The sequence below is a fragment of the Thermoanaerobaculum aquaticum genome, assembly GCF_000687145.1.
In the GTDB taxonomy this organism is placed as follows: Bacteria; Acidobacteriota; Thermoanaerobaculia; order Thermoanaerobaculales; family Thermoanaerobaculaceae; genus Thermoanaerobaculum; species Thermoanaerobaculum aquaticum.
On the sequence record NZ_JMFG01000020.1, the window covers coordinates 1 to 57,671 of the forward strand.

General features: G+C 61.9%; 47 protein-coding genes (1 of these 47 running past the window's edge). 31 read left to right on the forward strand and 16 right to left on the reverse strand.

The annotated features are described in order from the left end of the window. The 3 genes from EG19_RS07360 to EG19_RS07370 form a co-directional block, all read left to right on the forward strand. Positions 1 to 990 (forward strand): beta-galactosidase (locus EG19_RS07360; RefSeq protein WP_053335055.1); only part of this gene is annotated, 990 nt, incomplete at its 5' end. A 572-nt stretch (positions 991 to 1,562) separates the two neighbouring features. Beyond that, positions 1,563 to 2,045, forward strand: a complete 483-nt coding sequence (locus EG19_RS13680; RefSeq protein WP_161685476.1) for a Spy/CpxP family protein refolding chaperone — start codon at positions 1,563 to 1,565, stop codon at positions 2,043 to 2,045. Positions 2,046 to 2,066: 21 nt separating this feature from the next. After that, positions 2,067 to 2,513, forward strand: coding sequence for a Spy/CpxP family protein refolding chaperone (locus EG19_RS07370; RefSeq protein WP_081800023.1), 447 nt, complete (start codon positions 2,067 to 2,069; stop codon positions 2,511 to 2,513). A gap of 52 nt (positions 2,514 to 2,565) precedes the next feature. Here EG19_RS07370 and EG19_RS07375 read toward each other — a convergent pair whose 3' ends face one another. The 4 genes from EG19_RS07375 to EG19_RS07390 form a co-directional block, all read right to left on the reverse strand. After that, the gene (locus EG19_RS07375) at positions 2,566 to 3,666 is read right to left on the reverse strand and encodes a porin (protein ID WP_038049237.1); all 1,101 of its coding nucleotides are present in this window, start codon (positions 3,664 to 3,666) and stop codon (positions 2,566 to 2,568) included. Between the two features lie 87 nt (positions 3,667 to 3,753). Further along, on the reverse strand, positions 3,754 to 4,872 hold the full coding sequence (locus tag EG19_RS07380; protein WP_038049239.1) for a CHRD domain-containing protein: 1,119 nt from the start codon (positions 4,870 to 4,872) through the stop codon (positions 3,754 to 3,756). A gap of 14 nt (positions 4,873 to 4,886) precedes the next feature. Continuing rightward, positions 4,887 to 6,734: a hypothetical protein gene (locus tag EG19_RS12640; protein WP_053335056.1), complete on the reverse strand. Its 1,848-nt coding sequence runs from the start codon at positions 6,732 to 6,734 to the stop codon at positions 4,887 to 4,889. A gap of 21 nt (positions 6,735 to 6,755) precedes the next feature. After that, on the reverse strand, positions 6,756 to 9,512 hold the full coding sequence (locus EG19_RS07390) for a TonB-dependent receptor (RefSeq protein ID WP_038049241.1): 2,757 nt from the start codon (positions 9,510 to 9,512) through the stop codon (positions 6,756 to 6,758). 115 nt (positions 9,513 to 9,627) lie between these two features. Between EG19_RS07390 and EG19_RS07395 the strand changes: the two genes are divergently transcribed. Next, positions 9,628 to 10,338, forward strand: a complete 711-nt coding sequence (locus tag EG19_RS07395) for a rhomboid family intramembrane serine protease (protein WP_038049243.1) — start codon at positions 9,628 to 9,630, stop codon at positions 10,336 to 10,338. Between the two features lie 3 nt (positions 10,339 to 10,341). Then, positions 10,342 to 11,466, forward strand: coding sequence for a DegT/DnrJ/EryC1/StrS family aminotransferase (locus EG19_RS07400; RefSeq protein ID WP_053335057.1), 1,125 nt, complete (start codon positions 10,342 to 10,344; stop codon positions 11,464 to 11,466). Positions 11,467 to 11,727: 261 nt separating this feature from the next. Here EG19_RS07400 and EG19_RS07405 read toward each other — a convergent pair whose 3' ends face one another. Next, a complete protein-coding gene (locus EG19_RS07405) occupies positions 11,728 to 13,428 on the reverse strand; it encodes a M2 family metallopeptidase (protein WP_200867129.1) in 1,701 nt (566 codons plus the stop codon). A gap of 88 nt (positions 13,429 to 13,516) precedes the next feature. On the opposite strand from EG19_RS07405, the gene EG19_RS07410 reads away from it, so the two are divergent. The 4 genes from EG19_RS07410 (at position 13,517) to EG19_RS12645 (ending at position 20,189) form a co-directional block, all read left to right on the forward strand. Further along, complete coding sequence (locus EG19_RS07410; RefSeq protein ID WP_053335058.1) at positions 13,517 to 15,262, forward strand: M16 family metallopeptidase; 1,746 nt, start codon at positions 13,517 to 13,519, stop codon at positions 15,260 to 15,262. A gap of 1 nt (position 15,263) precedes the next feature. Then, positions 15,264 to 16,733, forward strand: a complete 1,470-nt coding sequence (locus EG19_RS07415; protein ID WP_038049245.1) for a M16 family metallopeptidase — start codon at positions 15,264 to 15,266, stop codon at positions 16,731 to 16,733. 216 nt (positions 16,734 to 16,949) lie between these two features. Continuing rightward, a complete protein-coding gene (locus EG19_RS07420; protein ID WP_038049247.1) occupies positions 16,950 to 19,703 on the forward strand; it encodes a S8 family serine peptidase in 2,754 nt (917 codons plus the stop codon). A gap of 72 nt (positions 19,704 to 19,775) precedes the next feature. Next, positions 19,776 to 20,189, forward strand: coding sequence for a DNA polymerase III subunit chi (locus tag EG19_RS12645; RefSeq protein ID WP_161685478.1), 414 nt, complete (start codon positions 19,776 to 19,778; stop codon positions 20,187 to 20,189). 20 nt (positions 20,190 to 20,209) lie between these two features. Here EG19_RS12645 and EG19_RS07430 read toward each other — a convergent pair whose 3' ends face one another. Next, positions 20,210 to 21,169, reverse strand: coding sequence for a radical SAM protein (locus tag EG19_RS07430; protein WP_053335060.1), 960 nt, complete (start codon positions 21,167 to 21,169; stop codon positions 20,210 to 20,212). Beyond that, complete coding sequence (locus tag EG19_RS07435; RefSeq protein ID WP_038049249.1) at positions 21,166 to 22,161, reverse strand: zinc-dependent alcohol dehydrogenase family protein; 996 nt, start codon at positions 22,159 to 22,161, stop codon at positions 21,166 to 21,168. The genes EG19_RS07430 and EG19_RS07435 overlap by 4 nt, the downstream gene beginning before the upstream one ends. 86 nt (positions 22,162 to 22,247) lie before the next feature. Between EG19_RS07435 and EG19_RS07440 the strand changes: the two genes are divergently transcribed. The 10 genes from EG19_RS07440 to EG19_RS07490 all read left to right on the forward strand — a co-directional run bounded on the left by EG19_RS07440 (position 22,248) and on the right by EG19_RS07490 (position 32,525). Then, entirely contained in the window at positions 22,248 to 22,796 is a 549-nt protein-coding gene (locus tag EG19_RS07440; RefSeq protein WP_038049252.1) for an OmpH family outer membrane protein, read from the forward strand. A 7-nt stretch (positions 22,797 to 22,803) separates the two neighbouring features. Then, the gene (gene bcp / locus EG19_RS07445) at positions 22,804 to 23,274 is read left to right on the forward strand and encodes a thioredoxin-dependent thiol peroxidase (RefSeq protein WP_038049588.1); all 471 of its coding nucleotides are present in this window, start codon (positions 22,804 to 22,806) and stop codon (positions 23,272 to 23,274) included. A gap of 12 nt (positions 23,275 to 23,286) precedes the next feature. Continuing rightward, positions 23,287 to 23,997, forward strand: a complete 711-nt coding sequence (locus tag EG19_RS07450) for a tetratricopeptide repeat protein (protein WP_038049254.1) — start codon at positions 23,287 to 23,289, stop codon at positions 23,995 to 23,997. A 1-nt stretch (position 23,998) separates the two neighbouring features. After that, positions 23,999 to 25,288 (forward strand): thymidine phosphorylase, encoded by a 1,290-nt coding sequence (locus EG19_RS07455; protein ID WP_038049257.1) that lies wholly within the window; start codon positions 23,999 to 24,001, stop codon positions 25,286 to 25,288. A gap of 3 nt (positions 25,289 to 25,291) precedes the next feature. Then, complete coding sequence (locus EG19_RS07460; RefSeq protein ID WP_038049259.1) at positions 25,292 to 27,196, forward strand: ABC-F family ATP-binding cassette domain-containing protein; 1,905 nt, start codon at positions 25,292 to 25,294, stop codon at positions 27,194 to 27,196. Between the two features lie 278 nt (positions 27,197 to 27,474). Beyond that, entirely contained in the window at positions 27,475 to 28,080 is a 606-nt protein-coding gene (locus tag EG19_RS12650) for a hypothetical protein (RefSeq protein WP_053335061.1), read from the forward strand. Between the two features lie 57 nt (positions 28,081 to 28,137). After that, entirely contained in the window at positions 28,138 to 28,572 is a 435-nt protein-coding gene (locus EG19_RS07475) for a hypothetical protein (protein ID WP_053335062.1), read from the forward strand. Between the two features lie 35 nt (positions 28,573 to 28,607). Then, the gene (locus EG19_RS07480; RefSeq protein WP_161685481.1) at positions 28,608 to 29,426 is read left to right on the forward strand and encodes a fimbrial biogenesis chaperone; all 819 of its coding nucleotides are present in this window, start codon (positions 28,608 to 28,610) and stop codon (positions 29,424 to 29,426) included. A 70-nt stretch (positions 29,427 to 29,496) separates the two neighbouring features. After that, on the forward strand, positions 29,497 to 31,968 hold the full coding sequence (locus tag EG19_RS07485; RefSeq protein WP_038049270.1) for a carboxypeptidase-like regulatory domain-containing protein: 2,472 nt from the start codon (positions 29,497 to 29,499) through the stop codon (positions 31,966 to 31,968). A 242-nt stretch (positions 31,969 to 32,210) separates the two neighbouring features. After that, positions 32,211 to 32,525 carry a hypothetical protein gene (locus EG19_RS07490; RefSeq protein ID WP_038049272.1) on the forward strand — a complete coding sequence of 105 codons (315 nt, stop codon included), beginning with the start codon at positions 32,211 to 32,213 and terminating at the stop codon, positions 32,523 to 32,525. A gap of 36 nt (positions 32,526 to 32,561) precedes the next feature. Here EG19_RS07490 and EG19_RS07495 read toward each other — a convergent pair whose 3' ends face one another. The 3 genes from EG19_RS07495 to EG19_RS07505 all read right to left on the reverse strand — a co-directional run bounded on the left by EG19_RS07495 (position 32,562) and on the right by EG19_RS07505 (position 38,438). After that, positions 32,562 to 34,208: a DUF11 domain-containing protein gene (locus EG19_RS07495; protein ID WP_038049274.1), complete on the reverse strand. Its 1,647-nt coding sequence runs from the start codon at positions 34,206 to 34,208 to the stop codon at positions 32,562 to 32,564. An 8-nt stretch (positions 34,209 to 34,216) separates the two neighbouring features. Continuing rightward, positions 34,217 to 36,493: a proprotein convertase P-domain-containing protein gene (locus EG19_RS07500; protein ID WP_038049277.1), complete on the reverse strand. Its 2,277-nt coding sequence runs from the start codon at positions 36,491 to 36,493 to the stop codon at positions 34,217 to 34,219. 103 nt (positions 36,494 to 36,596) lie between these two features. Beyond that, the gene (locus EG19_RS07505; RefSeq protein ID WP_161685484.1) at positions 36,597 to 38,438 is read right to left on the reverse strand and encodes an acyl-CoA dehydrogenase; all 1,842 of its coding nucleotides are present in this window, start codon (positions 38,436 to 38,438) and stop codon (positions 36,597 to 36,599) included. Positions 38,439 to 38,633: 195 nt separating this feature from the next. On the opposite strand from EG19_RS07505, the gene EG19_RS07510 reads away from it, so the two are divergent. Next, positions 38,634 to 39,581, forward strand: coding sequence for a UDP-glucuronic acid decarboxylase family protein (locus EG19_RS07510; RefSeq protein ID WP_038049279.1), 948 nt, complete (start codon positions 38,634 to 38,636; stop codon positions 39,579 to 39,581). A gap of 54 nt (positions 39,582 to 39,635) precedes the next feature. Here EG19_RS07510 and EG19_RS12655 read toward each other — a convergent pair whose 3' ends face one another. From EG19_RS12655 to EG19_RS07535, 5 genes are read right to left on the reverse strand one after another with little or no spacing between them, the layout of a single operon-like run. Then, positions 39,636 to 40,124 (reverse strand): DUF2062 domain-containing protein, encoded by a 489-nt coding sequence (locus EG19_RS12655; protein ID WP_053335063.1) that lies wholly within the window; start codon positions 40,122 to 40,124, stop codon positions 39,636 to 39,638. After that, a complete protein-coding gene (gene lon, locus EG19_RS07520; protein ID WP_038049281.1) occupies positions 40,121 to 42,544 on the reverse strand; it encodes an endopeptidase La in 2,424 nt (807 codons plus the stop codon). Before lon ends, EG19_RS12655 begins: the two co-directional genes overlap by 4 nt. Continuing rightward, on the reverse strand, positions 42,541 to 42,969 hold the full coding sequence (locus EG19_RS12660) for an Hsp20/alpha crystallin family protein (protein WP_053335064.1): 429 nt from the start codon (positions 42,967 to 42,969) through the stop codon (positions 42,541 to 42,543). The genes lon and EG19_RS12660 overlap by 4 nt, the downstream gene beginning before the upstream one ends. Beyond that, positions 42,966 to 43,427: a transcriptional regulator NrdR gene (nrdR, locus tag EG19_RS07530; protein ID WP_038049284.1), complete on the reverse strand. Its 462-nt coding sequence runs from the start codon at positions 43,425 to 43,427 to the stop codon at positions 42,966 to 42,968. The genes EG19_RS12660 and nrdR overlap by 4 nt, the downstream gene beginning before the upstream one ends. Before the next feature lie 8 nt (positions 43,428 to 43,435). Beyond that, positions 43,436 to 44,422, reverse strand: coding sequence for a lysylphosphatidylglycerol synthase transmembrane domain-containing protein (locus tag EG19_RS07535; RefSeq protein ID WP_038049287.1), 987 nt, complete (start codon positions 44,420 to 44,422; stop codon positions 43,436 to 43,438). A gap of 131 nt (positions 44,423 to 44,553) precedes the next feature. On the opposite strand from EG19_RS07535, the gene EG19_RS07540 reads away from it, so the two are divergent. The 11 genes from EG19_RS07540 to EG19_RS07595 all read left to right on the forward strand — a co-directional run bounded on the left by EG19_RS07540 (position 44,554) and on the right by EG19_RS07595 (position 57,626). Further along, on the forward strand, positions 44,554 to 45,429 hold the full coding sequence (locus tag EG19_RS07540; protein ID WP_053335065.1) for a histone deacetylase family protein: 876 nt from the start codon (positions 44,554 to 44,556) through the stop codon (positions 45,427 to 45,429). Positions 45,430 to 45,481: 52 nt separating this feature from the next. Then, positions 45,482 to 46,309, forward strand: a complete 828-nt coding sequence (locus EG19_RS07545; RefSeq protein WP_038049290.1) for an RHS repeat-associated core domain-containing protein — start codon at positions 45,482 to 45,484, stop codon at positions 46,307 to 46,309. A gap of 1,447 nt (positions 46,310 to 47,756) precedes the next feature. Continuing rightward, positions 47,757 to 48,389 carry a hypothetical protein gene (locus EG19_RS07555; RefSeq protein ID WP_038049293.1) on the forward strand — a complete coding sequence of 211 codons (633 nt, stop codon included), beginning with the start codon at positions 47,757 to 47,759 and terminating at the stop codon, positions 48,387 to 48,389. Between the two features lie 51 nt (positions 48,390 to 48,440). Then, positions 48,441 to 49,151 carry a hypothetical protein gene (locus tag EG19_RS13685; protein ID WP_161685490.1) on the forward strand — a complete coding sequence of 237 codons (711 nt, stop codon included), beginning with the start codon at positions 48,441 to 48,443 and terminating at the stop codon, positions 49,149 to 49,151. A gap of 43 nt (positions 49,152 to 49,194) precedes the next feature. Beyond that, entirely contained in the window at positions 49,195 to 49,632 is a 438-nt protein-coding gene (locus tag EG19_RS14285) for an arginase family protein (RefSeq protein WP_268746952.1), read from the forward strand. Positions 49,633 to 49,819: 187 nt separating this feature from the next. Continuing rightward, a complete protein-coding gene (locus EG19_RS07570; protein WP_038049299.1) occupies positions 49,820 to 51,595 on the forward strand; it encodes a hypothetical protein in 1,776 nt (591 codons plus the stop codon). Between the two features lie 87 nt (positions 51,596 to 51,682). Further along, positions 51,683 to 52,723 (forward strand): zinc-binding dehydrogenase, encoded by a 1,041-nt coding sequence (locus EG19_RS07575; protein WP_038049301.1) that lies wholly within the window; start codon positions 51,683 to 51,685, stop codon positions 52,721 to 52,723. After that, entirely contained in the window at positions 52,720 to 54,009 is a 1,290-nt protein-coding gene (gene pcnB / locus EG19_RS07580; RefSeq protein WP_053335066.1) for a polynucleotide adenylyltransferase PcnB, read from the forward strand. The genes EG19_RS07575 and pcnB overlap by 4 nt, the downstream gene beginning before the upstream one ends. Continuing rightward, positions 54,006 to 56,012 carry an NAD-dependent DNA ligase LigA gene (ligA, locus tag EG19_RS07585; protein ID WP_038049303.1) on the forward strand — a complete coding sequence of 669 codons (2,007 nt, stop codon included), beginning with the start codon at positions 54,006 to 54,008 and terminating at the stop codon, positions 56,010 to 56,012. The genes pcnB and ligA overlap by 4 nt, the downstream gene beginning before the upstream one ends. Continuing rightward, the gene (locus EG19_RS07590) at positions 56,009 to 57,391 is read left to right on the forward strand and encodes a sigma-54-dependent transcriptional regulator (protein WP_152543979.1); all 1,383 of its coding nucleotides are present in this window, start codon (positions 56,009 to 56,011) and stop codon (positions 57,389 to 57,391) included. Before ligA ends, EG19_RS07590 begins: the two co-directional genes overlap by 4 nt. A gap of 19 nt (positions 57,392 to 57,410) precedes the next feature. Further along, on the forward strand, positions 57,411 to 57,626 hold the full coding sequence (locus EG19_RS07595) for a hypothetical protein (RefSeq protein WP_038049309.1): 216 nt from the start codon (positions 57,411 to 57,413) through the stop codon (positions 57,624 to 57,626). Here the strand turns inward: EG19_RS07595 and EG19_RS07600 are convergent. After that, on the reverse strand, positions 57,613 to 57,671 hold the 3' portion of the coding sequence (locus tag EG19_RS07600; protein ID WP_053335067.1) for an NUDIX domain-containing protein. It continues 361 nt past the right edge of the window; 59 of the gene's 420 nt are visible here — the last part of the coding sequence; its start codon lies beyond the right edge, outside the window; it ends in the stop codon at positions 57,613 to 57,615. The two genes, EG19_RS07595 and EG19_RS07600, sit on opposite strands and share 14 nt — an antisense overlap.

Consider the following 57,671-nt stretch of genomic DNA (forward strand, 5'->3'; position numbering starts at 1 on the left):
CCCCGCCGCCGGCTCACCCCTCCCCCACGAGCTGAAACCGTTGACAAGCCAATTGGCACGTTTTCCAGTTCGGGTGCGCTGAGCTCCGAAATTTACGCTCATCTGCACCTGCGCGGTGTCCTGATTCGCACGAATTGGGCGAGCGTCGAGCCGATACCCGGCGTGTTTGACTTTTCATCGCTGGAGTTTCAAATCGCCAGTGTGAAGTCCCACGGGCTGTCATGGTCTCTCGCAGTTGCGGGCGGCGGCGTTGGCAGTCCGACGTGGCTTGTTGATCCGCCAAGTTCCGGCGGATTGGGTGTGCCCTACGTCAGCTACAGCTTTCGTGGCCAACCCGGTTACCGATTGCCGCTGTTTTGGAACCCAATCGTCCAGGATCGGTTGAGGATCCTGCCAAATGCTTTGGCGGCGCAGTACAACCAAGACCCGAGCCTCAAGCTGGTTTACGTCACGCAAATGACGGCCAATGGCATCGAAGGGCATCTTCAAGGAGTAGATATGGCGGATCTGGTGGATGCTGGCTACTCGGACGCGGTTTGGGTTGAAGCCTGTGAAGACGCTGCCAGGAGTTTTGCGTACGCCTTTAGCGACAAAGCCATCGCCTTCGAGGTGCATGAGGTGAACAGCTCTGCCGCGGTGCCAGCCAAGGTCATCTACGATCTTTGGAACGATCCGAGGTTGGGACACCGCGTTGGTGCCGCCGTGTGGTGGCTTTCCGGCAAGGTGTCGTATCAGCCCGGTCTTATTGCCCAGCTCATGGCTTACCCTGGTGACATCTACGGTCAGGTCATCGGCCGGTCGGACCAAACGACCCGGTTTGAGAAGGGCGACTACACCACCGTATTCACCCAGGCGATGGCACTGGGGATGCGCTCCATTGAGGCGTGGGAGTACGAATTTAAGTACGGTCCGGACGGCGCCAATGGCATTTGGGATAGCATTTTTGCCAGCTACAACGCCCGGGCTGACGCGACGTTCGGCTCCCGTTGACCTTTGTCCTCGCGGCCAATACCCACTTCAGATGGTAACCTACCAATTCCCATATGCCACGCGTGAAAATCACAGGCGTGTCTTGCACAGCGGTGCTGGACACCGGCAAGTGGTAGCTTAATCCTGCAAAACCGGTTATTGCCTTTGCTAATGCAAGCAGGACCGCCCCCCCCTGCGTCCTTGACGGCTAGACCCTGGGGTTGTGCCGGAGATCCCCTGAATTGCCGGGAGGGCGGCGGAAAAACGGTGCTGGTTTGGGATTTACCGCTACCCTTCAGCCTCGAACAGCGGCGTGCGTGGCGTTTAGCATGGGGGCATTCTTAGCCGGCGCAGGCCTAAGCTTGCCCGTTTCGCATACCGCCCTTTCTTCCCCGCAACCGCAAAAGGAAATGGGACCTCCCTGTTGCCCAGGGTGGTGTCAACCTTGGGAGCGGTTCCACCGTCTTTGCAGGTGTGGTGGCACCGGACGCGCAGCCTGCGGGGGTGCCCCAGAGGAGGAAGGAAAAAACACCAGCTTTTCGGAAGGAGAGCTGGAAATTACCGGAGCGTACCTCCGGAGAAAGGAGCAGGGAATGAAAAGACACGGGTTGGCGGTGTTTGGACTTACGTTGGCGGCAGGATTGGGGGCTCAGGGGCTTGGGGGACCGCCCTTCGATGTACCCCCTGGGCGTTGGTGGGAGCGCCCGGTGGTGGCTGAGGAGTTGGGCCTTTCTCCAGAGCAAAAGGCCAAGCTGGAACAACTGACCGCCGAGCGGGTGAAGGCCATGATTGACGCCCGGGCAGCGGTGCAAAAAGCGGAAGTGGAACTCCGGCTTTTGGCAGAAAAGGAGCCCCTGGACGCCCGTAAGGTGCGGGAAGCCTTTGCCGCGTTGCAGCAAGCCCGGCAGCGGTTGGAGGTGGAGCGCTTTGAGCTGCTTTTGGCCGTGCGGCAAACCCTCACCGGCGAGCAGTGGAGGAAACTCCACACGGTGGTGCGAGAACGCCTTCAAGAACGCCGGGAACGGCGGCAAGGGCGGGGGGTGGAACCTGGCCCGCACCGTCCGGAGCGTTTTTAACCGAGGAAAGGAGGAACTACCATGAGACGGACGCTTGGTGCAACTTTGGCTTTGCTTTTCCTGGCATTCCCCGTTGCTGCCCAGGAAAGCGAGGAGCTCCCCTTCCCCCAAGCGCGGGAGGCGGTGGCGCGTTTTCTCCAGCTCACGCCTGAGCAAGTGACGCAGTGGGAAGCCCTGCTCACCACCCTGCGGGAGACAGTGGCGCCGCTGGAAGAGCAGTTGCGGGGCTTGGAAGGGCAATTGGCTGAGCTCCTAAAGCAAGAAAACCCCGATGCCGCGGCGGTGGGGGCGTTGGTCATTCAAATCAAAGGGGTGCGAGAAGCCATCGCTCAAGCCCATCGGCAGTACGTGAACGGCTTTGAGGCCATGCTTACCAGCGAACAAACCGCCAAACTGCGCTTCATTCGCCAAGCGGAAAGGGTGATGCCCCTGATTCCCGCTTTTCGCGCCGTACAGCTGGTGCGGTAAAGCCTCGCCAAAAAGTTCAGGCCGGCGCCCAGCGCCGGCCTTTTTTTAACGCTCAAAAGATCAGCTGGTACTGGGCGCGCAGTTCCCAAGTTTTTTTCCCGCTCCGTTGGTCCTCCACACGACGCACATCGGCTTGCAGCTTGTGGGCGTGGTGGTTGAAGAAGTAGTTGACCGCTAGGCCTTTTTCGTAACGGTGGTCTTTTGAGGCAAGGTTGGAGGGCTCCAGCACGGCATAGCGGAGGGCCATTTCCAACTTGGAGGGGAGCAAAAAATAACCCCCTTGCACGGCAACACCCCGTGACTTTTCGGGCGCGGAGCGCACTGCCACCTGTTCACGCTGAAAGTACTCAGCAAAACCAAAAAAACCTCGCCACACAACGGTGACATCGCCGCCCCAGGTTTCTTGCCAAACGTTTAAGGTGGGCACCCCACCTCGGCGGTCGTTGCGCTCGTACTGGCCGGCCAGGGCCAAAAGCGGCTTTGGGCTGGAAGCAAAATCGCTTTCGCTGTACTTGACTTCGCCCCAGGGTTGCCAGGTGACCCTGGCGTCGTACTGCAGCTTGGAGTTGTCGTTGGTGGTGGCGTTGCGGCCGGAACCGTTGAAGGCGCCCACGCGCCAATCGAGCTTGCCCCCCAGGGCCAACCCCGAAAGCTGCACGCCAATGTCCCGCCCTCTGGCAAACTCGGTGGAAACCAGGGAGCGGTCCACAAACTGCTGGCTTCCGGAAGAGGTGAGCTCCTGCCGCCCAAAGGGAACCTTGAACTGGCCGCCCTTGAGCACAAAAAGCTTTTTTCCGTGGGAAAAATCGTAGGCCACGTTGGCGTCCTCTAGGGGCTTGTCATCGGCCCAGTTGAGTTGCAGCTCAAAGGTCAGGTCCTTGCTATAGGCCCAACCTTCAAGCTTGGTCTTGAAGCGGCGAATGCGGAAGCTGCCCACGGTGGGCTTGGAGCTCTCATCCGAAAGCGCAAACCTGATCTGCAGGCGGTTGGAAAGCTCCAGGTGGGCCTTTTCCAGGTCAAAGGATGTCTTTCCGTCCTTCCAGGACACCGAGAATTTAGGCTGCGCCTTGTCGGCTGGAGTGGGGTTTTGCTGCCCAAACCCCAGCTCGGCAAACACCAGCAAGAGGCAAGCAAACACCCAACGTTTACGCATCCTTCCTCCCCGCCCTTTCGGGCAAACGCGGCCAATTATAAAAAAACCCGGCCTTGCGGCCGGGTGCGAGGCGGGGAGGACTGACTTTTAAGACTGCGGCCAGATCGTCACGGCGTCACCGGTGATGTTGTCCACCACCGAGCCGAACACCACGGCCGAACCGCCGCTTACGGTAAAGCGCACGAAAAACTCCGATTGGGTGTTCAAGGCAGCCCCAAACAGCTCGCTTACGCCTTTAATATCGTTAGCCTTGGGAGGCAAGACCACGCTTTTGGCGGCAAGCAACTGGTTATCGCTGGAGTAGGCGGCCAAATGCAGGGTGACGGCGCTGTCGTTGGGGTTGAAGTAGCCCAGATTGGAGCGGAAACCTTGCCCTGTGGCTGCCGGTTGGTTGGAAAGCCCTAAAAGCACGCCGCTGGTGGACAGGTCCTCCAAGGAAGTGAGCGTGAAGAACTGGCTGAAGGTTCCCGGCAGGGGAAAAGAAGTGCTGCCGCGCTGGTCGTTAAACACCCGCACTTGCCCCACCAGCGCGCCGGGGGCTTGAAGGATTGCTGCCCCCCTTCCGGAGGCGGCAAAGAGCGTGCCCAGGGCATCCTGCACCACCCTTTGGCCCCGGGCAGGAACGGTAATTTGCGCACTTTGGCTTGCCGTGCCGCTGGACGGGAAGTACTGAACGGTCACCGAAAGCTCATTGTTGGTGAGGTTCGCCACCGTCAAATCGGAAAGGAAGTTGGTCCCCACTTGCCCGGCCACCTTGGCCAACACCGGGGCAATGAGCATGCGGCTGCCGGAAAGCGCTTCCCCTTGCAGTTGCCCGCGGATGGCGCCGGTGGGTTTGCTGGCGGTTGCCACCTGCAGGTAGTACCCGCCGGGGTTGGCAAGGATGGCGGCTACTTTAGCCTCGGGCACGTTGCTCACGGAGCCGGTGGCGAGGTTGGAGGTAAAGCTTGCGGCCAAATCTACCTGCACCGTTCCGGTTTGTCCGGGGTAGCCAAGGTAAAGGGTAGCACCGGTGGGCTGGCTTAAGCCGTTGGTGAGGATGGTGTAGTTCAAGGTTGTGCCTTGAAACTCCAGGGTGGCAAAGCCCGAGGCATTGGGCTCCCCACCACCTACCACCCTGTCACCGGAGAGGCTCACGGTGAGGGTTTGTGCCCCCAGGGTGGCGGCGGCCAAAAACGCGAGGGCAAAGAACACTTGCTTTTTCATGGTTTTTCCCTCCTTTAGTTGTCGGAAAAGACGGCCCAACCGGAAAGCACCCAGTTGTCGCCGGGGCAAACCCCACCGATGCAGGAGACGTTGGTGTCAAAAAAGCCGTCGTCAGGCGGGGTTTGCACGAAGTTGGCATCCAGGGCCGGTGAGTTGGCCAGCGGCTCCAGGTTGGGGTAAAGCAGCTTGCTGGCGCTCCACGCCCCGAGCTTCAGCTGCGGGTCCACGTTGCGGTTGAACTTCATGTCCTCAAACAGGAACTTGCGGGTCAAGGCCGGGTTGGCCCCCGATTTGAAGGCAGCGTCGGCAAAGTTGCCGTAAAGGATGGAGTTGTCGAAGATGAGCTCGGTTCCCGCCAGGTTTTGGCTTTGCGTGCTTTCCACCGTAACCGGAGCGAACTGGCTGCCGGTGATGATGATGTTGTGATAGGAACCCGCAGCCCCCCGGCGGATGCGGGCGCCGTACAAACCCTTGCCGCCAGCACTTACCGGAGGTGCCACGGCGGTGACGTTGTAAATCTGATAGCGGGTCCTGGGGGTGAGGTCGAAGTTTTGGGGGTGGTTGTCGGACTCAAAGCCCACGTTGGAGTCGGGCTCGTCGTTGATGGGCGAATCGAGGATCACCACCCACTGGATCTTCCCCTGGTAGCCAAGGTCGGTGTCCACGCCATCGTCCGCCGCGGCCACCAGCAAGAGGTGCTTGGCGTTGACGGTGCCGCCGAAAAACTCGACGCCGTCGTCCTTGTTGTAGAGCACCTGCACGTAGTCAATGACCGTGCCGTCACCAACCCCGGCGAGGGTGAGTCCGTTGATTTCCTGGTTAGCCTCGATTTCAAAGCCACCGAACTCCAGGCGCACGTAGCGCAAAACGCCCGAGCTGTCGTGGGGATCGTTGCCGCCAAAGGCGTAATCGGGCTGGGAGGGAAGGCCTTCCAGGTAAGCCTGGCCGCCCGGTTCGTTGATGGGGGCGTTGCCCAGAACCACCAGGCTGCCCCAGTCCCGCTGTGCCCGCCGACCCACCCGGTTGGGGGAGGTGAAGATGATGGGGCGCATGGCGGTGCCGTCGGCGATGATCCTGGCGCCGCGGGTGATGAACAGCGTGGCACGGGCGTCCCCGCCGTAAATCACGGTTCCCGGCTCGATGGTGAGGGTGGCGTTGCGTACCGCCACAAAGTCCCGTAAGCGGTAAGCCTTGCTGGCCTGCCAGGTGGTGTTGGTGGTAATGGCCCCCGAAACCTCCACGGTTTGGGTGACGAAGCTGTACATGGCGTTGGATTTGGCCAAAACCCTGCGGCCTTCAGCGTCACGGACTTCCATGACGAACTGAAACAAGCCCGGGCTGGAAGGTGCGGTGAAGGAGGGTCCCAAGGCACCGTCCAAGCCGAAGCCGTTATCGCTTCCGTCGCTGGCCGAGCCAAAGAGCACGAAGTCCTCAAGGGCGGGGAGATAAACCGCCATCGGCTCGCTTTCGCTGCCAAAGAGGTCGCGGGGTTGGCTCTGGAAGCTGCCGGTGCGCAGCGAGTAGTACTCCTTGGCGCCGGTGGTGCGGTCCTGGCGGTAGAGGTAAAGGGTCACCGGCCACACCCAGCCGTTGGGGTAGAGGCTTACCCGCAGCTGGAGCCTTTGCCCCGGCTCAAAGGTGTAGTAGTTGGTTTCCAGAAGCACGATGGGGTACGCCTGAACATCCTCCGGTGGGGTAAGACTCGTGGCACCGGCTGAAATTTCCGCCGCTTGCACCCAGCTCACCCCGGGCAGCGTCACACCCCTTTCCAACCCCTCGGGCTGCTGCTGGGGCGGCAGGGCCCAGCCGGTGAGCGCCGAAAGTCCAAACGTTGCCAGAAAAAAGCCCAAATACCTACGCATGACTGCCCTCCTTTCTGAGGTTCATTGCAGGGCGTATCCGAAGCTCACGCTTACGGTCCGCCCGGTTTTGGCTTGCCTTTGCAGGCGGGGGCCTTGCATGTACTTTTCGCGGTTATCGGTGAGGTTGGAAGCGGACAGGCTCACCTCCAGTCCCGGCGCAAGGAAGCGCAGTTGCTGGCGCAGGAAAAGGTCCCAGGTTCCGTTTTCCTCTTCGTAAATGTCAGGAAGACCGTAAGCCCCTACTTCCGAGACGCGACGGCCGGTGAAGTTGTAAAGCACCCGGACGAGGCTTTCCCAGCGCGGGTAGTAGTACTCCAGGATGCCGTTGAGCACGTGCCGGGCTTGGCCCTGCAGGGGGCGGCTGGTGCTGGTGACCACCGAAAGGGCCCGCCGCGGCACGGTTACCTGGGAGTCCACGAAGGCGTAGTTGAGGTTGAGGGTGAGGTTTTGCAGGGAGGGATGGAAAGCGGCTAAGGAGCGGCGGTACTCCAGCTCCAGGCCTTTGAGGTCGGCGCTTTTGGCGTTGGTCCAGGAGCTCCTCAGCTCGGTGGTGGGCTGCACGATGCGCTCGATGGGGTCGGTGATGCGCTTGAAAAACACCGAGGCCGCCATGACCTCCCCGGGATTGGGGAAGGTTTCCCAGCGCAGCTCCAGGGCGTCCAACACGCTGCGGCGGAGGTGGGGGTTGCCCACCACTGAACGGCCACCGGTGATTTCCACGAAGGCAAAGGGGGAGAGCTCGCGAAACTCCGGGCGGTTCACCGTGCGGCTGGCCGCCAGCCGCAGGATGGTGCGGGTGGAGAGGGTGTAGGTGAGGTTGAGGGCGGGGAGCCAGTCGCGGTTGGAGAGGCGAGCAACCTCGGGGTTGCGGGTGTCAAAGGGGTTCACCGTCACCACCTCGAGCTGGGAGTCCTCCAGCCGCAAGCCCAAAAGGGCCCGCACCGGACCCCAGGTGATGTCACCCTGGGCGAAAAAAGCCGTGAGGTCATGGGTGCCGCTGTAGCCGTCGTTGACCCCGGTCACCTCCCGCAGCTCAAACCCGTCGGGGCGGATGTTGTCCCGTTGAAACAGCTGGTCCGGGGGTAAGGAGAGGTCGAACTGGATGGGGTTGGTGGCCACAAACTTGAAGCGCCGGGCTAAGAACTCCCGGTCCCTCTGGGTGATTCCGGCGCCCACCTTCAGCGACCCGTACACGCTTGGACCCATTTCAAAAAAGCTGGTAGCGGAAAGCGATCCGTCCCAAAGCTGGTCTTGCAGGCGGTGGAACTCGATCTTGCCCACCTCCGGGAAGCCCACCAGCAGGCGAAACACCCCGTCGGCACCCAGGCCGTAAATGTTTTCCCGCAAATCCCCGAGGTTACGGGCCTTGCCGTAGGAGGCCCGCCACTCCAGGGAGAAGCCGCGGCCCAAGCCGGAAAAGAAGTGCTCACCGGTGAGCTGGTGGGTGGTGAGGTCCTCCTTGGTGTAGCGGGCTCGCAGGTCGCGGATGTAGTTGCCGGAGTTGCTGCTGTAGCCTTCCTGCACCCGATCGGAAGCCCGGGCGTTGCGGGAAAGCATGGAGGTGGCCCGCACGCTGTGCTGGGGCGAGATCTTCCAGGCCAGGGACCCGAACAACCCCCACCGCACGTTTTCTCCGTAGGTCACCAGGTTGTAGTCGTTGATGGGGACCATTTGGCCGCTGTCCAAGCCGTAAAAGGTTTGCGTTTCCTCGGTGCGGGTGAAGCCGTGGGATTGTGTGGCGGAGAGCACCACACCCAGGGAGCCGAAGGAACGGCCGTAGGAAAGGGCAAAGGAGCGGTTGGCAGGAGATGAGGACGTGGGTTTACCGGTCCAGTTGCCGCTCAAGCTGCGCCCGAGGTTCTGGAGCTGTTCGGGGGTCAATCCCTGGGGGTTGAAGCGGGTGGCCCGGGTGATGAAGGAGGAGGGGAAGCCCGCCGGTAGCCACTGGCCTCCGGAGCCGTCAAAGGCGAGCCCCCCGGCGTAGCGGGAAAAGCTGTGCCCGGCCACCTGGGAGTTCTCTCCGGAACCCACCCGCACGGTCATTACCGTTCCCTCCGGCCAGGGGGAGGTGTTGAGCTGCACCAGGCCACCCCCAAATGAACCGGGGAGGTCGGGGGCGTAGGACTTCACCACCGTTACCTGGTCCAACAGCTTGGTGGGGAAAAGGTCGAGAGGGATCACGCGCTTTTCGGTTTCGGTGGAGGGGAGCTCCGAGCCGTTGAGCAGCACCGCAGCGTAGCGCTCCCCCAAACCCCGCACGTACACGTAGCGGTTGCCCACCGTGGAAACCCCGGTGACCCGCTGCATGGCAGCCGCAGCGTCACCATCGGGGGACTTGGCCATATCCTCCTTGGCCAGCGCTTCGGAAACCACCGGTCTCGTGCGTCTTTCCTCCAGCACCTGGACGGTGCCCGAAGTTGGTTTTTCGGCTTTCACCTCCACTTGCTCGGAAAACTGGGTTGGCGCCAAGGTCACCTCCACCTCTTGCTTGCCGGTTTCTTTAAGCTCCACGGGCGTGGTGACCTCGCCAAAGCCATCGAGGCTGGCCCGGAGCTGGTAAGCGCCGGCGGCCACCGAGGTGAAGGCGAACGCTCCGTTGGCGTCGGCCCAGGTGGTTTGCACCGGCTCTCCCTGCTGGATCAGGGCCACGGTGGCTCCGGGAAGCGGCTGCCCTTGGGCATCCAGTACCTTCCCCGAAAGCTCGGCGCCGGTGGCGGCACCTCCCAGTGGCCCTATGCTTAACGCAAAAAGCAGCATGACCACTTGTCTCAACTGCATCTTTTCCTCCCCGCGGCATGTGCCGCACAGCGATGGTGGGAGTGCGGTGTGAGGAGTTGGGAAAGGCCAGGTGAAGGTTTGGTGAAGGGGTGGGGTCGGTTATACTGCCGGCGCTATGTTTCCGCTCCGTGACTCGATTCCCTCAGCAAGACCCCCCGTCATCAACGTCATCATCATCGTGGCCTGCGTGGTGGCTTTTTTTTACGAGCTGCTGCTGGGTCGCTACCTGGAGCCGTTTTTGCGGGCTTACGCCTTCGTCCCCTTGCGCTTCTTTCACCCCGATCTTTTCGATGTGGGTGTGTCGTTTAACCTCTGGACCATGGTGTTTTCCATGTTCCTGCACGGGGGATGGCTGCACCTTATTGGCAACATGTGGTTTTTGTGGGTTTTTGGTGACAACGTGGAGGATGCACTGGGTCACGGGCGGTTCTTGGTTTTTTACCTTTTCTGTGGGGCGGCCGCGGCGTTAGCTCAGGCGGTTGTTGATCCGCTTTCCAAAGTCCCCATGATTGGGGCTTCCGGGGCCATTGCCGGGGTTCTAGGGGCGTACTTCGTCTGGTTCCCCTGGTCGCGGATCAAGACGCTGGTTTTCCTGGGCTTTTTTATGACGATGGCCGAGCTGCCAGCGCCGGTTTTTCTGGTGCTCTGGTTTGTAATTCAGTTTTTTTCCGGTACGCTTTCCCTGGCCGCAGCCGGTGGAGCTGCCGGTGGCGTGGCGTGGTTTGCCCACATCGGCGGTTTTGTGGCTGGGGCTTTTGTGGCGTGGTGGCTGCGGAAAAGCGGTCGGGTACGCCCGGCCCCGAGGTACTTCGCTTTTTGGGAGTAAATCATGAGCCAAACCCAAATCCCCCTGTTTACCCTTGCTCGTCAATGGCCTACCGTGGAAAAAGACGTTCGCCAGGCGCTGGAGAGGGTTTTTGCCAGCCAGCAATTCATCCTCGGTCCAGAGGTGGCGGAGTTTGAAAAGGAAATCGCCACGTTTTTGGGTGTGAAGTTTGCAATTGGGGTTTCTTCCGGCACCGATGCGCTTCTGGCGGCGCTTATGGCTTTGGGTGTGGGCTCGGGAGATGAAGTGATTACCACGCCGTTTACCTTTTTTGCCACTGCCGGGACGGTGGCGCGCCTGGGGGCCCGCCCGGTTTTCGTGGACATCTCCCCGGTGGATTTCAACCTGGATCCGGAAAAGCTTCCGGATGCCATTACCCCCCGCACCAAGGCGATCCTGCCGGTGCACCTTTACGGCCAAGCCGCCGATATGGATGCCATCGGAAGCGCTGCTGGTGCAATCCCCATCGTGGAGGACTGCGCCCAGGCCATCGGCACCACCTACAAGGGTCGGAAGGTGGGCGGTCTGGGGGCGGTGGGCTGCTTTTCCTTTTTCCCCACCAAGAACCTCGGTGCCTTTGGCGATGGCGGTTTGGTCACCACCAACGACCCCAAGCTTGCTGAGCTTTTGGTGGACCTGCGGGTGCACGGTATGCGGCCCCGTTACGTGCACCACACGGTGGGGGGCAACTTTCGCCTGGACGCCATGCAGGCCGCGGTGCTGCGCGCCAAGCTGCCGTACCTGGAAAGGTGGAACCAGGCCAGGCGGGAAAACGCCCAGCGCTACCGCAAGCTTTTCACCGAGGCGGGGCTTACGGAAACCGTCAAGCTCCCGGAGGAGCTTCCCGATCGCGGCCACACCTACCACCAGTACGTGGTGCGGGTACCCAAGCGCGACCAGCTGCGGGCGTTTTTGGCCGAACGGGGCATTGGCACCGAGGTGTACTACCCCATTCCGCTGCACCTGCAAAAGTGCTTCGCGGGCCTGGGGTACGGGCCGGGCGCTTTTCCCGAAGCCGAAAAGGCAGCGGCGGAGGTTTTGGCTTTGCCCATTTTCCCCGAGCTCACGGCGCCAGAGCAGGAGCGGGTGGTGGCCGCCATCGCCGAGTTTTTTGCCACCCAGGGCTAACTCCTATTTCTTTGACGTGGATGTGCGGGCCAGCGCTCCGCGTGTGGGGCCGGCGCTCCTGCGCCGGCAAAGAGAAAAGCGACCTGCGACGGAGCGCAGGTCCCACATCTTTTTTCGTGGGGCCAGCGCGAGAGAAATGTGGGGCCGCCGCTCCACATGTGGGGCCGGCGCGCCTGCGCCGGCTAAGAGAAAAGCGACCCGCGACGGAGCGCGGGTCCCAACTTTAATGCGTGGAACCCCAATACTGCGGTCAAAAACTCGCTACTTTGCCGGCTTTGCTGCTGTCGCCTGCTGCCCGACGAACTGCTGGGCAAACACCTGCGGGGAAAGCGGGGAGCCGGTGGAGAACTCCACAAACTTCGGCCACGGCAGCGAAGCTCCAGGACCGAAGACCCGCTTTTTGAAAAACTCCCCCACCTTGGGGTTGGCCACGTAAACCACGTTCGCAGGATCGGCCCCCGGGTAAAGCTCCCTGACGATGGCAGCGTGGAGCTGGGAGGCGTAGAGATCGCCCAGGCAGTAGTTGTGGTAGTAAACCGGTGCGGAAACGATGTGGATCTTGCTGGCCCAGGCCCCTTTGGGGGCTTCGGCCGGTCGCTTCAGGCCCTGGTACCGCTCCACCAGGGACCACCAAAGCGCATCCAGGTCCTGATCGGGGTTTTGGTAAAGGGATTTTTCAAAGCGCAGCATGACCTGGCACCAGCGGGAGAAGATCAGCGCCTGCGCCCGCAGCTTGTCGGTCATGGCTTTTTCGAAGGCCGGCAGCTGATCCTCGCCAATGAGGCCCATGGCCAGGTAAAAGCGGGCATTTTGCGCCAGGCGACCGAAGAGCATGGCCACCCCTTCGGTGACGAAGATGTGGGCATCGGCGCGGAGGAAGTAGGGGAGGCTGCGATCCACGTAGTAGCTGTACACGCCGTGCGCCAGCTCGTGCAGCATGGTGTCCAGCCAGTACTGGTTGGGCTTGACGTTGGCCAGAACCCGCACGTCCCCCTGCCGATCAATGTCGGTGCAAAAAGCGTGGGGGTTTTTGCCAGGGCGCTCGAAGAGGTCCGAGCGGGCCAGGATCGGCTGCGGGTCCAAGCCTATGCCCTGGTAAAAGCTGGCCACCAGGGCAACCAGGTCCTTGTCCTTTAAGGGTGCGTCCAAATCGAGATCCGAGAGGTTAGGGGCCTCCTGGAAGAAGCGGTCGGTGTAATCCCAGGGCATGAGCTCTTCCGGCTGGACCCCCAGCCTTTGCCCTTGCACCTGATCAATGCGCGCTTTAAGTTGCCGGAAGGCCTCGGCGGTGAGCCGGTCCAGCTCGTCAAAGAGGTTGAAAAGCCAAGCTTCGTCCTGCTCATTGAGGGCCAGCTGCAGGGCAAAGAAGTCCCTGAACCCCAGTTTTTGTGCGGCCTGGTTGCGCAGCTTGACCAGCGCCACCACGTCGGGAGCAAGCGCCGCCCCCACTTGCTTGGAGGCCAGCCAGTACGCCTTGCGCTCTTCGCGGTTGCGGGAGGAGCGCAGGACCTCCTCAATTTGGTTGTCGGTGACCTCCTGGCTGTTTACCTTGCCGCGGAAGGTGGCGAACTTTTGCTCGGCAGCGGTGGCCTTGCCAATGATTTGCTTTAAAAGCTCGGGGTCCAGCTGTCGCCCCAGGTATTTGAGGTAAAGGATTTCCAGCTGGCGGCTCAACTTGGGGTCCTGCACTACCCCTTTGGCCCGCAGCTCCTTGAGGTAGGCGAAGGCTTTGGGGTCGGTGTAGACGGTTTCCAGCTTGGTTTGCAGCTCCGCCTGCTTGGCATAAGCTTCTTCCTTGCCGGTGGTGGCTGCTTCCCACCACGCTAAGTTGGCCTCCCGCTCCAGCGGGGCCACGGTCTTTTCATGCTGGCTTAAAAACTCCGAAAAACCCTGGGTCGTCAATGGGTACATCAGCTTTTCCCCTCCTTGTGCGAAGAGCAAGCTCAAAGCCAAGACCAGCATAGGCGCCTCCCGGCCGGCGAGTATAGCCCAACAGGGCCGCTTATAATGGCCCCTTGATGGTGGATCCTATTTCGGGAAGGAGCCTTTTATGAGCAAGCGAGCTGGGCTGTTGCTGGTTTTAATTTTGCTGCCGCTTCTGGCATGGGCGCAAAAGGTGGAGGTGCGGGAGGAGGTGCTGCCCAACGGCATGAAGCTTTTGATGGTGGAGCGCCACGATTCCCCTACCGTGGCCTGCGGGTGGGTAGCGAAGGTGGGCTCGGTGAACGAGTCCCCTGGCATCACCGGCATTTCCCACCTTTTCGAGCACATGATGTTTAAGGGGACAAAGACCATTGGCACCAAGGATTACGAAAAGGACCGGGAAATCCTGGCGCGCCAAGATGCGGTTCGTGCGGAAATGGAGAAGGAATACTCTCTGCTGCGGGAAAAGCTGCGGAAAGGGGAAATTTCCGGCTCCATTTACGATCCGGAAAACGCCACGCCCCGTTTGAAGGAGCTTAAGGCCGAGCTGGAAAAGCTCTACGCCCAGGAAAAAGAAAACATCGTGAAGGACGAGCTGGACCAAGTTTACACGCGGGAGGGGGCCTCGGGGCTCAACGCCTTCACCACCGAGGACCAAACGGTGTACTTCGTGACGGTTCCCGCCAACAAGCTGGAGCTGTGGTTCTGGTTGGAGTCCGACCGCTTGGCCAACCCGGTCTTTCGGGAGTTTTACTCGGAACGGGATGTGGTGCGGGAGGAACGGCGTCTGCGGGTGGAGTCCACACCCCTGGGCAAGTTCGAGGAGCAGTTTGACGCTATGTTCTGGCAATCCACCCCGTACCACCACCCGGTCATAGGTTGGCCGGCAGACGTGGAGTCCATTAGCCGCAAGCAAGCTGAAGCTTACTTCGGAACCTACTACGCCCCCAACAACATCACGGCGGTGCTGGTGGGCGATTTCGACCCGGAAAAGGCTTTGGCTTTGGCACGCACGTACTTTGGCCGTATCCCCCGGGGGCCGCAGGAGCCGCCGGAGGTGATTTCCGAGGAAATCCCGCAGCTGGCGGAAAAGCGCTTCCTGGCCGAAGCCGATACCAACCCCGAAGTGCAAATTCGCTTTCACGCCGTGCCCTTTGGCCACAAGGACATGTACGCCTTGCAGCTGGCGGCCGACCTGTTAAACCGGCGCACCGGCCGGCTTTACAAGAGCCTGGTGGAAGACAGGAAGGTGGCCGTGGGTGAGCCCTACGCCCAGTTCCGTCCCATGAAGTACGCGGGCTTTTTCGAAGTTGGGGCGGAGGTCAAAGAGGGTGTGGAGCCCGCGGCGGTGGAGGCAGCGCTTTTGGCGGAGCTGGATCGGCTGGCCAAAGAACCGGTGGGGGAGAGCGAGCTGCAAAAGGTGAAAAACCAGCAGCTGGCCAACTCGTTCCGGCGCTTGCAAACCAACTTCTTCTTGATGCTGCAGCTGGCCCTTTACGATTCCTTTGGGAACTGGCGCTTCATCAACGAGGCTCCCGCCAAGGTGCAGGCGGTGACCGCACAGGACATCCAAACCGTGGCGGCCCGTATCTTCACCAAGGAAAACCGCAACGTGGCCATTTACACCCGAAAAGCCGGCACAGCTGAGGATCCTGAGTTGGCAGCTTTGCCCTCCGAGCTGAAAGGCATGGTGAAGCAGCAGCTGGCTCAAATCGAAAAGATGAAGGATGCGGAAAAGCTGGGGATGGCCATTGCGCAAATGCAGCAAATGGCCGCCAAGGTACCTCCGCAAATGAAGCCGGCCTTTGATTTTCTGCTCAAGAAAATGGAGCAGCGCTTAGCCCAACTGCAAGGGGAAGGGAAGGAGGAGTGACATGATCAAGAAAAGCCAGTTTTTCCTGGTGTTGTTGCTTGCTGCGACGGCGGGCGCCGGTGAAATTCCGGCGCGTCCGGAAATGCTTTCCTTCCCTCCTTTAGCTTTTGCCGTCCCCCGGGCGGAAAGCTTTAAGGTTTCACTTCCCGGCAACGTTCCCGCTTATGTGGCCGAGGATAAGCTCCTGCCGCTGGTAACGGTGCAAATCTCCTTCCGCGGTGGCCGCTACCTGGAGGAAAAAGGCAAGGAAGGCACAGCCGAGCTTTTGGGCACCGTGTGGCGCACCGGCGGCGCAGGGGTCCTCTCCCCCCAGGAGCTAGACGAGACCCTGGATTTCCTGGCGGCGCAGCTGGCCACCTCGGTGAGCGGTACGTCTTCTTCCGTGACGCTGAACCTGTTGGCCAAGGACTTGGACCGGGGCTTGCAGCTCCTCTTCGATGTGCTCCTCAAGCCGCGTTTTGACGAAGCGCGCCTGGCCAAGGCCAAGGAAGACCTTATTGCCGAGCTCAAGCGCCGCAACGACGATGCCGCGGACATCGAAAGCCGCGAATGGCAACGCCTCATCTACGGGGATGAATACTGGCTGTGCCGCCTGCCCACAAAAGCTTCGGTGGACGCCATTTCCCGGGAGGATCTGGTGGCCCTGCACCGCCGCATCGTGAACCCCGCCAACTGCGTGGTGGCGGTGGCTGGCGATGTGGACAAGCAGGCGGTGGTGCGCAAGCTCAAGGCCTATTTTGAGCAGTGGAAGGTCAAACCCCAGCCGGTACCGCCGGTGCCCCAACCCACCCATAAGCCAAAGCCCGGTGTTTACCTGGTGCACAAGGCCGATGTGAACCAGGGGCGGGTGTCCATCGGTCATCTGGGGGCCAAAAGGCCGCTGCCGGAGGAGTTTGCCATTACCGTGGCCAACGACATCTTGGGTGGGGGCGGCTTTACCGCCTGGATGATGTCGCGCATTCGCTCGGACGAGGGGCTGGCCTACGGCGCGTACTCCTCCTTTGGAATTTTGGATGCGTACCCGGGCACCTTCCGGGCCGGTTTCCAGTCCAAATCCTCCACCTGTGCCCGGGCCGCGTTTTTGACCCTGGAGCTGGTGGAGAAGTTGCGCCGCGGCGAGATCACCGAGGCCGAGCTTACCACCAGCAAGAACTCCTTTATTGAAACCTTCCCCCGCAACTTCGAAACCAAGCTCCGCACCGTGCAGCTTTACGCCATGGACGAGCTGACCGGTCGCCCGCACAGCTACTGGGTAAATTATCGGGACAACATCCGCCAGGTGGATGTCCAAGCGGCCCAAAAAGCTGCGCAAAAGCTCATCCGGCCCGAGGAGTTTGTCATCTTGGTAGTGGGCAACGTGGATGAAATCCTCAAAGGGCACCCGGACTACCCCGAGATCCAATTGGCCAAGCTTGGACCCATGACCCGCTTACCCCTCCGGGACCCGCTCACCCTTAAGCCGTTGGAGTAGAAGTCCCTGGCCAAGGGGCTTCCGAAAGGGGCGGCCGCTTGGCCGCCCTTCTTTTCTGGGCCTCTTCCAGGTTTGGTTTGCTTTTCGTTTGCCCAGACGCCGGGGCGTGGCAAGCATGTGTACAGGGCGCTTGACAAGGCCTTGCTTTGACCTAGATTAAATTTAGGGAGGGTTTCCTCAGCGTTTGGGGGGACGGAAAAAAGGAGGGTATTTACCATGGTGCGCGGAAGGCGGTTTGGGCTGGCGTCCTTGTTTTTCGCGTTATTGAGTGGCTTCGTGGAGGCCGAGGTGCCTCTTTACGAGGCGAAGGCTCGCTTGGGTCCGGTGGCATCTCCGCCTGTTAAAAAGGCGCGGTGGGCCAAGCTAGACCGGACACTGAACGCTTGGCTGGAAGCCCAGGAGGCCCGCAAGTTCGCCCAGCAGGCGGGTCTGCGAAGCGACGGCGATGCAGTGCAGGTCTACGTGGTGGCTGCCCAAGGAGCTGAGGAGAAGGTGCAAACCTTTTTGACAGAGCGAGGGTGCACGAAGCTTTTGCGTGCGGAAAACATCTTCCAGTGCTTTGCTGACGCGCCACTGGTCCGGGCCGCAGCTGAGCAACCGGAAGTCCTAGTCGTCCGGGTCCCCAGCTACTACCGGCCTGCCCCTTGGGAAACGCAAATCGGCCTTCGGGCTTTGACGGGCTCCATGACCACCGAAGCGCTCACGGCCATGAATGTGCCGGCGTGGCACAGTGCCGGTATTCAAGGGCAAGGCGTGAAGGTGGGGATCATTGACGGGGGCTTCACGGGTTACCAGGCGCTTCTGGGGAGTGACCTGCCACCCGCGGACCGCTTCATGATTTGGCCTGACGGCACGGCGAACATGGCCGACACGGAACACGGTACCATGTGCGCGGAGATCGTGTACGACATCGTGCCCCAAGCCACCATGTACGTGGCTGCCATAGCCACCGAGGTGGATATCGTCAACGCCATTCAGTGGATGCAAAGTCAGGGCGTCAAGGTGATCACCATGTCTTTGGGCTGGCTTTCCTGGGGTCCCGGGGATGGGACGGGAGCTTTGGCTACAGCGGTCAACAATTTCGTGAGCTCCGGGGGCTTTTGGGCCAACTCTGCGGGGAACTCCCGCCTTGCTCACTGGCAGGGCAACCTGGTGGATAGCAACGGCAACGGCTTTTTGGAGTTTGATGGCGCCGGCCTTGAGGTGAACTACATTACCGATGGTGCGGGAAACTGTGTAAACATTCCGGCTCAAACCAGCATTAGTGCCTCCCTTGTGTGGAACCAGTGGAACGCCCCGCAAACCGACTTGGACTTTTACATCGTTAAATGGGATGCGGCCGGCTCCCAGTGGGTTGTTCTCGGAAAATCGGAGGATACGCAAAACGGCCAAGTGGGGCAGCGGCCGGTGGAGGAAAACTTTGATGTTGCCACCACCAACGAGGAAACCTGTTACGGCTTTGCCATTAAGTACTACTCCGGCCCCACCAATGTCCAGCTGGAGTTTTTCAACAGGTTTGACAATAATCCATTGGCCGTTAACGTTCAAGAAGGGTCACTCACACCCCCGGCGGATGCCTCGGGAGCCGTGGCCACTGCCGCTTTGCACGTGGCCACGTTGGACTTGGAGCCATACAGCTCCAAGGGGCCCACCAACGGCCCAGGTGGGGCTTTAAACGGTGGGAGCGTGAAGCCGGACCTTTCAGGCTACGCTAAGGTTTCCTGCAACGCCTACGGTGCCAACCGGTGCTCGGGCACCTCGGCAGCCTCACCCCACGTGGGTGGTGCGGCGGCGTTGGTGCTGTCAGGCTACCCGACGTACTCGGGAAGCCAAATCCGCAGCTACCTGGAGAGCAACGCCCAGGATATGGGCCCCGGCGGAAAGGACAACGACTTTGGGTACGGGCGCCTGCGTTTGGGGACCCCGCCGGCGTCAACCTGCACGATGCCCGGAACCCCCTCGGGTCTTGCGAGCTCCAAGTCCAGCGTGGTTTCGGGAGAAACCTTTACGCTTTCCTGGGCAGCCGCTTCCCTGGCCGACAGCTACGAGCTGCAGTTTGCCAACAACAGCGGCTTTTCGGGAGCGCAAAGCTACGACATTGCGGGTACCAGCACTGGCTTTCAGGTCACTACCACCAGCGCCATGACCGCCTACTTCCGGGTACGGGCCAAGCGCACCTGCGGAGCCACCGGCAACTGGTCCAACACCGTGCAGGTAAGCGTGAGTCCCAGCGGCGGAGGTGGCGGGGGTAGCAACGTCTACTGGATTCCAGTGGTGGCCAACGCTCCCGGCCAAGGGAGTTACTTCTACTCCGACGTCATGGTGCTCAACGTGGGCACGGCTTCGAGCGCCGTGGCCTTTACCTACTACCCGGCAGGACAGACGGCGGTGGGCGCCAACTCGGCAACGCCGATTCCGGCCGGGGGGCAAGGCATCTTCCGCGACATCGTGGGCCAGCTCAACAAAGCGGGGACCAAAGGCGTGCTCAAGGTCGAAGCGCCGCAACCTTTGAAGGTGTTCTCCAGGACATACAACAAGCTGGCAGCTGGGAACAGCCTAGGACTTACGGCTGGCACAACGTTTGGTCAGGGGATGGAAGCCTATTCGCTGGCCGATACCTTAAGTGCCGGACAATCGGCGTACCTCGTGGGTCTCACACAAAATGCCTTCTACCGCACCAACATTGCCGTGGCTAACTTCGGCACTGCGGTCGCCAGCGTTACGGTGACACTTTACTCCGGTAGCGGTGCCCAGTTGGCCACCTACAACGTGAACCTGAACCCCGGCGAGCTCAAACAGGAAGACCAGGTGTTTGTGAGCAAGGCCGGACAGAGCAACCTGGAATCCGGGTGGGCCAAGGTCACGGTTACCTCGGGAAGCGGCGTGGTGGCTTACGCTTCGGTGCTGGACAACGTGGCCACCGGCGGGCAAAAACCCTCTGACCCCACTACGGTGCCTTTCAAACGGTAAGCCGCAAGCTTTGCCCTTGGCGGGCGCCGCGGTCCACCGCGGTGCCCGCTTTTTTCTTGCTATATTCCCGCCGTGGAAGGAAAAGCTTTGGTGTTGCTGCACCGTCTTTCGGGAAGCAAGAAGGCGCTGGATGCCTGCCGGCTGGTGGAAAAGCTTTACCTTGCCGGTGAAAAGGTGGTGGTTTGGTTTCAGGATCAAGGCCGGGCGGCCATTTTCGATCAGTACCTTTGGACCTTCAGCGACACCTCCTTCGTGCCACACCGGCTGGTGGTGGAGAAGGGCGAGGTGGAAGAGCCGGTGGCCATTGTGGTGGGGGAGCTCGTAAACCCGAATCAAGCCTCTCACCTGGTGGTGGTGGAGCCACCCAAGAACTACAAAGGAATCCGCGGGTTTACCCAGGTGCACGATTTGCTTTTAGCCGGCGAAGAACGTAAGGACAAGTGGGAAGCGGCGGGGTTTCAGGTGGAGGAGGCCAGGACCAGGTAAGCTCCACTGCCAGGCTTCTTTTAGCTTCCAAAAAACGGCTGCACGTACGTGTTTTCCGAGCGGTTGGTGCGGTCCAGTGCGGCCAGTGCGTTTCGGTACTCGTCGGCGGTGATGCGGCGGGCAAGCTGTGGGTAGCGGCTGCGGGCGGCCCAGTGGCAGGGGCGGTACTGGCTTAAGAGGCTCACCGCCACATGGGGTGAGAGCTCTTGGGCGATCCAAGCCAGGGACCCTTCGGCGCCCTCCAGGTTGTGGGGCAGAACCAGAATGCGCACCAAAAGCCCCCGCCGTAACACTCCCCGCTCGTCGGTGAGCCACGAGTCCCCTACCTGGCGGTACATTTCGGCAATGGCCGCGCGGGCGGCCTGGGGGTAGTTGGGGACGCGGGAGCAAAGTTCGCCCGCCTTTTCGTCGGCGTACTTGAGGTCCGGCATGTAAATGTCCACAATGCCATCCAGCAAGCGGAGGGCCTCCACCGAATCGTAGCCGTTGGTGTTGTACACAATGGGGATGGAAAGCCCCCGCTGAGCCGCCAGGAAAAGCGCCTCCACCAGCTGTGAGAGCTGATGTGTGGGGGAAACCCAGTTGATGTTGTGACAGCCGGCGTCCTGCAGCTCCAGCATGACCTCCGCCAGCTCTTCCGGCTCCATGGTTTGGTGCAAGAACGCTTTGGGCCGCTGGGAGATGTCCCAGTTCTGGCAAAAGACACAACGCAGGTTGCAGTTGGCGAGAAAGATCGTTCCCGAGCCGCGGATGCCGGAAATGGGTGGCTCTTCGCCAAAGTGCGGGTGCCAGGAAGCCACGTGCAGCTTGCTGGAGGTGGCGCAGGTTCCCAGCTGGGTGAAGCGGTCCACGCCGCAGCGGCGGGGGCAGAGCTGGCAAGGGGAGGCTAAAGCCCAAAGCGCCTCCACTCTCTTGGCAAAGAGGCCTTCGGCCAAAAGCCTGCGGTAGCCGGGTTGCCAGCGCTCGTCGGAGCTTGTCATGGCACCAGGACCAAAGCCCCCCGCACCTGGGAACGCTTCACCCGCAGGAGGGCTTCGTTGGCTTCCGAAAGCGGCAGGCGCTCCACGTTGGTGCGGATGCCGATTTTGGCGGCCAACTTCAAGAGATCGTGAGCATCCTCGCGGGTGGCGTTGGCCACCGAGGTGATCCGCCGTTCGCGGTACAAAAGCTGGTAAGGAAAGCTAGGAATGTCGCTCATGGTGATCCCCGCGCACGCCACCGTGCCTCCGGGGGCCAAATGCTCAAGTGCCAGCGGCACGTGCTCGCCGGCGGGGGAAAACACCACCGCGCAGTCCAAGCTGGTCCCGGGGCTATCACCCGGTGCCCCAGCCCAGCGCGCACCCAGCTCCAAGGCGTGCTGCCGGTGGTGCGGGGCGCGGGTGAAGACGAACACCTGCGCCCCAAAGGAGAGGGCCACTGGCAAAGCCACGTGGGCGGAGGCCCCAAACCCGAAAAACCCCACCTTTACCGGAGCCAGAGCCCCGGCCAGACGCAACGCCCGAAAGCCAATGACCCCTGCACACAAAAGGGGCGCCGCTTGTTCCGGGGGCAGGTGGGCGGGCAAGGGGTAGGTAAAGTCGGCCCGGGCCACCATGCGCTGAGCGTAGCCGCCCCAGCGGTGAAGCCCGGTGAACTGAGCGTTGGGGCACAGGTTTTCCCGACCGCTCTGGCAGTACGAGCAGCTCCCGCAGGTCCCGCCCATCCACCCCACGCCCACCACGGCTCCCAGCAACGCCCTGTCCACGCCGCGTCCCAGCGCCACCACGCGCCCCACCACCTGGTGCCCGGGCACTACCGGCAGACACGGCAGGGGGATGTCGCCTTCCACCGTGTGCAGGTCGGTGCGGCAAACACCACAGGCCAAAACCTCCAGCGCCACTTCGCCTGGCCCAGGTTGGAGATCGGAGAGCTCTTGCAGGTGCAGCGGGTGGGATTCTGCGGGCGCCGGAGCGTGAAGAACCATGGCATTCATGGGCCTTCCCCCAGCGCCTATTCTACGGCCCAAGGGCCTGCCATGATAGAATCCCTCGCCGCTTGAAGCGGTCCGGAGGCTTGAGGATGCGAGCAAAACCCCTGTTTTTTTCGGCTTTGCTTTTGGCCCTGGGGGCGGGGCGCGTGTTGGCCCAGGAGGCGCCTACCAAAATTGGCTTCGTGGACGTGCAGAGGGCGCTTTTAACCATTGAAGAAGGCAAGGCCAAGCGCAAGGAGCTGCAGGACTGGGCCACTCCCAGGCAGCAGGAGCTTCAGCGTCTGGACCAGGAAATCCAAGCGCTCCAGCAGGAGCTGGCCTCCAAGCAGCAATCGGCAACCCTGGAGCAGCTTTCCGAGCTGAACCGGCGGCTTACCGCCAAGAAACGGGAGTTTGAGGACAAGCAGCGGCAGTACTCCCGGGAGCTTGAAGAAAAGCAAAACGAGGTGCTGCGGGCTTTGGGGCAAAAGCTCGAACAGCTCCTCAAGGATTACGCCACCCAACAAAAGTTCACCGCGGTTTTTATCCTGCAGCCGGACCAGGTGGCTTTTGTGGCCAACTCCGCGGACATTACCGACACGCTTATCAAGCTTTACAACGAAAAGTACCCCTATCCGCCCAAGGGAGGGAACAGGTAAGGTGACGCTGGCTGTAGGCTCTCCGGCACCGGACTTTTCGTTGCCCTCCACGGAAGGAGGGGAGTTTCACCTGGCCGCCCACCGCGGGCGGTGGGTGGTGGTCTACTTTTACCCCAAGGACATGACCCCGGGGTGCACCACCGAGGCTTGCGAGTTTCGCGACGTAAGCGGCGAGCTTGCGGCCATGGGTGCGGTGGTGGTGGGGATCAGCGCCGATCCGCTTTCCCGCCACCAGAAGTTCCGGGAAAAGCACGGGCTGAACTTCCCCTTGCTCTCCGATAGCGATCACACGGTGGCGCAAGCCTACGGAGCCTTTGGCGAGAAAAGCTTCATGGGCAAAAAGCGGCTGGGCATCTTGCGCACCACTTGCCTCATTGACCCGGAGGGGAAGGTGGCGCGGGTTTGGAAAAACGTAAAAGCGCAGGGACACGCCGCCCAGGTGGTGGCGGCGCTGCGGCAGCTTCTGGCGCAACGGTAACGGGAGGTTGAGGTGGGACGGCGACTCACACGCAAGCAAATCAAAAAGGACGAGTTCATCACCTTCATGGACCGCGCGGTCCACTGGCTCACCGCCAACTGGCGCCAGGCGGTCATGGGGCTTGGTGGCGCTTTGGCGTTGGGGCTTTTGTGGTGGGTGTTCACCATGATCCTGGGAAGCCGCACCGTTGCCGCCACCCGCGCTTTGGATGAGGCCATTCAAATTCTGGAAGCGCCGGTGGGGGCTTCGGCGCCGGCCGACGCCAAAGTCAAGTTTGCTTCAGAAAGCCAGCGCCAGGAAGCGGCCGCCAAGGCTTTGGCCAAGGTTCGCCGTTTTTGGTTTACCCCCCAGGCCCGCATGGCGCGGGTGCTGCAGGCGCGCCTGGCTGCCGAAAAGGGGGATTTGGAGGGCGCTGTGCGGGAGCTGGCGGCGGTGGCTTCCCACCGCTCGCCCGATCCCGCGGTCCGGGCAGCCACCCTGGATTTGATTCGCTTGCGGTTGGCCTCCGGCCAGGTGGAAGCGGCCATTCGGGACCTGGAGGTCATGGCTTCCGGGAAGGACAAGCGCCTGCCGCAGGATATGGCCATGTTTGAGCTGGCCGGGGCCTATGAGCGGGCGGGAAAGGTAAGCCAAGCCCAGGAGATCCTGCGCAAGCTGGTGGAAAACTTCCCCGATTCCCCGTACCGGGTGGAGGCCCAGCGCAAGCTGACCTCTCTGAGCTAACGTGAACTTCACGGAGGTTATTGCCAAAAAGCGGGACGGGCTGGCACTTTCGGCCGAAGAGATTGGCCGCTTCGTGAAGGGTGCCACCGACGGCAGCATCAGCGATGTGCAGCTGGCGGCCATGCTCATGGCCATCTGCATCCGCGGGGCCAACTCAGCCGAAACCCAGGCGCTGGTGCAGGCCATGGCCGCCTCGGGCGAGCAGTGGCACCTCCGGGAAAGCTTTCCCGATGCGGTGGACAAGCACTCCACCGGCGGCGTGGGCGACACAGTGTCCTTGGTCTTTGCCCCATGGGTGGCGGCGTGCGGGGTGCCGGTGGCCATGATGGCCGGTGCCGGCCTCGGTCACACCCAGGGAACGCTGGACAAGCTGGCGGCCATTCCGGGTTTTGTGCCGGCGGGCCAGCGTGGGCAGGCTTTCGCCAGTTTGGAGCGTTGCGGCGTGGTCTTTGCTCGCCAATCGGAAAGCATTGCTCCGGCCGACCGCAAGCTTTACGCCCTGCGGGACGTGACCGCCACTGTCCCCTCGCTGCCTTTGATCGTTTCCTCGATCATGTCCAAGAAGCTGGCGGTGGGCGCCGGCAAGCTGGTGTTGGACGTCAAGTGCGGCAAGGGGGCTTTCCGCAAAACGCTTGCGGAGGCCCGGGAGCTGGCCGAAGCCCTGGTGAGCGTCGCCAAGGGGGCCGGGGTGGCCGTGAGGGCGGTGATTTCCGCCATGGACGAGCCTCTGGGCCCGGTCCTGGGGTGCGCCGAGGAAGTGCGGGAAGCCATCGCTTGCCTGGAAGGCCGGGGGGATGCCCGCCTTTTGGCCTTAACCCGGCAGCTCGCCCAGCACGCTCTGGAGCTTTCCGGTAAAGGCGCAGAGGAAGCCTTGCAGGTGCTGGATCAGGCCCTGGTTTCTGGCCGGGCACGGGCCAAGTTTGAGGAGCTGGTGGTGGCCCACGGCGGCGACCCCGACCCGGCGGCTCTCCCGCAATGCAAGAACCGGCTGGAGGTGACAAGCCCCGCCGAAGGTTTTATCACCGCGGTGGACGGGGAGCTGTTGGGTTGGGTGGCGGTGGAAGCCGGCGCCGGGCGCCGTTACCCCGGGGATGAGGTGGACCTTTCGGCGTTCGTGCGCGTGCTGGTGCGGGTGGGGGAGCGCGTGGAAGCCGGGCAGCCGCTGGCGGTGGTGGGCTGGTCCTCCCGCCCCTTGGACCGCGAGGGTTTGGAGCAAAGGGTGCGCCGGGCCTTCACCCTGGGACCGGAACCGGTGATTCCCGGCCCGCTGGTGCTGGCCGAGCTGGCGTAAGGCATGCTGTACCGGCTGCAAGACGTGGTGGTGGAGTTCGGTGGCCACAGGGTGTTTGGTCCCCTTTCTTTCCAGCACAACCCGGGGGAAAAGCTGGTTTTGGTGGGCCGCAACGGCAGCGGGAAGAGCACGCTTTTAAAGGTCATCGCCGGCGATTTGGAGCCCAGTGCCGGCAGCATCGTTAAGGCCAAGGAGCTCGCCATTGCGCGGGTGGAGCAGATCCTCTCCGCCCCACCGGGCACACCGGTTCTTACCTTTGTCCTGGAAGCGTTTCCAGGGCTTCTGGAGCTAGAAGCCCAACGGCAAAGCCTGGCGGAAAGGCTCAGCGATCCCCAGGCTCTTGCGGCTTACCAGAAAGTGGAAGACGAGCTGGCCAAAATGGAAGCCGATCGGGCCCGACCACGAGCCCAAGCCTACCTGCAAGGTCTGGGCATTCCCCAGGAGCTGCACCACCTGCCTCTGGGTCAGCTTTCGGGGGGACAAAAGACCCGGGTGGCCTTAGCTCGGGCGCTCCTCTCCCCGGCGGAGCTTTTGCTTTTGGATGAGCCTTCCAACCATTTGGACCTGGTGGGCACCGAGTTTCTGGCCGAAGCCTTGCGGGAACGGAAAAAGGCGGTGCTGGTGGTAACCCACGACCGCGCGCTCATGGATGCGGTAGGGGGCGACATCCTTGAGCTGGCGGGAGGCATGCTGGAACGCTACCGCGGGCCCTTTGCCCGTTACCAAAAGGAACGGCAAGCCCGCCGGGAGCAGCAGAAGAAAGCCTTTGAGCTGCAGCAGGCGGAAATTGCCCGGCAGGAGGAGTTCATCCGCCGGAACATTGCCGGCCAGAACACCCGTCAAGCGCAAGCGCGCATCAAGCTCCTGGAAAAGCTGGAACGGGTGGCGCCGCCGCCTCCGGACCCTCAACCCATCAAGCTGCGCTGGCCGGCGGTGGCCCGCAGCGGGGACCGGGTGGTGGAAGCCCGGGGTTTGGTGGTGGGCTACCAAAATCCGGTCCTCAAACAGGTGGACCTGACCCTCGGCCGGGGGGAGCGGCTGGCGCTGGTGGGGCGTAACGGCTCCGGCAAAAGCACGCTTTTGAAAACCCTCGCTGGGGTGCTGCCGCCTTTGGCCGGTTCCCTTCGCTGGGGTACCGGAGTGGTGTGCGGGTACTACGACCAGGAGCAGGACCTGTTGGCTTCGGGAGGCTCGGTCTTGGGCTATCTGGAGTCACTGCGCCCGGACTGGTCGCCCCTGGAGGTGCGAAACTGGGCCGGTGCCTTTGGGCTTTCCGGAGAAGCCGCGGAAAGGCCTCTTGAGGTTCTCTCCGGTGGCGAGCGCTCCCGGGTGCAGCTGGCCGGGCTTTTGGCGCAGGCGCCCAACCTCTTGCTCTTGGACGAGCCCACCAACCACCTGGACTTGCCCACCTGCGCAGTCTTGGAAGAAGCGCTGAAGGATTTTCCCGGTGCCGTCGTGTTCGTGAGCCACGACCGCGCCCTGGTGGAAGCGGTGGCCACAGGCGTGGTGCTGGTGGCTGAAGGATCGGTACAACCGGTGAACTCGGTGTCCGAGGCCTTTGCCTCCCTGGGGCTGGAAAAACCCAGGACCAAGACCCCAGCAGCCCCGGGCCGCCGCCGCAGCCCGCAGGAGGAGGAAAGACGCCAGCTCCAGCGGGAGCTTACGCGCATGGAGCAGGCGCTGGCCGAGGTGGAAGGGGAGCTTTTGGCCATCGAAAAGAGCATTGGTGAGCTGGAAGCGGAGCTCACCCACCCGGAGGTGATCGCCGACCCCCAGCGCTTGGCTTTCCTCGCCTCCAACCTGCAAGCCCTCAAGACCAAACAAGAATCCCTCTGGCAGCGCTGGTGCCAGGCAGCGGAAGCGGTGGAGAGCTTTCGGACGGTCCTCCGCGCTGCGACCCTGCAGTGATGCAATTCCTTGTTAGGTGCGTCCTGGCGGCCGCAAGATCAATAATGTTTCTCCACTTTCATCGGAGTGACAAAAGTGGTAGTGCGAAACCCGGGCCGGTGACCGAAGGCTAGTGTAAGCTCTTGAAAGCGTTCAAATTATGATGATGTCTGTCGTGAAAGCGATTGGCATCGTACTTGCAAAAGGCTAGAAGCGGAGGCCTTGGGTGGCGAACCGCCCAAGGGAGACGATACAATAAAAGTGTACCGGAAAATTCCGGTGCAAGAAAGGAGAGGGATATGAAGAGGGTTGTGCTATTGGCGGTGCTTTTAGGGCTATTGACGGCGCCCGGTCTTTTTGCCCAGGCCACGGGGAACACCAGCATATACGTCCAGTTCCCGCGGATTGCCATTCTTTACTACCGCTCCAGCATCACGCTCGCGCCCAGCGCCAGTGACCTCATTACCGCTTTTGCAGGGGCTAACCCCGTGAACACTGGAACCACCACGATCAACACCTTCACCGCCGGTTTGGGAAGCCTGGAAGGAGATGCTACGACGCCGGCGACGCCGTTTAACCAAAACGTGCTCACCACCATCAACAACTTCTACCAGGTGCGCGCGAACTACCAGTTCCAGGTCACTGTGTCTATTACCGATGGCACGCTTCAAGGCGACGGTACCACGGGTGGCGGCAACATTTTGATGGCCAACGCGCAAACCGAGCTCAACGACAGCGGGACGTGGGCTGCTACAGTTCAGCAAACAACTCCTGGTGGTCTAGGGACGGTTCACAAGGGCGATGTGCGGTTCGATTTGGACTTTTCTGGGGCTACGCTCATTCCTCCTGCTGCCACGGCCACCTTCGGCGACGGGGTAGTGCAAACGCAGGTGGCGTTTTTCTGAACGTGGAACGGGAAAAAGGGGGGCCGCAGAGGCCCCCCTTTTTTGCTAAACTCTACGATGGTGCTCGCTCTTGTCCCCCTTTTGGCCCTGGCTGCCGGTGCACCGGTACGGGTGGAGCTTCCCCGGCAATTGGTGCTTGAGCCTCTTTCTGCCGTGGAGCTGGCTGGCTCTTCCGCGGTGCCGTGGGAGGGGCACGGCGCCCCTCCCTTGTGGCCGGTGAGTCGCCGGGTGCCGGGGGCGTTTCGCCTTTTCCTGCCCCCAGGGGTGGCGGTAGACTCACTGCGCGTGGAGGTTCAGGCTGAGGGCTTGCAGCCAGGGCGAAAGGAGGGTCAGGCCATTCCGGTTCAGGTCAACCTCCTACCCCTTCGCTTGGTGCAGGAAACACCTGAAGGCGCGGTGTGGGAGGGGGACCTTCTGGTGTTTTTGGACCCCGCCAGGGCGGAGGCGGGGGAGTTCCAGGGGAGCCTTACCGTAACCGTCACCCCGAGGTAACGATGGGGCGGGGGCCGGCTTTTCTACTGCCGCTTGTGCCCGGGTGTGCGCTGGCGGGGGCCATCGCCATTTCTCCACCCCGACTTGACATTACCCTGACGGGTACTCAAGCGGCGGAAGCCGTGAAGGTTGTTAACCTCGATACCAATCCAATTCGACTCAAGGTAAGCGTGGCGCACTGGCGTCTTGACGAGCACAACCGCGTGGAGGTAATCCCCCCTACGCCTCAGTCGGCGGACCAATGGCTGCTCATTACCCCGCTGGAGTTTGTGGTGGAACCGGGGAAGTTTCAGACGTTGCGCATTTTGGTTCGTCCCCGGGTTAAACCGGAGGTGGGCGAGCACCGGGCCATGATTTTCTTGGACGAACAGCCCCCGGACACCAAGGAGTTTGCCACCCGCAACCTGGCGCGAATTGGGGTGGGGGTGTACGTGTGGGTTCCGCCGGTGGAACGAAAGGCCATTTTTCACTGTGCCGATGCAGGTTATTTTCAAAAGCCCATGGCGCTTTTGGATTTGGAAAGCACCGGCAACGCTCATGTCCGTCCTGCTGTACAGTTTGTAGTGTGGCCGAAGGAGAAGTTTCCGGGCAAAGCGGGGACCGTTAAGGTACAGGAATCGCCTTCCTCGCCGGTGGTGGTCCCCGCAGGGGCGGTGGCGGCCGGCCTGGTGCCCGATATCCCGGTGCTCCCGGGAACCAGAAGGAAAATCGTTTTCCCTTTGGCCGAAAGCCTTCCCGCCGGAGAGTACTGGTTGGACCTTTCGGGCCAGGTGGACTCACTTCCTATTGCCGAAGTCGTTCCCTTCATCGTGCCTGAACTTCCCTCGGGAGATGCCCGTGATGGGGCCCATTAGTGGCAGATCGCGGGGATCTTCAAGACGCGGGTTAAAAATCGCTTCTTTTTGCCAGGTTGTCAGGACAACCGTGGCGCTGCTTTTGGGGTTAGGTGGAGCGCACGGTGGGGCTTTGGACTGGGATCAGGCGCTGCCCTCCCAGGCTTCCCTGGTGGTTCTGGTGACAGTGGGCGGGCGGGAGGTGGGAGCAACCGAGGTGCTGCGGTGGGAACAGGAGATGTGCCTCCGGCTGGCGGATTTTGCACAGTTTACCGGGGCCACCGTCGAGGCCATTGCCCTTGGCTACCGGATCAAGACCCCTTTGGGGGAAACCACCATCCCGCTGGATGAGATCCGCCAGGTGGAGGGTGAGCCTTACGTTTGCCAGGGGGTGCTGAAGGCAAGGCTCGGCACCGATGTGGCCTTTGAGCCTGCCACGGTGACGTTATCGCTTGATGTTCCGTGGTCCCTGCCCACAGCCGTTCGGATGGCCGCTCCTCTTGTACCGGAAATTCGCGCCCCAGCCTGGAGCCTGGGCACGGTTCACCTGGACGTGAGCGGAATTTCCGAGGGGAGGGGGTTTTCTTCCACCGGCAACGCGTGGGCCACCGGAAGGGCGTTGAACGGCGAATGGCGGATTTTGGGGGAGCGGGGGAACGATGGAGAAGCGAGGTTACGGGAGCTCCTCTGGGTGACCCGCAAGCCTCGGTGGTTTGCTTTTTTCGGCCGCAACTACGTGCAGCTTTCCCCGGTGCTTGCCGGCTTTGACCTGGTGGGTGCCGGGGTGGGTTGGAGCAACCGGCCGTTGCCGAGCCTGGGAGCTTGGAGCTCGCTTACCGGCTTTTCCACCTCGGCCACGCGCAACTTCCGCGGAACTGCGCCCCCGGGATCTTTTGTGAAGTTGCGCATCAACGGCGTGGTGGTGGCTTCCCAGCAGGTGGGCCTTTCCGGTCGCTTTGAGTTTTTGGATGTTCCCGTTACCGGCGGGCGAACCAGCGTGCCGGTGGAAATTGAAATTTACGATCGGCACAACCTCTTAGCACCCCTGGAGGTGCGCCGGCTGGCCACGCCCACCTCGTGGTGGCTTTTGCCACGAGGTTCGCTGGAGCTGGTCATGGGCGGGGGTATGGGAGGGCAACTGGGTCGCAGCTTGCTAGGGGACGACAGTAGCCTCCGTAAGGGTGCGGCCTATTCGGCCATCCGCTGGGGCCTGGGGGAAAACCTCACGGCGGAAGCCATGGTGCAAACCGTGGGTAACCGTTGGCAAGCGGGTGCAGGGCTCGCTTGGCAGGCCTTTCCCGAAGCCTTCACGGCGCTGACCTTAGCTCAAGCCGATGGGCAATGGGCCTGGAACTGGGAAGGCACGCTTCAGAAGAACGAGTGGGCCGTTCTGGCCCGTGCCTTTGAACAACCGCAAGCGTTTCGCCTGCAACCTGTTGGCAGCGTGCGGCGGGATTACTCCCTGGAGCTGCGCTACAACCCTGCTTCCTGGCTGGAGTTGGGGCTGTGGAGCCGGAAGCTGGACTTTGAGCCCGAGCACGTTCAGTGGGTTCGCCCCACGGCGGTGGTGTCGCTGGGGAGCGCGCTTTTCTTGCGCATTGCTCCCGACCAGTGGGGGGATTACGTCATCACCGCCACCTCGCAACCCCACCCCCGCCTGCGGCTGTCCGCAAGCTACTTCCACTCGCAGCTTTACGATGTGGGCTGGGATATGCCCACCTCCTGGCCCCTGGAGCTACGGGGCACCTGGGAGCGAGGGGGGGAGGGCAGTGACCGCCTCACATTGACCGTAGGGAACCGACCTGAGAGCTTTCGCCTGCCAAGGCTTCGCGTGGGGATTCAGACTTCCGGGGGCTTTTCAGCTGCATACGCTGAGGCGTCGGCGCCGGTGTGGTCGGGGCTTTGGTTTCGGGCCCAGTACATGGGCATTCCCTCCCGGGTGCTGGGGGGAGAAAAACCGAAGCCGCGACTTTTCCTTGCTCTTACCGCGGATTTTGGCTACGCCATGGGCAGGCTGGTGGCCGCAGACCAAACCACCCTGCGCCGGGAGCTGGGTGGTGTTGCGGGACGTTTGTTAGTAAGAGGAAAAGCGCCGGCTGTGAGCCTTGCGGGTGCCCGGGTGCAGGTCGTTGGCTTCGGTGGCACTGTGACTTCCGCCGATGGGAGCTTCTTTGTCGGGAACGTTCCGCCAGGGGTCTACGAGGTGGAGCTGGATCCCGAGCGGTTGCCCCTAGAGCTTGTTCCCGTGCAACGCCGGTTCGTGGTGGAAGTCGCTGCTGGCACCATCACCCGGGTGGATTTTCCCCTGCGGCAACTGTACGGTTTTGCCGGGCAGGTGCGCACCACCGACGGCGTTGGCGTTGCTGGGGCACGGGTGGTTCTCCTTTCCAGGGGCACCGAGGTAGCCTCCCAGGAGACCGACGCTTTCGGTTACTTCCGGTTCGACCAGCTGGAACCCGGCACGTACCTCCTCCAGGCCTGGCGCGGGGAGCAGAAGCTCGGCGAACGCCCTGTGCTCCTGGAGGGGTTCCTCTTTGACCAGGACATCGTGGCGAACCCCTGAGGAATAGGAGTTTCCGCTCTCTCCTCCGCCTCCCTGTGTCCGAAAATCGTTCATTCTTCAGCTTCCAAAGAGGCGCCAGCGCTTCACTGTTTTCCTGGCCCCTGAAGTATGTTTGAAAAACGGACACTATCACCCCGACGTTGAACGCCTGACCTATCGGTAACTTACTGCTGATCAACATGTTGTGATGTCTGTCCCGATGGCACGCTTTTCGCTTCTACCTCCAGCGGGAGGATGGGGCAATGGTAGGCTTTGGAAGGAAAGCGTTGGTGGCAGGAGTGCTGGCGGTAGCGGCGTGGGTGGGCGAGGTGTGGGCTGGACAGACCGCCATTGCCATCAAAATCCCCGTCACTCCTGAGCTGGTGGCGCTGTTTCAAAAGAAAAACGTAGCCACTACCACATCGGCGAGCGTATCCCCGGCACCGACGCTGGTGGTCACCTGGGATGGGGAGCGCTCTTCCGTTCAGGGCTTTACCGCGCAAGGGGAGCGAACCCGTCAATGGCGAAGCGTCGAACTGAACCGCGACGGCGAACTCCACACGGTGGTTAGCTTCTAACCGCAGCTTCTTTCATCACTATCGCCCGCTCAGCCGCTACCGTTGGCCCGCTGGAGCCCGGCGTGCCGGGCCGCCCACATGCTGCACGCCGGCCTGGGGGTTGTTGTCGCCGGGGGTGTTTTCCGAAAGCGGCAAAATCACACCAAAGATACCGCGCTCGCGAATAAACGTGGCCTGCACCAGGGTGAGCCATGGCGTTGCTAGGGCAGAGCCTCCGGTCCGGTAGGTCCTATCAACGCTCCCCAACCTATGAAACAGCAATTTCACGGTAGCGTGAGGGCAAGGCACGTTGAAGCGCACCAAACCCAGGGGGAAGTCGTAGTCCCGGTCGGGGACGGAAAGCGCCGTCTCTAAAAGGGTGGCTACCGATTGCAGTTGCCCGCAACCTTGCATAATTTCCACGGTTAAATACCCCTTGCCGGAAGCCAGTGGCAGCGTGGCCACGTGGGGTTGTTGGCTGTCCGGAATGCCATCGCCGTTGCCGTCCCCTGGGGCAAAGGGAGGCCTGCCGTCTCCACCGGGGTAACTGTTCTCGACCTCCCGGGCCACTCCATCGCCGTCATCTGCCACCGGCACCTCCACCTGCACCGCGTTGTTGGCAGCATTGGGGTCGGCAGCGGTGGAGCTGGCGCTGAAGGTGACGGTGCCGCCGGCGTTGTTGACCAAAGAAACGGTGCAGGTAACCCCTTGGCGCTCGGAAAGCCACCCCACCTCCCAGGTCCCATCGGAAAAGGTGCCGCCGCAGCTATCGCCGGCATAGCTCACACCGGAAGGCAACGTCAAGGTAACCGCGGTGCTTTCCGCCGGGGATGGACCGAAGTTCCCCAAATGCAGCGGCACATCAAAGGGGCCGCTTTCCGGAGGTGGGGAAGGCATACTCTGGCTGAGCTCCAAATCCGACATCGGACCTCCGGGGGGAAAGCGCGGGGAGAAAAAGCAAACGCCAAGCCCAGGGGCAAGGCCACCGGCGGCGTTGAAGTGGTAGCCCAGACCAACCTGGGCGTGGTGGTCCTGAAGGCCCACCGTGGCGGAACCGCCCCCGCTGGCGTCCACGCTTTGGTACTGGAGGGCCATTTGCCCGCTTTGGTGGTAAAGCACCAGCTCAAAGGAAAAACTCTCGCTGGCTCCAACCCGCCGCATGCCCTCCCAGCTCACCACCGTGCAGGGTTCTACCCCCAGACTTTCGGAAACCCGCGGGCAGGTGGGGAAGAAGCCTGTGACGACTTGGCCGGCAGGGCCTACCTCCAGGTCGTCGTGGTAGACGAAAACCCTTGCGGGTGTGGCAAACCGCGGGGAACCAGAAGCGAACTGAAAGGAAGGGACGGATCCTACCGGATCGTTGCTGAAGTCCCGCCCGTCCTCCTGCTCCAGCGCGCCGGCAAAACCCACATACCCGTTGGGTGAAACCACCACCGACGAGTAGGAGCGACCGTAAAACTCAAAGGGAGCAGAAAGGGGAACCACGGCACCGCCGTCGTCGAAAGCCTGGGGATCCCCGGGGGAAGCGTAAGGAGCGGCGAAAACCAGAGGCGAGCCGGAAACCACCACCCATTGGTAGCTGCAGTAAGAGGTGGTGGTGTCCTCCACCCGGTAGCCAAAGCTGTCCCGTTGCCCGTTGGGGGATCGCGCCCCCAGGGGAACTGCAATAGCCAGCAAGGCCAGCGAGAGGGCAAGCCTTTTCATAGCGCCTCCTAGTTCAGTTGAAACGCCAAACACCAACGCTGGAGGGTGCCGTTTTCCTTTTTGGCTTGGTCAGACACCCTCAAAGTCCAGTTTCCGCTGGCGTTTTGGCCGTCAAAGCTGGAAAGGGGGTTGTTGGGCACCAGGTAGCCGGAAAGGGCGGGAAGGTTCAGGCACTGAGTCTCGGCCGGCTGCGTAGCTTCATCGTCCAACACCGCGTCCACGTTGTCACCGTTGCACCCAGCCCCGGGGAGGCCCGGCCGGTCCACCAAGAGCACCGTGGTGCCGGCGGGGGAGGTGAGCTGCACCTGCAAATCCGAAACCCTGGTGTGGGTGATTTGCACCCACAGGTCCAAATCGGCCACGGTGCCGGTGAGTGCCGAGGCTATGGTGTCGGTAACGCCGTTGACGTTGTTATCGGGGATGGCGGTATCAGGTTGGGCGCAGAGGATGCGCCGATAGGCCCCGCTGGTGGTTACCTCAAAGACCTCCACATTCCCATCTGGATTGCCGCCGGTGAGGTTGCTTTGGGATTGCAGGGCAATGCGGCGAATATTCGCGCCGGCGGCGATGGTGGGCAAAAGCGGATCCGTGGCCGAAAAAACCGGGTTTCCGTTCCCTAGCGATGACATATAGAAAACCCGCGTTTCAAAGCTAAAGGTTGTGAAATCCAACCGCTCACCTACGGCCCAAACGCCAGCATCGTCCAGCTTCCCGGAAATGTAGGCCACGGTATTCGGCTCGTTGGAAACCTGGGTGATGGTGGCGGGGCTTTGCCATTTGAAGAGTTCATAACTACCGTCGGCGTTGCTCCCCGCAAAGTTGCCGTTGGAGGCAAACAGAACAGCGCTCCCGCTGCTGGCAATGCTGGGAACATCCTGAGCTACCGGATCGGCGGTGTTGGTAATTTGCAGGAAGCTGTTGGTTTGCCGGTCCCGCCGGAAAACCTCCGGGTTGCCATCGGCATTGGTGCCGCTGAGGTTGCAGGTGGAAATAAAAGCCACGTACCGGGACTGCTGTCGGGCCACCGCTGGCGCGTAGTTTTGGCATCCGCTGGTGCTGGTCCCGGCAAAGGAAGCCCCGTCCCACGCCACCAGCTCCACGTTCCCATCGGGGTTGGCAAAACCGGGCAGGGAACAGGTGGTGGTGAAGGCAATGACGTCGCCAGCTGCATCTCCGGCAATGCTGGGGGCACGGTTCTCACAGGGTGGGGAGGTGTTGGTGATTTGGGTGGTGGCCAGGGTTTGCCGGTCCACCCGAAAGATTTCCCAGTTGCCATCGGCGTTTTGGCCGGTGAGGTTGGCAGTGGAAGCAAAAGCAACGAAGCGGCCGTTGGCTGTGAGGGCAGGGTGGGAAAAGCTCCCCGAGGTGGCGCTGGTAAGCCTCTGGTAGCTCAAGCCATCGTGGACAAAGATCTGCTCTTGGGCGCCGGGGTTGTCGCCAGTGATGTTGCCCGACGAAACGAAAGCCATCACCGGCGGGCTGTCGGCAAGAGCAGGTTCGCGGCTATCCACAGGGGTGTACTGCAGGCTCCCACCTTTCCATTCGGTAACTGCACCGCTGGTAGAGGTGAGCTGGCTGGACGCCAGCGCACAGGTGGAAGGCACCTCCACCGCGTCCACCAAAAGCGCCGAATCGTAAAAGGCATCGCCTTGGTCCGCCACCCGAAACTGCAGGGTGTAGGTCCCGGGCAGGTCAACGGTGACGCAAACCTTGGTCCAAGCGGTGCGGCCATCGTCGACCACGGTGTTGGTGATGGGTCCACCAGAGGTGAAGGTGTACGAAACGCCATCGTAAGGACCAAAGTCAGACCATGGGGAGTTACCGGTCACGGGCTTGAGCACGCTCCCCCGCACGAGGGGAAATCCGGTACTTGCCGGGGTCGCTTCACGCCGTAGGGTAACATCAAAAAGATCGTCATATTGGGGGCCCCAGTTTTGCTCGCTGGTGAGAAACGCAAACGCAAAGGAGAGGCTCACCGGAGCCGTGGTCACGGTAAATGAGGTCGAAAGCGTTGCCAGATCGTCCTCGTTGCTCCCGCCGTACCCATCTAGAGACGTGAGCGCGCCACCCGTGCTTCCGGGACCAGTGGACAGCACCGCAAAGTACGTGCCCTCGTAGGGCGCGATGTTGGGAGTAACGCCGGTGGCGGCAATGACACCCACCCGGTTGGTGCCTCCGGTGGCCCAGCCGGTAAGGTTGCCGGCTTCAAAACCGCCGTTGGTGATAAGCTGGGCCCAGCTGGAAGCCGAACAAGCCAAAGTGAGGAAGAAAAGCACACGCTTCATGTGCACCCCCAACGCGCAATGTAAAACCCCCAGCAGCGATTTGCAAAAATCACGCCCGCTTGCGCGGGCGTGGCAGTAAAACGTGTGAACAAAACTGTCACTGCTATAAGACGGCCTCCATGGGGCCCATTTCGCCGGCGCGGATGGCCACCGCCCGAGCCGTGACGTTGGGCAGCACCCGGTAGGCAAAGTGAATGGCGGCCTGCACCTTGTTGTGGTAGAAAGCCGCGTCGGCGTTGTCGGCCAAGAACTGCTTGTAGGCCACCTCGTCTTTGGGGTCCACCCCCGCCTCCTTGCACAGGGCCCAGAGCTTTTCCCGGGCAATGCTGGCTTGGTCGAGGAGGAAGTGCCCACCCAGCACGTCGCCGATCATGTCCAAAAACGGCACCGAGTTCAAAAGCACAACCATGACCGCATCGGGGCGCTTGGTAAGGCCCTTGGAGATGTCCTCAATTTGCTTGAGGGCGGCGCCCAGCATCCAGGCCGGCTCCATGAACTGGGGGTCGTTGCGCAGCTTCTTGAAGGTGGCTTCCGCTTGCCCCAAAAGCTCGCGGATGGGCTTGCCGCCCTTGGCCGGCAGCTTGCGGGCCACCAGGTCCAGGGCCTGGATGCCGTTGGTGCCCTCGTAAATCGAGGCAATCTTGGCATCCCGCAGGTACTGCTCCGCCGGGTACTCCTGGGTGTAGCCGTAGCCGCCAAACACCTGCAAGCACCATTCGGTAACCCTGAAGCCCCAGTCGGAAGCCCAGGCCTTGCAAATGGGGGTGAGCACCTCCACGTAAGACTGATAGCGCTCCTGCTCTTCCCCTTCGGTGACCCGGGTCATGTCAATGTAGTACGAAGTTTGCATCAAAAGGGCCCGCATGGCCTGCACGTAGGCGTAGGACGTAAACAGCATGCGGCGCACGTCCGGGTGCTCAATGATTGGCACCTGGGGGGCGTCGTGGTCCTTGAGGCGGGTCCAGTGCCGGCCCTGGAGGCGGACCTTGGCGTACTGCCAGGCTTCCTGGAAGGCGGCGGCAGCCAGGGCCTCCCCTTGTAACCCCACCTCAATACGGGCGGGGTTCATCATGTGGAACATGAGCTTCATCCCTTGCAGCTCTTCCCCAAGCAAAAAGCCCTCGCACTGGTTGTTGGGGCCGAAGACCAGCGAGCAGGTGGGGGAGCCGTGGAGGCCCAGCTTGTGCTCAATGCCGGCGGTTTGCACGTCGTTGGGTTGGCCCAGGGAGCCGTCGGGGTTGACGCGGATCTTGGGCACCACAAACAACGAAAGCCCTGCAGTGCCGGCGGGAGCGCCGGGGGTACGGGCCAGGACCAAATGGATGATGTTTTCGGTGAGGTCCTGGTCGCCGGAGGTGATGAAGATCTTTTCGCCGGAAATCAGGTAGCGGCCGTTTTCTTGCTTCACCGCCCGGGTTTTGGAAGCGCCCACGTCGGAGCCGGCCTGCGGCTCGGTGAGGCACATGGTGCCGCCCCACTGGCCCGAGTACATCTTTTCCACGAAAAGCTGCCGCATCTCGCCGGTACCGAACTTTTCGATGAGGTAACCGGCGCCGCGGGTGAGGAGAGCCGTGAGCGAAAGGGAAATGTTGGCACCAAAGAAGAACTCGTTGATGGCGGTGCCCACCACTTCCGGCAGCCCCATGCCGCCAAACTCGGGGGAGTTGATGCAGGAAATCCACCCGCCTTCGCACAGCTTCTGGTAGGCGTCGCGGAAGCTGGGTGGCATCACCACCTTCCCGTCCACAAACCTGGCCCCCACACGATCGCCTTCCTTGTTGGTGGGTGCCAGCACTTCGGCGGCAAGCTTGTACGCCTCCTCCAGGACCATTTCCAGGTCCCCTTTAGCCCACTGGGAAAAGCGCTCGGTTTGCAAAAGCTTTTCCGTAGGCAGCCACTCGAAGAGCTGGAACTTCACGTCCCTCATGTCCACTTGGTACGCCACGGCCGACCTCCCTTCCGGTTCTCCCGCCTTGGCGGGCGAATGAACCGTCATTCAGTTTGCACCCATGGCGGGCGAAAGGCAAGGGGTTACCCGAAGTCGGCGCCTGGCCTGCAGGTGCTCGGAAAAAAGCACCGACAGCTGCCCATCCTTGGGTGGGCCCAAGGTTGAGGCATAATCCTAGCCCGGAGGCGTAGCATGCGGAAAGCGCGGGCGGTGGTTACCGGCGGGGCGGGCTTTTTGGGCTCGCACCTTTGTGAGCGGCTGCTTTCGGAAGGCATGGAGGTGGTTTGCATTGACAACCTCCTCACCGGCTCCTTGAGCAACGTGGAGCACCTCTTTGGCGTGGACGGCTTCACCTTCATCAAGTACGACGTGACCAACTACATTCACGTGCCGGGGCCAGTGGACTTTGTGCTGCACTTTGCCTCGCCGGCGTCCCCCATTGACTACCTGGAGCTGCCCATTCAAACGCTGAAGGTGGGCTCGCTGGGTACCCACAAGGCTCTTGGTCTGGCCAAGGCCAAAGGAGCTCGATTCCTGTTGGCCTCCACTTCCGAGGTTTACGGCGACCCGTTGGTGCACCCCCAGCCCGAGAGCTACTGGGGGAACGTCAACCCGGTGGGCCCCCGGGGGGTTTACGACGAGGCCAAGCGCTTCGCCGAAGCCATGACCATGGCCTACCACCGTTACCACCGCCTGGAGACCCGCATCGTGCGCATCTTCAACACCTACGGGCCGCGCATGCGCCGCAACGACGGGCGGGTGGTGCCGGCGTTCATTTGCCAGGCGCTGGCCGGTGAACCGTTGACGGTTTTCGGGGATGGCAGCCAAACCCGCTCCTTTTGCTACGTGGACGACCTCATCGAGGGCGTGGTGCGGGTGCTTTTTTCGGAAATCACCGAGCCCATCAATTTGGGCAACCCGCAGGAGATGACCGTGCTGGAGTTTGCACAGGTCATCAAGGAGCTCACCGGCTCCTCCTCGCCCATCGAGTTTCGCCCGCTGCCGGTGGACGACCCCAAGGTGCGGCAGCCCGACATCACCAAAGCTCGCGTTTTCCTGGGCTGGGAGCCGCGGGTACCGCTGCGGACGGGGCTTTCCCGCACCATCGAGTACTTCCGGAAAACCCGGGAAGCGCTTTAGTGGGTTTGTGCCGCAATCACAAGCAAAAACTGGGCACCTTGGCTTTCTAAAAAGCTACGGCTCGGCGGGGGAGGCAGCTGGCGGTAGTGCTCTCCTCCGGCGGGCGGCGAGAAAACGCACGGCCAGGTAAACGGCGGTCCCGCCTACCAGCGAGCAGAGGGAAGCCCCCACCGTCCAATTGAGGAGCAGGGGTGCCACCGCCGCCTCCTGCGCCCGCCAGAAGGACCCGTCCAGGAGGTCCGTGGGGTGGGGAAGGTGGGTGGTGAAGGGCATGGCTTTTCCGGTGATGAGCTTTCCCAAGGAAACCGCCACCAGCGAGTAGGGCGCCAGCGTCCAGGGGTTGATGAGCAGTGTGCCGAGCAGAACATCCACCTTGTTGAGGCGAAAGGCAAAGGCCAAAGCCAGAGCCAGCACGGTGTGCAAGCCCAAAAACGGCGAAAGACTGATGGCCACCCCGCAAGCCCAGGAGGCCGCCAGGATGTTCGGGGATTGGTGGTGACCCAGGGCGTGGGCAAGTCTTTCTTTGATTGCTTGCCAGCTCATGGGGTGCTTTCGGCTCCCGGCTGGGAAGCCTCAGTTGCCGGGGCAGCCACCGGGACCTGAGGGGCCTCGGGGCGGGGGAGCAGGGCCAGCTTGAGCACCTCCCCGGCTTCCTCCACCAGGTGGACGGTGAGCTTGCGGCGCAAGGGCGGGGGAAGCTCGGTGAGGTCCCGCTGGTTTTCCTTGGGGATGCAAACCTCGAAAATACCGGCCCGAAGAGCGGCCAGGAGCTTTTCCTTAATGCCCCCCACCGGCAGAATTTGGCCACGGAGCGTGATCTCCCCGGTCATGGCTAAATCCCGGCGCACCGGTCTTCCCGAAGCCACGGAAGCCAGGGCTGCCAGCACGGTGATGCCGGCGGAAGGGCCATCCTTGGGGATGGCTCCGGCGGGCACGTGTACGTGGAAGGAGTGGTTTTCGAAAAACTCAGGGGGAATGCCAAAGGTGGCGGCGTTGGCACGGAGGTAGGAAGCGGCCGCTTGCGCCGATTCCTTCATCACCTCCCCCAGATGGCCGGTAAGCCGCAGCTCCCCTTTGCCGGGGAGGGCCAGGGCTTCCACGTGGAGGATGTCCCCGCCCACCGGTGTCCAGGCAAGCCCGGTGGCCACCCCCACCTGATGGTCCCGGAGCTGGGTTTCGGGGAGGAACTTCACCGGCCCCAGGAACTTTTCCACCTGCCTGGGGGTCACGCGCACCCGCACGGGCTTTCCCTGCGCCAGCTTGGTGGCCACCTTCCGGCAGATGGCGCCGATTTCCCGCTCCAGGTTGCGCAACCCGGCTTCCCGGGTGTAGCGGCTAATGAGGAACTGCACGCCCTTCTTGGTGAAGACCACAGCTTCGGGGGGGAGCCCGTTTTCCTCCAGCTGTTTGGGGATGAGGTGGCGGAAGGCAATGTGCAGCTTTTCTTCCTCGGTGTAACCGGAAAGCCGCAGCACTTCCATGCGGTCCAAAAAGGCCGGGTGGATGGTTTCGGTGACGTTGGCGGTGGCAATGAAAAGGACCCGGGAAAGGTCGAAGGCCACGTCCAGGTAGTGATCGCGGAAGGAGGAGTTTTGTTCGGGGTCCAAAACCTCCAAGAGGGCAGCGGAGGGATCACCCCGAAAGTCGGCGCCGATCTTGTCAATTTCATCCAGCATGAACACCGGGTTGGCGGTGCCGGCCTGGTTGATGCCTTGAATGATGCGGCCGGGCAGCGCCCCCACGTAGGTCCTGCGGTGGCCGCGGATTTCCGCTTCGTCGTGCACCCCGCCCAGGGAAATGCGCACGAACTTGCGCCCCAAAGCCCGGGCGATGGAGCGGCCCAGGGAGGTTTTCCCCACCCCCGGTGGGCCCACAAAGCAAAGGATCGGGCCTTTCCCTTCCGGCTTGAGCTTGCGCACCGCCAGGAACTCAATGATCCGCTGCTTGATCTTTTCCAGGTCGTAGTGGTCCTGGTCCAGCACCTCTCGGGCGTTTTCCAAATCCAGGTTGTCTTCCGAGTAAATCCCCCAGGGCAGGCCCAAAAGCCAGTCCAGGTAGGTGCGAATAACCGAAGCCTCCGCCGACTCCGGGGAGGTGATGCGCAGGCGCCGCAGCTGCTTTTCCGCCTCCTGCCGGGCCTCGTCGGAGAGCTTTTTTTGCGACATCATTTCCTGGTAGCGGGCAATTTCCGCTTCCACATCGTCGGTTTCGCCCAGCTGCTTCTGGATTTGCTTGAGCTGCTGGCGGAGCATGTACTCCCGCTGGGTTTTGTCCATTTCCCCCTGCACTTGCGAGGCGATCTGCCGTTGCACTTCCAAAAGTGCGATCTCGTGCTCCAGAAACTCGTTGACGATGCGCAAGCGGGCCTTCAGGTCCATGGCCTCCAGGACCTTTTGCGCATCGGCGGGCTTCAAGTTGAGGTTGGAGGCCACCAAGTCCGCCAGGCGGGCGCCATCCTCCAGCTGCGCGGCAATGAGCATGACCTCCGGGGAAATTTGCTTGCCCAGCTCCGCCACCTTTTCCAGGTTGGCGCGAATGGTGCGGATGAAGGCTTCCACTTCCAGGTCGTTGTGATCGGTGGGTGGCTCGTCCAGCCTGGTGATGCGCACCCGGAAGAAGGGGTCTTCCTCCACGAAGTACTCCACCTGGGCCCGGGTGACCCCCTGCACCAGGATGCGCATGGAGCCGTCGGGGAGCTTCACCATGCGGGTAATGGCCACCACCGTTCCCACCCGGTAGAGGTCGTCGGGGGAGGGGTTTTCCTGGGTGGGGTCCTTTTGGGTGAGCACCACGAAGAGCCGGTCGGAAGCGGCAGCCACGTCCACCGCCGCCACCGACCGGGGGCGGCCGATGGAAAGCTGAATCATGACGTAGGGGAAAAGCACCACGTCCTTCAGCGCCACCGCGGGCAGCACGTCGGGAATGGGGATGGTCTCTTCGGGTTTAGGGTTTTTCTCGCTCATGGCTCTCCTGTTTGTACCGGAATGGGGATGGGTTGGGGCGGGAGCTCCTGCTCCTTGGGCAGCCGCACCTCCAACACCCCACTTTTGAAGCTAGCTCGCCCTTTCTGGCCTTGCACCTTCTCGGGAAGCGCCACCTCCAGCAAAAACGGCCCGTAGGAGCGCTCCACCTGGAAGTAACGGCGACCGGGTGCCGGTGCCGGTTTTTCCCCGGAAATCTTCAGCTCTTTGCCTGCAACTTCAACCCTCAGCGAGCTGGGTTCTGCGCCGGGGAGGTCTACCCGCACCACGATTTCGTGATCGGTGGCAGCCACGTCCACTAGCGGGTAAAAACCCCCCGTGGGGACGGCAGCCACCTGCTCCAGAACTTCCCGCAGCTGCCGGCGGAAGTGAACCAGCTCCACGCCAAAGGAAACCCTTCGCTTCATACCTCTTCAAGCTTCCGCAGGCGTTCCAGCTCCTGATGGAACTCCTCCAGGTCTTGAAAGCGCCGGTACACCGAAGCAAAGCGCACGTACGCCACCTGGTCTCGCTTACGCAGCTCTTCCATCAGCACCTCGCCAATTTCCCGCGAGGAGATCTCCCGGTTGTTCTTGCGGTTGATGAGCGCTTCCACCTTGTCGGCCATGGCTTCCATATCGGCCATGCTCACCGGCCTCTTTTCGCAAGCTCGAATCAAGCCAGCAATGACCTTGGCACGGTTGTAAGGTTCCCGGCGGCCGTCGCGCTTGACCACCAGGGCCGGGGACTCCTCGATGCGCTCATAGGTGGTGTAGCGCTGGCCGCAGGCCAGGCATTCCCGCCGGCGGCGCACCTGGGTGCCGTCCGCCAGCTCCCGGGAGTCTACCACCCGATCCTCCCCATGGCCGCAGTAAGGACAACGCACGCTCCACCTCAGGGCTTGTCCCGGCGCAGCTCTCGCCAGGAAAAGCCCACCACCAGCATATACCCGAAACCCACTAAGGTCACGGGAACAAAGCAAATAGCGTGATGCAGGAGGGCAAAGGCCGTGGCTTGCGGCAACGGCCAAACGGCAATGGTCACCAGGGCAAACTGGGTGGCGGCGTGAAAGCCGCCCACCCCTCCAGGGGTGGGCACCGCCAAACCCACCACGCTAACCGCAAGAACCAGGGTGGCTTCCCGCAAACTCAAGGTGTTGCCAAAGGCCTGGGCGGTCACCGCCACTTGCAAAATGGCCAAACCCCAGGTCAAAAGGCTTGCAAAAACCAGGCTCAGAGCGTGCCGCAAATCGCCCCAGAAGGAAAGGCCCAGCAAGACCTCCCGGGCAAAGCTCACCAACCGCTCGCCCCAGCGCCCTGTTGCCCGGGCTGAAAGCCAGGCGACGATGGTTTCTCGGGCCTTAACGAGGATCACTAAAGCTGTTCCTAACGCTGCCACCGTGGCCAAGGTCCACAAAAGCGAGGGCAGCAGGGCCTCTTGCCCCTGCCTTCCTGTTAAAAGCGCCAAGGCAAAAAGAAAAACCACCGTGAGGAGATCCAAAAGCCTTTCCGCAACGATGGAAGCTAAGGTGGCCGCGGGAGGCAAGCCTGCCCGGGCGGAGAGCAGCAGGGGGCGCACCAGCTCGCCCAGGCGGGCGGGCAGCACCGTGGACGTGGCAAAGCCGGCAGCAGTGCAACCAGCCAGCGTGGTGTAGCGAGGCTTGCCCACGCCCCGCAGCAGCAAACCCCAACGCCAGGCCCGGGCCCCGTACGAGATCAAGGCCAGGCTCACCGCTGCCCAAAGGGGCCCGAGTCGCACCGCCGCCAAAACCTCGCCAACGTCCCGCAGCGAGACCTTGCGGAAGAAAAACCACAGGAGAAGCACGGCCACCAGCAGGCTGGCGACAACGCGAAGGGCGTTTTGGGACTTGGTCCCCGTCATGGGGCCTTAGGGTAACCGATGGTGGCGACTATCGGAAGGGAGGCGCCTTTAGCTTGCAGCGCTGGCGTGCTAGCTTAAGGGCCGTGAGCGGATTCGGGCTTTGTTTGACCCATCCTGACTGTCGAGGCCACGTGACCACCTTTGGCCATCCGGAAAGGGTGGCGCGTTTGGATGCGGCCCTGGCCGGCTCCCGCCGGGCGGGGTTCCGGGAGGAAACTCCAGAGGTCAACGAGGCGGCGGTTTTGCAAGCGGTCACCCGCATTCATGATCCCAGCCTGCCGGAACGGTTGCGAAAGGCTTGCGAGCGCGCCCCGGCCTTCTTTGACTCCGCCGACAACCCCATTTCCCCGGGCACCTACCGTGCGGCGGTGGCAGCGGTAGCTTGCGCGCTGGAGGGCCTGGAGCGCCTCCGGATGGGAGAAGCCTCCCGCGTTTTTGCAGCCATCCGCCCACCGGGGCACCACGCCACCCGTTCCCAGGCCATGGGGTTTTGCTTTTTCAACAACGTGGCGGTGGTGGCCGAGGCCGCCTGCTCGCGGGGTCTAGGGCCGGTGGCCATTGTGGACTTCGACGTCCACCACGGAAACGGGACCCAGGAGCTTTTCTACCGCCGTGACGATGTGTTTTACCTCTCGGTGCACCGCTACCCCTTTTACCCGGGAACCGGCGGAGCTGACGAAGTTGGCGTGGGCCAAGGGCGCGGCTTTACCCGCAACTTTCCCCTTGCTGCCGGAGCCGATGACGACACCTACGTGGGGGCGCTCAGCTACGGTTTGGAAGAGCTCGCGAAAACCATGACCCCTGAGCTCTGGCTGGTTTCCGCGGGCTTCGATGCCCATGAACTCGATCCCTTAGGGGGAATGGCCGTGACCACCGCTGGTTTTGCGCGGATCGGCAAGCTTTTGGCGGAGGCTGCTGCCGGAAAGCCCCTCCTGGCCGTGCTGGAAGGGGGTTACCACCTCAAAGCGCTGGAGGACAGCGTGGCGGCGTTTCTCGGAGCGCTGTAAATTGCCCCTGGGTCAGCGCGGATTGGGGAGGAGTTTCGGAGCCAGAGCCCCGGTGGGAAACTTTGACTCCCGGGATGCGCGGGACTACAACCCGAACGTGGGGCGTTTTTTGGGACCCGATGTGCGGGGTGGTGAGCCAGCCAGTCCGCAGAGCTTTAATCTCTATGCTTACGTGCGCAACAACCCGGTGAATCGCATAGACCCTACGGGGATGGTGGACGAGATGGGGACGGCGGTAACGGATGCGAGCGCTACGAGCGCTGGGGCTAAGAACCGCGCTGACAGCCCGGAAGCGCGGAAGGCCGAAGAAGCGGCAAACCTTGCCAAGCTGCAGGGGCTTGTCGGGGTCATTCCAGCTTTGCAAACACCGATCCTTTTCCCCACCCCTGCGCCTCCCAGCATGCGGGCAGCGACGCCAGAGGAACTGCGGTGGCGGCCCGAGGCAGCGAGGGAAGGTGCGGCGATATTTGTCTTCGCCGGTTTTTTTCTTGGGAGCCAAACGTTGGTATTTGCCGAGACTGGTCTCTATTTAAGCTTCTCGCCCTTTGATCTACGGATTTACCTGCAGACCGGAATTGGCGGCGGGCTTGGCGCTGGAGTTGGTATTTCGGATGGAGTTGTCGTGCCAGGTGTTCCATTTATGTCGCTGTTGCACCAACTGGGCGTGTACCCTCTTGTGGGAGGAACCGAGCTTTTACTGCTAGGGGAGCGTCCCTCGGGCGTCCTCCTTTTAGGGAAAGGCGAAGGTGTTTACATGCTGGAGAGGAAGGCGTACACTTCGTTTTCGATACGGCGGTTTCTGGGAGCATTCGCAAAATCGGTCTATACGGCGGTGAGGCATGGCTACCAGGATCAATTCCATTTTCTCCTCTATTGTTGAAGACACCAGCGCGTGGCTTCGCGCCACTGCACGAACCGAACGCGGAGAGCTGTGGCTGGCACATTTGGTCGTACCTTTTTTCGTCCTCGTTTACTTTGTCGCTACTGCCACCGCAATTTCTTTGTTTGGGCAGCCACACGTCCCGTGGTTTCCTTATTTGTGGGGTGGGATTTACCTGGTGATTGGTTTTGGCGTGCTCATGCTGCATCAGCGCCTTATCAATAACATTCGTTGTCGATCGTGCGGGGAGCCGGTTTTTCGCCCCGGTCTCTTCGCTGTGCACTGGTTTCGCTACCACTGTCCCTCCTGCGGCCATTGTTTTATTGAGGAAGTGGAGGGGGACGTGGGCGAGTCGAGCACGCCCACCCAGGACGAGAAAACTGAGATCAACGGGGGGCGCTTTCGGGAGGAGGGAAGGAGGTGGTAGAAACGGTTTGTTTGGGGGCCTGAGGAGCCCACGAATCTTGAATTTTTCCGTCAGGCGGTGAACGCCTGATGCGGAGAACCTGTTGGCGCTTCCTTCGGAGTCGGGCCGGACGCTGAGGAAGTGGAATCCTGGTACATTCTAGCGCGATGGCTCTGGGGTCTCTCAGACTCTTCAGACGTCTTGGAACGCATGGTCCCTTTTGCTGGCGGTACCGCGGATCTCTTCGCGGATCGTACGAAGGGTTTGGGAAGCACCTCCTCTGCGTGGAGAGTTCGGCTACACTTCGGATTTGGCCAACCAAATGATTGCGCTGCAAAGCAACGGGTTGGATCGGAGGCTTGCGTCCACGGCCGGAGACCGACAGATCTTGGAGTGGCAACAAAGCGCCGGGGATTTGGATCGTTTTGCCCCCGTGCAAGATTCTCAACGCCACTGCTTCACCGCGCGTCGGTGGACGAGATGGGGAGGGCGGTAGCGGATGCGAGCTCTACGAGCGGCGGGGCTAAGAACCGCCCTGACAGCCTGGAAGCGCGGAAAGCCGAAGAAGCGGCAATCTTTGCGAGGGTGCAAGAGCTTGTGCAGGTCATCTAAAACAAGCCCGGAACTCCCCGTCGGCAAGCAGGCATTACGGGAAGACCCGACCTAGCTAGCCTGAAGGGGCTACGTGAAGGTAGAGTTGCTATCGGTAGGATGAGGCTTAACATCGAACCGGCAAACAGCCAGAACACTACGGCATCTTCGGCAGTGGGTGATTTCGACAGAGAGACCGCTGCGTTCGGGGGTTCAATCAAGGCCGCAATGGAAGCGATAACAGCGGGTGGTGACCCAAATGGTCCCCTGAACTTTTTCATTCGGGTCGGTCCTCTGAGCGGCGCGAACCGGATTGCGCAACCCAGATACTTGAACGGGAGGACCCCTGTTGCGAGTTACGGTCCATTTTGAAACCTGGTTAGGCTGGGTGACGTTCCCGGTGGCGCCGACGTGTGGATCCCCATCTACAATGTAAGGTGAGGAGACCTTATGGACTGGCAACGCAGGACGTGGATGCTCTGCTTGCTGCTGGTCACTGTTCTTGGCTGGCCGTGTAGGTTGACCGGGGGAGGGCCTGATGGGACCGCTTCCGGTCTCAGTGCGCCGCCAGAGCCTCAGCGGCAAGTTGTTTCTTGGATTGTGCAGGCAATTGAGGACGAGGTTGCAGCGGCGCGCAATTATGACGAAAAGCGGATCCGCGACGCTCGCTCGTACGAGAGCTTGTTCTTTGGGGTCCAAGGGGGGCAAGAACTTTTGGTCGAGCCGTTTAAACAGCCTACGACCGTAGCGACCATCCGCGTCATCTACCGGCTTCCCGAATTTGGGTGGGTCATACGTGAGGCAACTGTGTGGCCCGACTACCGGCTCGCCATGTTTTGGCTCGGCTATTCGGTTGCCGGGCCTGGTTTAAACACCGGCTTCAACTGCACCCATGCGCTGTCGAATTGCAAGCTTCAAGATGTGGATTTCGAGTACATACGGAAAGCGTTTGGGTCCTGGTGGCTTGCGCGTTCCCGCCCTTTAGGTCCTACAACGGAGAAACTTGGCAGTGAGCTTGAGAAAGCCAAGCAGCGGAATCTTCTGCGGCTTCAATTGAGGTTGCAGTCACAGAACCAGCGTTAGGATGACGCCGCAACCACCTACGCGTTGGCGATCGGTTACCATTCCAGTGAGATGATTAACGAGTTTATTTTTGGCAACGGAGCGGGCTACCCATTTGCCAAAGATTTGAAAAGAGCGGGAAAGGTCGTGAAGATAAGCTTCTTGGCCGTTGTTCTACTCTTTTTCGCAGGTTCTCCGGCGGTTTTGGGTGGCCAGGGAGACGCCGTCGGGAAGCCGGGGGGAGCCCGGGAGGCCCGACCCCCGCTGCCGGGTCTTGAGTGCGCGGGCCGCTGGTCCCCGGACTCTCACATTGATCTCGTATTTACAGTTCGCCGGTGGGAACGGGGCGGAGAAATTGGGAGTGAGTTGGTCGTTTGGGATGCCAGAAAGCCGTTATCACCGCCGCTGGCGGCTGTGGTGATGCCCCTGCAGTTGCCGTTGGCTTGCTTTCCGATTCAAGGCTCCGGTGATCTCATGACGGTGTGGTCCACTGGCACAGCTTCCGTTGAGGTTATTGTGTTTTCGTTTAACTCGGGCTCCGTGCGGGAGGTCATGAACGCAAGTTGCGATTGGTTTCCGGAGGTGGTTTATGGCGCTGCCGGGGAGCCTTATATCGTCCTCACTTTCCTGGGATGGGCCGAAACCCCTGACGGTTGTCATGTCAAATTTCCCGAGGAGGCCATGGTTTACAGACATAATGGCCAGGGTTATGAACCCCTGGGTCGCTTCCCGTTTTTACGTCGCTTTGAGTTCCTTGAAAAATCGAGGCCGACGGGACGCTAATAGCCTTTATCTGTGTTGCCGCCACCAAAAAAAGCCAGGATGCATGACGAGACACCAGACCTGGCCCTTCCCCGCGGTTCCAAGAGCTCGGTTTCCGGGAAGGCTGGGGGAAAGCCAGCGATTGCCGGGCATCAGCAGGACCGCAGAACCGTGGGGAAGAACAACAACGATCCTGGTTTCCACCGTGGTGGGGTATTGCGCCCCGAACCTGAGGTTTTTTGGCTTCCAATGCACGGAATGGTCAGCTGGTAACGGGCTCTTGCTGGTTGGCGGGGGCTTCGATGCCCATGAACTCGATCCCTTGGGGGGACTGGCGGTGACCACCGCTAGCTTTGCGCAAATTGGCGAGCTTTTGGCAGAGGCAGCTGCCGGGAAGCCGCTCCTGGCCGTGCTGGAAGGGGGATACCACCTCAAAGCGCTGGAGGACAGCGTGGCGGCGTTTTTGTCCGCGCTTTTGGGTGGCGAAGCGCCAAAGGCGTGATGTGGATCACGGAACAAGCAAGCCCAGCAAAGGGCTGGCGGGCCTCGCAAGCTATACTGGCAGCGTTGCGAGTGGGCGGAACCCGAATGGGAGGGCGGCAAACCTTGCTTGGCTTGACTTTCCGGGGAACGGCCCCTAATGTAGAAGCAAGATGCAGAGGGAAGCGGGACCGCAAGGAGGAGCAGCCATGAAAGCATGGGGTAAGTATGCGGCTTTAGCTGTGTTCCTGCTGGGCTTTTCAGCGGTGGAAGCCTCGACGGTGCGCCGCCGGGCAGCGACCGCTGGTCCACCAACGGAAACCATCTTTGCCATTGAAACCCCGGCCCCCGGCGCCACGGTTTTTGGCATCGTGGAGGTGAAGGGCTTTGTGTTGGACCCCAGAGGGGTCTCCAACATTCGGCTGGTCATTGATGGGGTGGTGGGGAACGCGGTGGATATGAACCAGCCCCGGGAGGATTTGCGACGCAAGTACCCTGGGTTTTTCGGCGATGCCGGGCCGGCGGAACCTGGTTTTCGCGGGTCCTTTTTGGCATCTGCGTTGAGCAACGGTGAGCACACCCTGGCCATCGAGGTGACCTTTGCCGGCACCACCGCCCCCGGCGGGGAGCCGGCCAAGGCGATCTTGGGCGCGCGCACCATCGTGGTGGACAACACCCGCAACCAACCGCCTTTGGGCGGACTCGACAACCCCGGCGATCCCTTCACCGGTGGCATGCAGGTTTACCTTTCCGGCATTTACCCCATCACCGGTTGGGCCTTGGACGATCAAGGTATCCGCCAAACTACGGGTGCCGATGGGAAGGTGCGGGCGGACATCGAGGTGCTGGTGGATGGCCGGGTGGTGGGGCAAGCCATGTACCCCCTGCCGCGGCCGGATATTGCCAACGCCTACCCCGATGTGCCGGGCTCCGGTAGCTCTGGCTTCCAGCTGAACCTGGATACCACCCGCTTTGCCAACGGCATGCACCGGGTAGCGGTGCGGGCCTGGGATACCTCGGGTGAGTCGCGGGTATTGGCCGAGCGGGAGGTTTACTTCCAAAACCACGAAGGCACCAGCCGGGCTTTTGGAGCGGTGGATTGGCCTCCAGCTGGTGGCGTTTTCTATGCCATTGGCTGTGGCGCGCCGCAATATGTGACTGAGGAATACAAAGCCTACTACCACCACATGGATTGGATTTCCGGCTGGGTGCTGGACGTGAACGAAAACAACGCGTTTGAAGGGGTAGTATCTGTGGAGTTGCTCCTCAACGGGGTTTCGGTTAAAAAGACCGATGCGACGGGTAGCCGAGGTCCGCAGTCAGTCTTCATAAACTCACCCATTACGGATCCGCGCAACCGTGTGGACGCCAACATTTACGGCATTGAGCGGCCGGATCTCCTTTACCAGTTCCCCAACTTGCCTTACGACGCCCAGCGGGCCGGCTTCCTCTTCGTAATTGACACAAACTACGAGCTCTTTTACACCAACCGCTTGCACCCGGGTTTGAACTACATCAGCGTCATTGCCCACCGCAAGAACTCCACCACGCCGTTCACGCTTTTGGCTAACCGGCCGGTGTTCGTGGGCTGCGACCACAACGCCAACATCCCCACCATCGGCAACCTGGACAAGCCCGGATGGCTTGAGCCGGTGAAGGGGCTTTACACGGTGAAGGGTTGGGCGGTGGACACCAACGCCTCCACCGGCAACTACGGCATTACCAGGTTGAACTTCTACGTGGATGGCATTCTGGACGGCTCCCTGGTCATCGGCGATCCAACGTTGGCCATGGATAGCCCGGACGTGAAGGCGCTGTACCCCTGGTTGCCCGCTCCTTACGTGGAGCACGCCCGCTTTGAGTACGTGTTGGACACCAGCAAGTACACCGACGGGATCCATACCCTAGTGGTGGAAGCGGTGGATGGGCAGTCGTTTAAGAACCAATTCATCCAGCGCCAGGTGGTTTTTGACAACCTGAACTGACGTTTGCTTTGGGCTTTAACACGAGCGCCCCTTCGTGGGCGCTTTTTTGTGCCAAAATGGCGCTACAATGCACGGCGGAGGGAAAGGATGCGCGCCCTGTACTTTGAGGAGCACGGCAGCTTCGAAAACCTGAAGGTGGGGGAAAGGCCCAAACCCCAGGCCGGTTCTGGCGAGGTGGTGATTGCTTTGCGGGCTGCTGCCTTTAACCACCTGGACCTCTTTGTGCTGCACGGCTTGCCGGGGATTCCCGTTCCGCTGCCCCACATTGGTGGTGCCGATGGGGCCGGGGTGGTGGTGGAGGTGGGTCCCGGGGTGGCCAACGTCAGGGAAGGGGACGAGGTGGTCTTTAACCCCGGGATCTGGTGCGGCCAGTGCGAGTTTTGCCGCAAAGGGGAGCATTCCCTGTGCGTTTCCTACGGCATCGTGGGTGAGCACACCGACGGCACGTTTGCCGAGTACGTGAAGGTCAAAGCCGAGGCCTGCTTTCCCAAGCCGTCGCACATGAGCTGGGAGGAAGCCGCGGCTTTTCCTCTCACGTTTCTCACCGCCTGGCGCATGCTCTTCACCCGCGCTCGCCTGCAGGCGGGGGAAACGGTGCTCATCCACGGCATTGGCGGGGGCGTAGCGCAAGCCGCCACGATTTTGGCCCGCCAGGCCCAGGCGGCGGTGATCGTCACCTCCAGCGACGATGCCAAGCTGGAAAAGGCCAAAGGTTTGGGCGCGGAAATCACCATCAACTACACCCTCGAGGACGTGGCGCGTAAGGTGCGGGAGCTCACGGGAAAGCGAGGGGTGGATGTGGTGGTGGAAACCACCGGCAAGGCCACCTGGATGACCAGCTTGCGCTGTGCGGCCAAAGGTGGCCGCATCGTCACCTGCGGGGCCACCACCGGACCGGATCCAGCCGAGGAGATCCGGTTGATTTTCTGGAACCAGCTTTCCATCTTGGGCTCCACCATGGGCAACCAGAAGGAGTTTGCCGACATGCTTTCGATGGTGTGCGAGAAAAAGCTGCGGCCCCTGGTGGACAAGGTTTTCCCCTTGGCGGAAGGGATCGCGGCGTACCGTTACTTGGCCGAAGGGCGGCAGTTTGGCAAGGTCGTCCTGGGCGTTAGGGACGGAGCGTGAGCGAACTGGCAGCGCAGCAAAACCTCAAACCTACTGTGCTTTCCCGGGCGGAGCACCCCATTTCCCGCCGCTTGCTATCGCCCAACACCCTCAAGGTGCTCTACCGCCTGCACCGCGCGGGTTTCCTAGCGTACCTGGTGGGGGGTGCGGTGCGCGACTTGCTGTTGGGTCGCACGCCCAAGGACTTTGACGTGGGTACCAACGCCCGCCCCCAGCAGGTGCGCCAGCTCTTCCGCAACGCCCGCATCATTGGCCGGCGCTTCCGCATTGCCCGGGTGCAGTTTGGGGAGGAGGTCATCGAGGTATCCACCTTTCGCCGCAGCCCGGTGGTGGAGGAGCCCAACGGCGAAGAGGCCACCGATGCGTTAGCCCCGGAAGCGGCCAGCGACGACGAGTACGGCACCCCCGAAGAAGACGCCTTTCGCCGGGATTTCACGGTTAACGGGCTTTTCTACAACATTGCCGACTTTACGGTCATTGACTACGCGGGAGGCCTGGCCGATCTGGAGCGGCGGGTGATCCGCTCCATTGGGCCAGCCGGTGAGCGCTTCCTGGAAGACCCCGTGCGCATGATGCGGGCGGTGGAGTACGCGGTGCGCCTGGGTTTTTCCCTGGAGCCCGAGACCGCTTTGGCAATCCGCGAGCACTTCCGGGAAATCCGGCGGGCCTCGGCAGCGCGGCTGGCTTATGAGCTTACCGAGAGCTTGAAGAGCGGGCATGCGGCCGGCATTTTCCGGGGGCTCTGGGAGTTTGGCCTGCTTCTGGAAGTTCTGCCGTTTTTAGCGGGCTACGACGCCAAGCAGCAGGAGCTTTTGTTCCGTTTATTGGCCCTGGCCGACCGGGTGCAGACTGAAAAAAGCCTGGGCGAGGAAGCCTTGCTGGCGCTTTTGGTTTGGCCCTGGCTAGCCAAACCCCTTTCCGAAGCGGCGGAGGGGAGCTTGCCGTGGGGGCAGCTGGAGGCCGAAATCAAAAGCCGGGTGGGGGAAATGGCGCAGCTTCTTTCCTTTTCCCACTACCGCGGGCACCTCCTGCGTTACGGGTTCTTGTACTTCGCCCGCCTGCACCACGAACCGCGTTCCCCCCGCAAAGCCGCGCGCATGGTGCGCCACGAGGCCTTTCCGGTGGCCATGGACTTGCTCACCGTGCAAGCGGCTGCCGATCGTCAAGCAGCCCGGCTTTTGGCCCGGTGGCGGGACATTCGCGCGCGGGTGGAAGCCGGCCATCCCCCCTTGGCCCGGCAGGCGCCCAGTGGACGCTTTCCCCGACGGAGGAGGGCACGGCCATGAGCAATGTACGGGAGCGGATCGAGTGGTTGCGGAAGGAAATCCGCCGGCACGAGTACCTGTACTACGTGCTGGCACAACCCGAGATTTCCGACTTTGCCTTCGATCGGCTGATGGCCGAGCTGAAAGCCCTGGAGGCGGCTCACCCCGAGCTGGTCACCCCCGATTCCCCCACCCAGCGGGTGGGTGGCGCGGTTTTGGATGAGCTGCCGCAGGTGCGCCACGAAATTCCCATGCTTTCCCTGGACAACTCCTACAACGAGGGGGAGCTTGCGGAGTGGTACGGGAGGGTGGTGCGGGCTTTGGGGAGAAAGCCCGACCACCTGGTGGCGGAGCTGAAGATTGACGGGGTTTCCCTGAGCTTGATTTACGAAAACGGGGTGCTGGTGCGGGCGGTAACCCGCGGGAACGGCGAGGTGGGGGAAGAGGTCACCACCAACGCCAAGACCATCCCCACCATCCCCCTGCGTTTGCCCGAGGAGCTGCCGCTGGTGGAGGTGCGGGGGGAGGTGTACATGCCGCGGCCGGTGTTTTTGGAGCTCAACCGCAGGCGGCGGGAGGAAGGGGAGGAACCTTTCGCTAACCCCAGAAACGCCACTGCCGGCTCCATAAGGCTTTTGGATTCCCGGGAATGCGCCCGGCGCGGTTTGCGGTTTTTTGCCTATCAGATCCCCCGCATTCAGGGCAAGGAGCTGCATTACCACAGCGAGGCCCTGGAGCTTTTGGCCCAGTGGGGCTTTGCCACCAACCCCGGTTGGCGGCGCTGCCCCGATTTGCCGTGCGTGCACGCCTTTGTGGAGGAGTGGGGGCAAAAACGCAAGAGCTTAGCCTTCGACATTGACGGGGTGGTGGTGAAGGTGGACAACCTGGCGGAGCAACAGGCGCTGGGGGCCACCTCCAAGTTTCCCCGCTGGGCGGTGGCCTACAAGTACCCGCCGGAAGGGGAGCGCACCCGGGTCAAAAACATCGTGGTGCAAGTAGGGCGCACGGGCACCTTAACGCCGGTGGCGGAGCTGGAGCCGGTGCGTTTGGCGGGCACCACCGTGACCCGGGCCACCCTCCACAACGCCGACGAGGTGGCGCGTTTGGATGTGCGGGTGGGGGACACCGTGTGGGTGGAAAAGGGCGGGGACGTGATCCCCAAGGTGGTGGCGGTGGACATCTCCGCCCGTCCAGAGGGAGCCGAGCGCTTTGCTATGCCGGAGCGCTGTCCGGTGTGCGGCACGCCGGTGGTGCGGGAAGCCGGAGAGGTGGCCATCCGCTGCCCCAACACCTCCTGTCCGGCGGTGCAAAAGGCCAGGCTCCTGCACTTTTGCTCCCGGGCAGGGATGGACATCCAGGGCCTGGGGGAGCAGAGGGTGGTGCAGCTGCTGCAGGCGGGCATGCTATCGGATCCCGCCTCCCTTTGGGATTTGGATTGGGACAGGCTTGCGGCTCTTCCGAGCTGGGGCGAAAAGTCCGCAGAAAACCTCAAAAAGCAGCTGGAGGACGCAAGAACAAGGCCGCTTTGGCGGCTCCTGGTAGCCTTGGGCATCCGCCATGTGGGGGAGCGGGCGGCCAAGCTTTTGGCTTCCCGCTTTGGCTCGCTTTCGGCTTTAGCACAGGCGAGGCAGGAGGAGCTGGAAGCCATTGAGGGAATTGGCCCCACCATTGCCGAATCGGTGGTGCGGTTTTTTGCCTCGGAGGAGGGGAAGGAGTTCGTGCGCCGGCTTCAAGAGCGGGGCATAGATCCGCGGGAAACCCCCGAAAAACCCGCAGGGCCGGCCCCCCTTTCCGGGCTTTCCTTCGTTATTACCGGCACCCTTTCCCGGCCCCGGGAGCAGGTGGCGGCGCTGTTGGAGGCGGCGGGGGCACAGGTTTCCGAAAGCGTTTCCCGCAAGACCAGCTACCTCATTGTGGGCCAAAACCCCGGCTCCAAGCTCAACAAAGCCCAAAGCCTGGGGGTGCCGGTTTTGGATGAGGAACAGCTGCGACGGTTGCTTTCTGAGAAAGGGGTGGCGTGGTGAAAGGGCTTTTGCTTTTGGTGGATGACGACGACGGCTCCCGGGAGGCCATGGCCTCGGGGTTGCGCAAGTCGGGTTACGAGGTGGTGACCTTTGATGGCGGGCAACCGGCCCTTTCGTACCTGCAGGAGGGCAAGCCGGCGGACGCCTTGATCACCGACGTGCGCATGCCGGGCATGGACGGCTACACGCTCATGGCTGCAGCGCGACGGGAGCGGCCGGATTTGGCGATCCTCATGGTCACCGCGTACGGCGACATTGACGGGGCGGTGCAGGCCCTCAAGGGAGGTGCTGACGACTACCTCACCAAGCCGGTGAACCTCCTGGAGCTGCGCCGCCGGGTGGAAATGCAGCTGGAGCGCCGCATCCTGGCGCGGCAAGCGGCGGAGCTCAAAGAGCGGCTGGACCGGTACTACTCCTTTGAGTCCATCGTGGGCCGCTCTCCGGCCATGCAGCGGGTCTTTGAGCGGGTGAAGGTGGTGGCTCCTGCCCCTTCCACGGTGCTGATCCTGGGGGAATCGGGAACCGGTAAGGAGCTCATTGCCAACGCCATCCACCAGCACTCCCCCCGTGCCGCCAAGCGGTTTGTGGCCTTAAACTGTGGGGCCATCCCGGGGGACATTCTGGAAGCCGAGCTTTTCGGCCATGAAAAAGGCGCTTTTACCGGGGCCCATCAGCGGCGCATTGGCAAAATCGAGCTGGCCCACGGGGGGACGCTGTTTCTGGACGAAATTTCCGAGCTTTCCCCCGACCTTCAGGTCAAGCTGCTGCGCGTTCTGGAACAGCGGGTCATCACCCGGGTGGGCGGCAACGACGAAATCCCCGTGGATTTCCGGCTCATTGCCGCCACCAACCGCGATTTGGAAAGGGAAGTCCGGGAGGGGCGCTTCCGCCAGGACCTGTATTTCCGCCTGAAGGTGGTGACGGTGGAGCTGCCGCCGCTGCGGGAGCGCCCCGAGGACATCCCGCTTTTGGTGCAGCACTTCGTCAACCAGTTCAACGCTCAGCTGGGGCGCAACGTCAAGAGGCTGGCTCCCAGCCTGGTGGATGCCCTGCGGGCTTACCCCTGGCCGGGCAACGTGCGGGAGCTTAAAAACGTGGTGGAAAACATGGTGCTCTTTGCCCGCGGGGAGGAGCTTACGCTGGAGGACCTGCCGGCGGAAATCCGCCAGGCTCGGCCTGCGGCGTTGCAGGAAGCGGCCGCCGGTCGGTGGGTGCCACGGCGCATGGAGGACATCGAAAAGGAAGCCATCCTCAAGACGCTGGAGTTCACCCAGGGTCATCGGGCCCGGGCGGCGGAGCTTTTGGGGATTGGCCTGCGCACCCTGCAGCGCAAGCTCAAGGAGTACAACCTCAAGGTGCCGCCGGGGGGGCGAAGCTAGAATGAGCTAAGGAGGGGGCATGGAACTTCCGGCTAAGGTTTTGGTTTACAACCAGCTTTTGAACCTCAACGCCACCGTGGGCACGCTCATGGCCATCCGCCCGGAAGGCTTTTACGAGCTACGTCTGACCAGCCAGGGCAAGCTCCACACGGTGTTGGCTCCGGTGGCTTCCACCGCCATCGTTTTTGCCGATCCCGAGCCTGAGGTGCTCCCCGAGGACCTCATCGAGCGCTAGGCTCGCGATTTCCCACGGAAAAGCCTGCGTCCTGCAAGATGCGGG

Coding starts and splice junctions, on each gene's coding strand:
- EG19_RS13680 (WP_161685476.1), top strand. CDS start 1,563: ATGAAAAGACACGGGTTGGCGGTGTTTGGACTTACGTTGGCGGCAGGA.
- EG19_RS07370 (WP_081800023.1), top strand. CDS start 2,067: ATGAGACGGACGCTTGGTGCAACTTTGGCTTTGCTTTTCCTGGCATTC.
- EG19_RS07375 (WP_038049237.1), bottom strand. CDS start 3,666: ATGCGTAAACGTTGGGTGTTTGCTTGCCTCTTGCTGGTGTTTGCCGAG.
- EG19_RS07380 (WP_038049239.1), bottom strand. CDS start 4,872: ATGAAAAAGCAAGTGTTCTTTGCCCTCGCGTTTTTGGCCGCCGCCACC.
- EG19_RS12640 (WP_053335056.1), bottom strand. CDS start 6,734: ATGCGTAGGTATTTGGGCTTTTTTCTGGCAACGTTTGGACTTTCGGCG.
- EG19_RS07390 (WP_038049241.1), bottom strand. CDS start 9,512: ATGCAGTTGAGACAAGTGGTCATGCTGCTTTTTGCGTTAAGCATAGGG.
- EG19_RS07395 (WP_038049243.1), top strand. CDS start 9,628: ATGTTTCCGCTCCGTGACTCGATTCCCTCAGCAAGACCCCCCGTCATC.
- EG19_RS07400 (WP_053335057.1), top strand. CDS start 10,342: ATGAGCCAAACCCAAATCCCCCTGTTTACCCTTGCTCGTCAATGGCCT.
- EG19_RS07405 (WP_200867129.1), bottom strand. CDS start 13,428: ATGCTGGTCTTGGCTTTGAGCTTGCTCTTCGCACAAGGAGGGGAAAAG.
- EG19_RS07410 (WP_053335058.1), top strand. CDS start 13,517: ATGAGCAAGCGAGCTGGGCTGTTGCTGGTTTTAATTTTGCTGCCGCTT.
- EG19_RS07415 (WP_038049245.1), top strand. CDS start 15,264: ATGATCAAGAAAAGCCAGTTTTTCCTGGTGTTGTTGCTTGCTGCGACG.
- EG19_RS07420 (WP_038049247.1), top strand. CDS start 16,950: ATGGTGCGCGGAAGGCGGTTTGGGCTGGCGTCCTTGTTTTTCGCGTTA.
- EG19_RS07430 (WP_053335060.1), bottom strand. CDS start 21,169: ATGACAAGCTCCGACGAGCGCTGGCAACCCGGCTACCGCAGGCTTTTG.
- EG19_RS07435 (WP_038049249.1), bottom strand. CDS start 22,161: ATGAATGCCATGGTTCTTCACGCTCCGGCGCCCGCAGAATCCCACCCG.
- EG19_RS07440 (WP_038049252.1), top strand. CDS start 22,248: ATGCGAGCAAAACCCCTGTTTTTTTCGGCTTTGCTTTTGGCCCTGGGG.
- EG19_RS07460 (WP_038049259.1), top strand. CDS start 25,292: ATGCTGTACCGGCTGCAAGACGTGGTGGTGGAGTTCGGTGGCCACAGG.
- EG19_RS12650 (WP_053335061.1), top strand. CDS start 27,475: ATGAAGAGGGTTGTGCTATTGGCGGTGCTTTTAGGGCTATTGACGGCG.
- EG19_RS07475 (WP_053335062.1), top strand. CDS start 28,138: ATGGTGCTCGCTCTTGTCCCCCTTTTGGCCCTGGCTGCCGGTGCACCG.
- EG19_RS07490 (WP_038049272.1), top strand. CDS start 32,211: ATGGTAGGCTTTGGAAGGAAAGCGTTGGTGGCAGGAGTGCTGGCGGTA.
- EG19_RS07495 (WP_038049274.1), bottom strand. CDS start 34,208: ATGAAAAGGCTTGCCCTCTCGCTGGCCTTGCTGGCTATTGCAGTTCCC.
- EG19_RS07500 (WP_038049277.1), bottom strand. CDS start 36,493: ATGAAGCGTGTGCTTTTCTTCCTCACTTTGGCTTGTTCGGCTTCCAGC.
- EG19_RS07510 (WP_038049279.1), top strand. CDS start 38,634: ATGCGGAAAGCGCGGGCGGTGGTTACCGGCGGGGCGGGCTTTTTGGGC.
- EG19_RS12655 (WP_053335063.1), bottom strand. CDS start 40,124: ATGAGCTGGCAAGCAATCAAAGAAAGACTTGCCCACGCCCTGGGTCAC.
- lon (WP_038049281.1), bottom strand. CDS start 42,544: ATGAGCGAGAAAAACCCTAAACCCGAAGAGACCATCCCCATTCCCGAC.
- EG19_RS12660 (WP_053335064.1), bottom strand. CDS start 42,969: ATGAAGCGAAGGGTTTCCTTTGGCGTGGAGCTGGTTCACTTCCGCCGG.
- EG19_RS07535 (WP_038049287.1), bottom strand. CDS start 44,422: ATGACGGGGACCAAGTCCCAAAACGCCCTTCGCGTTGTCGCCAGCCTG.
- EG19_RS07555 (WP_038049293.1), top strand. CDS start 47,757: ATGGACTGGCAACGCAGGACGTGGATGCTCTGCTTGCTGCTGGTCACT.
- EG19_RS13685 (WP_161685490.1), top strand. CDS start 48,441: ATGATTAACGAGTTTATTTTTGGCAACGGAGCGGGCTACCCATTTGCC.
- EG19_RS14285 (WP_268746952.1), top strand. CDS start 49,195: ATGACGAGACACCAGACCTGGCCCTTCCCCGCGGTTCCAAGAGCTCGG.
- EG19_RS07570 (WP_038049299.1), top strand. CDS start 49,820: ATGAAAGCATGGGGTAAGTATGCGGCTTTAGCTGTGTTCCTGCTGGGC.
- EG19_RS07575 (WP_038049301.1), top strand. CDS start 51,683: ATGCGCGCCCTGTACTTTGAGGAGCACGGCAGCTTCGAAAACCTGAAG.
- ligA (WP_038049303.1), top strand. CDS start 54,006: ATGAGCAATGTACGGGAGCGGATCGAGTGGTTGCGGAAGGAAATCCGC.
- EG19_RS07595 (WP_038049309.1), top strand. CDS start 57,411: ATGGAACTTCCGGCTAAGGTTTTGGTTTACAACCAGCTTTTGAACCTC.